This window comes from Deinococcus aquatilis DSM 23025 (assembly GCF_000378445.1).
GTDB classification, from domain to species: domain Bacteria; phylum Deinococcota; class Deinococci; order Deinococcales; family Deinococcaceae; genus Deinococcus; species Deinococcus aquatilis.
Map to the genome: position 1 here is coordinate 1 of NZ_KB899723.1, position 57,671 is coordinate 57,671.

Sequence of the window (57,671 nt, forward strand, 5' to 3'; positions counted from 1 at the left end):
AAGCTGGAAAGCACCCACATGACGCTCCACGATCACGTGGAGCGCCTGCTCTGCCTGCTGACCCTGGCGTACGTATGGTGCGTGCTGGTGGGTGTTCTTCAAACGTGCACCATGAAGGTGCACGGTCGGCGAGCCTGGAGTGTCGTGACGCTCGGCCTCCGGAACCTCGTGCGGACATTCGCCCGCATCCATGAGCGTGGGGAGGCGGAAGCCCTTCAACTCATTGGGCTTTTGAAACCCAGCCAGACGCTCAATTCACAAAGTGTCGGGTACTGAGGGCCGTGCTGTGTGGTGCGCCCTTTTTCGTCACCTGCCCCAAGACGCGTTGCGTCGGGTGTCTGCAGACGCAAGAAAGCAGACACCCGACGCAACGCGTCTTGAAAATTTACCGCTGGTTGGCCACGATCGAACCAAAGATGCCCCCCTTGGCGTGGCGAAGTTGCTCCACGCATCTTTTGACCCAGCAAGAACCACCTCAATGCTCAGGCTGTCATTATTACCAACCTCGCCTGGGACATTAGCCTGTTCATTGATGTCCAGAATCCAAAGGCCGGTGTCATCTCGCTTCGCGTTGGGAAAAGCGCCTTGGGCACGTCAATGATCCGGTCTTACCGAGTGCTGCGGATGTCTTCCAGGCTGGGGTTGCTCACAGGATTGTCCGGGTGGCCGGTGGAATGTCTAACCGCGCAAAGGTCTGTAAGAGCCGATCCTCCGGCATAAACTGCCCGTAGTGCTGCTTCACCATCTCAATGCTGTCCAGCAGCATGTTGGCCGCATCTTCAAACTTGCCGGTCGTTTTGAGAATGTGGCAAGCCATTAAGTGACGGAATGCGTGGGGACCGAATGGTCTGAGTCCAACGATACGTAGTCCATAGTGGTAATCGCCATACTCTGAGAGGTATCGGGCTGTCCATTTCCGGACGAGTGTGTACAGCTCATTACCAGTCAATGCCAGGCCATCTGTGCCTGGGAAAACAGGGCCATTCCCTGGGCAAAGCTGCGGGCGGTGAACGCGCATGTACTCATCAACCAAAGGTTCAAGGTGTTGAAAAACCTTTGGGGTCTCGCGAAATAGCAGGGCCAAGTCTCGATCTGCATCGGAACCGAAGATGCTCTTATTTCTCGAATTTTTAAAGTCTTTGGCACGCAGGTACAGACCCCAGTGTTGACCGTCGACATGCCTCAACTCACCGTCGTCTTTGGCAGTCAGGCTTCGCGCAGTTGTGCGGTAGGTCATGCCGTACCAGTGACTGGCCCGCAGCGGGAGAGCGGCGATCATGCTGATGAGGACGTGGTCCCGGTACAGCTCCGATTTCTGACGAACAGTAAGTTGGCTGTGCTGCAGCTTGGTTTGCAGTTCATTCCAATTATTAGCAAGCGCTTCCTGGATGAGATCCATCGGCCTCCCCAGGTCTATCAACGTTTGGATCGGTTCGAAAGGATTCCGGCCCGTTACAATCTCCAGTTCATCTGCGCTTTCGGTGATGAATGAAACCTGCTTAGCACATTTCATATTCCAGGTATCGCTGGTCTGCTGGGATGCTGCGGGCATGCGGTGCAATAACTCTGGGTGCCCTGCCACCCAACCGTGACCTTCACTTAGCATGCTGAGACATTGGATGATAAACCTTGCGCTGGTTCCGGTGTCTTGACCATCAGCACGGGCGTTGCGGAACGCTATATATCCCGTAATCAGCTCGGGCAGGAGGATCAGGCCGAGGGTCAGGTCATCTTTTTGCAGGCCTGCTCCTTTTCGCATTGGATCTAGGGCGTCCGCGGGCAGCAGGCACCAGCCCAAAAACGCGGACATTGTCGATCTCCACTGTTGCTCAGTTCCAGCTCGCCATATCTTGTTTTTGTTTTTCTTGCCTTTAGCTATGGAGCCGCGCGTTCGTTTCATTTCGCACAGTTCATCGAATTCTTGCTGCAGCCGTGATGGCATTTGGTCTGGCATTAGGGTGTAGCGAATCTGTTGAACCTTGCTGAGCGTGCCGCCATATGCTGAGAGGTGGCGCTTATTCGTTACATCATCCACTGCGTCCGAGACCAGCTGGCGTTGTCGTGCGGTTGGTAGGGATGGGAAGTCATCCGGGAGAAACTTTTTCACTTGTCCACGTATCGCCTTGAATCGTTTCTCAGGCCCCTGCATCGCTGACGGGAAGAGGGATATCGGACAAAATTCTGGGTTGATGCGGGGATTAAGAAGAACGGATCGACGAGTCAGCGTACCCAATTCAACCTTGAGCAATTCTTCTAGGTGGGTCAGTACTTTGTTAGAAGCAGATTTTTGGCGGCCCGTCATTAAGTTAGTTACAAAGCCTCGATGCATACCAAGAGATTCTGTGAGCTCTCTTTCACTGCGTCCGTCTTGCTTCACTAAGTGGGACAATGCTGCGTCCAGCGTAACGGGCAAACCGTCTGTGCGCTGGCGCTTGGCGACGATGTGCCAGTATTTATTGAGGTACGATTTCGCTGATCTGGAATTTTGATCGGCGTCATAGTGTTTCTGGATGAACTGTTGAAGAGTCTGTTGGTACTGCCCCGCCAGTTCATGGCCGATCTGATCCACATAGGCTTTTCCTACAAACACCATGAAGCGGTGCAGTGCGCTGTGGTAAGACGCCAAACTTTTTGGATTCCTAAGCTGTAGGTCACCAGCATTCAGATCGAACAATGTCTGGTAAGTCAGCCCGTTGATAGAAGACAGCACTACTGGTCTAGAGACTGAGAGTTGCGTCCGAAACGCCGCAGCAGTCGTCAGCCCAACTTTCTGCGCGTATTCTTGAGCGATTTCGCGGAATATTGGAAATTTTCTGTTGAGACTTGTAGGCAGGCCAGCTGCAACAAGTAGCGGAAAAATGGCGACTTCTATTCCATATCGACTTGGGAGAGGCGAGCCGTCCTTGGTATGAGTGTCGAGAAACGCCCGAAATTGAGCAATGCGGTCATGGAAGTGTTGTTGAGACTTAGCTTTATGCTTTGTAGATGCACTTCTGGCGACGGAGTCGGTACCAGCCGCCGGGGTACTAGCTAAGGGCATGATGCTCCTTCACAGAATTTGCCCTGTACCCGACGCAAGGTCTTGATGCACAACGACCTGACATCTGGTCAGTTGATCCTGTTATCGTGTATTGAAGTGTACGGGCAGGCCACACAGCATATGGCTGCGAATTCGCAGCCAGTCTGCACGGTTGAATGTGTAAAAAACAGCCACAAGAAAAATCTGGTGCTTCAGAAAAGGAACAACGGCACACTTGGTGCTTTCCAATTTGAGCCAACATACAAAGGCTGTACAACACGAAGAAAAAAGGTAGTGGTTCATTGTGCTGTTTGCCTATGGGAAGTGTCCATAACTTGTTCCATAAGATCTGCAGGAAAGACCATGACTTAATTGTCATAGAACGAGTTTGAGACAAACAGACACAGCACAGAACATTCAAAAACAAATATAGAACACTCAACAACACAACACTAGAAAAGTGCTGGGAGACACTTTCTTCACCTAATTGTGTAAAGAGAAGACGATTAAGCCGTTAACCAGAAGCAGGGTCAATTTTTTTTCTTTTTGCGCCCGTTCCTTGTCAAAAATCTTGCACATCCAGAGTCGTGAGACGCTGTTTTGTAGAACATAACGAGTCTACAAAACGGCCAAGTTGGAAACAGTGTATTAGTCGACAAAAAATCAGCCAAATATGAGTTTGCTCAAAAAACCCTATGAATTGGTAGGGTTTGGGTTTTGTTTTGTAAGCATAGAGAAAAATCTCCCTAAACTCTGTGTGAGGCGCAATTCTGTTTTTTGCTACGGAGGGTACCGATGATTTTAGATCATCGGTACTACAAAACATGCGCTGGGCGCAATAATTTTAGTTTCCCGCGATCTATGGTCAGTTTTAGTTGAATTTGCCCACCTGAGTGCCATGTTTTTCAATCTGCGCCATCTTTGTTTCCTGAAAACTGCAAAAGGCGCTATATGGACATGATAGGCACTGAACTTGGCAGTACTCCAGGACCCCAAGGGGTTCGGCTATCACTGCAACACCCTCGGCCTGCAGAGCCCTCAGAGTTTCAGCCACAAATCCTGGTTCCAATGCATATGTCCGAATTTGTTGGCCCCAGAGTCGAGGGCGTCCGTCTGGCCGTACCGGGTCAATGACCATCATCATGCGTAATTGGCGGCCCACCCAACGCGGTTCCTGCCATTTAGGATTTTTAGTGGTCGAACTCATCCCCCAAGGAGTGCTGCCCGTGATGCGGCGCATTTCAAATTCCAGTTGCGGCATAGCGATGGCGTCTCGGTAGCCCTGACGAATCAGCTCCTTGACCGCTCTCTCCAGCACTTCCACACTACTCTCCACCGGCTCGGGGACCACTTCCTGCATCTGGAGAGCTGATGCCAGACGTCCCGCAAAGACAGGCTCGTCCATGAACGCTGCGAGCAGTCGGAGCGGCGCGGTGATTTCCTCCTGGCGCTCATCGTGGCGTTTGTACTGCTGCTGGTAGAGTGCGTCAATGTCGCGGGCCTGCTCCATTGCCCATATATGCAGGTTGTTCCGGAGATCCACCAGTTGCTCCGGACTCAGTTCGGGGGGCCGTGTGTAGTCACCCAGCCCTTGCCTGCTGATCTTCTTGGTGTAGATCTTCAACATGCGCGACCCGAGAATCGCGTCGGCGCCCTCCGTGTTGTTGATGATCTTCACGCCGTAAAAGTTCAACTCTTCCAACCGCATGGTCTTGGTATTCGTCCACTTTTTCTTCGCGGTGGCCTTCTTGTACGACACTTTTAACTGCTGCACCAACTCGCCGTAATCACTCTTGTTCTTGGTGATGGAGCCGATGCCTTCCAGGTCGTCAATCACCGCAAGGCCACCGGCGCTATCAAGAGCACGCGCGACCGAGGCCGCGCTGGTTTGCCCGTTGAGGATGACGGCGTTGCAGCTCAATTCCGCGATGGCCGCGCCGAGTTCGCTTTTGCCCGACCCCGCCATTCCCATCACCAACACCAGCGGGACGGCCTCGAAAATCGACTGGACGTAGCTGGTGACCGCCACGTAGGTCAGGATCGCAAAGTCGTGATCGTAAGGGAGGATGACCTTGGCGCGCAGGTGCTGGTCGATCTGTGTCAGCAGCTGCGCAGGCGTCAGGGTCAGGGCGCTCCGGTTCAGCCTCCGGGCCGCCGAAAAGCGGGTAATGGCATTCGTGGTGAAGGTTGACAGCAGCGGATTGGCTGACGGCATCTTGGTGAGGATGGTGCCGTCGTCCAGAGCCAGCATCCAGTCTGCGCGGGGTGTCCCGGGTTCTGCCCATAGGTACTCCGCTTTGCAGATCGTCCCGTCGCTCCGCAATACCTGGTCACGCCAACGTAGGGAGCGCCGACCATCGACTGTTCGGCTCTCCCCAGACCGGAAGGGGTAGTAGAGGTAGCCGTTGACGAACGCCCGGCTGAGATCGACTGGAGCAACCTGGAAGGTGCCGTCTTCGTCAGGGACCACCGAGACGACCGAGGTTTCTGTGACCCGCGGCGCGGTCACCGGGGCGTCCTGAAGCAGCGCCTGGAATTCAACGACTGTCCCGCCACCGTTGAAAAACTCTGTCCAGTCTTTGCCGCGGCCTTCCGGCACCCGGACGCGCTGCACGTCCCGAAGAGCGTGCTCGCGGACACGCAGGGCCATCAAGTCGCCAGCCTCGTCCGCGCCTTGTCCCACATAGACAGCGTCCCACGACGCCCAAAAGGCAGGTGCCCGCCATTCCTCTGGAATGACGCTGCCGTGCGTGGGGCTGATGATGCATAGGCGTGCGGCCAGGGGGGTGCCCTGTACGGCCTGCCAAAGTCTCCAGCCGTCCTGAGCACCCTCACAGATCAGCAGGCTCTGCCGTCCAGTGCTCGGGGTCACCCAGTATGTGCTGGGCTCACCCGACGCCCAGTCTCCTTTCTTCTTGCCACCGCTGGTCACGTCCGGAATCCAGGAGCGCAGGAACCGTGAACGCGCCTGACCCGCGCTGTCCAACTGCGGAAAGCTCAGCGCATCGTGGTACACCACTTTCCCGCTGGCTTTGGCCGTATATGAAGTGAGGCCCAGTTGGAAATGGGCAATAGTTTCCTGGGTCAGGCCGCACTGCGCTCCTCTCAAGTAAGCCTGCGCTTCAGGCTGCTGCATCAGCCGCCGTTTGTTGGCGTCCAGTGCCCTGGGATTGGCCGTATCGTGCAGCACGCCCTCTTTCGTCTTTGGCCCAGAGAATGACCGGATGGGCATGGGTCGGCCCACGAACTCGCAGGCCCACTGCAGCGCGCCCTGAAAATCCACGCTCCGGCTGGCCATGATCAAGTCGAACATCCCGCCCTGTTCGCCGGTGCCGACGTCATGCCACAGGCCTTGCGCCCCCGCACGAACCACTTCAATGATCAGGCCAGTGCTGATCTGCCCTGCGACGGTGACCTGCTCACTGACATTCGGTACCCGGAGGGTAGTGCCTTCCCGCTTCGCATCGGGAAAGAGAGCTTTGACCACGTCCATGACCCGTTCTTGGAGAGCGCTGCGGATGTCCTCGACAGTGGGCCCACTCACGAAATCCTCCACGAGGCCTGCAAAATGTCCAATTGTCCGGAAGGCTGTGTCATTTGCTCAAGGAAGAAACGGCAGATGCACGGGCACCTCCACAGCTTGACCTTCACGGATCTCGAATGCCTTGAGCTGAACAGCTTTGCGGCGTTCTCGGGCTGTTAATACCACCAAAGGCCAGAGCTGCGTAGAGGAATTGACCCGCCAGTGTGCGTGCTGGATCAATGCTTCCACACTCCCCCCTGTTGGAGCGGTGAGCAGCTTGTCTGAGTGGGAAAACCACAGCCAGCCCAGGTGACGGTACGGGGTATAGCGTTCGATGGCATAGCTATAGCCGCGAACGCGTCCTCTTAAGTCCAGCTCATTGGCCAAAGAATCTTCCTTTGGGATATACCGGCCAAGAGGATTGCTGGACAGAATTTCCTGAATCCACACCGAGCTGCCAGAACGGATTCCAATGAGCATCAGATGGGTTCTATGATGTGTCGATCCGTCACTGATGTCGCGGATCTTGCGCGTGGCCTCATCCGAGAACAAAATTTGTTCCGTATTCAAGGGGGCGAGAATCTTGTTAAAGGACATCAGAGGTCAAGTGCGATGCTCTACAACACCCGGTTCCAGAGCAGTGACGTGCCTGATGTTGCGCTTGCCGATTGGCTGAAACACTCCCAACCAACCACATACTGCTGGCGAAACGACCCCAACAGGTTCCCCGAAGCGCAGTGTTCAAACGCAAGCAAACCGAGCAAGAAGCGTCTTCCATAGCCAAGGCCCTCCTGGCGACCCTGAATCAGCGTAACATAACTTTAATTGATAAGACTTTAATTGTATGTCATCCCCTCGAATTCACTGCCTTGGGAGAAGAGCGTCCCTACCTCATTAAAGGTCACCGCTGGAGTTCAGTTGCACGATCCACGAGTGCCCTGGAACGGAGCCTTCCAGCCGATCCTTGAGCCAGGTCTGCTGCGCTGCGGTGAGGTGAGGCCGCAACCGCACAAAGTCCCGCTGATCCTTAGGCCGCAGAGGTGACCCGGCTCGGCCCGCCTTGAACAGCAGCACCGCTTCCGGCGTCAGGTACGGCAGCTCGTACGGCCCGTTGAGTCTCGCCTGCTCCAGTGGAAGGGTGACGTCCGGATCCCGGCGGTACCTCCAGTGTCCGCCGCTCAGGTCGGTGAGCATGAGATCAAGCATCACCACCTCCTGCAAATCCAGGTGCCGCGCATGCACTTGAAAGCTGGGCGGATTTAGGGGCGGCACCCAAGGCTGGTACCTCCGGTTTACAGACGCATCCAGACGCCAGCCCAGGTGCTGCAGGTGCTGCTGAAGTTCCGGCTGTTGGTCGCGGGGCACGATGATGTCCAGGTCATCATGTGGGCGGGTCACGACCCCGACGTGCAGGTCCAGCGCCATGCCGCCTGCGAACATCCACGGCGGGTCCAGAGGGGCGAGCAGCTGTGCCACAGCACACGCGCGCTGGAAGCCGATGGTTCGGGCGTGATGGGCGGTCGCCCGCTCGCGGAAAATCGTGTCAGCTGCTTCACGCCCATCGCGCCGGAACACCTGTCCGTACTGTGCAGCGGCCTCCGGGTCGGCGGTTAGTAGGGCAGTCAGGGCGTGCTGGTCGGCACGCCAACCGGTGGTTTCATTGGGCAGGATCAGGCGCCAGCCCGCCGAGTGGTGCCAATGCGAGCCCTGTGGCTGGTATCCCAGTGTACGAAGTGCCTGCTCCTGAGCAGCAGTGACCGTGCCTGGGAGAAGGTCAACATGGAGCTCCGGCACATCGAGATCCTGAAGACCCGGGACGCTACCCGGTCCACCGATTTGGACGTGGAACACTCCATCTTCGCGGTGGCGTTCAAGGAAATCTCCCAAGGCACTACGCAAGTCGGTCAGGGCCAGTTGCAGGTCAGGCATGCGGGCAGTGTGCCGTGTCGGACTTGGGTATTTCATCCGTCATTTGGACGGGGCCTGCAGGACGAAACATTCGAGCAGAAACAACTCCCTATCGGCTTGGCACTTCTATTCAGGTGGTGTCTTGGTAATAGGCTGGGGTTTTGGGTCAAGCAGTTCGCCGGGACGAACTTTGAACGCTTTGGCGAGCTTCTCGATGATATCAATGCCGGTGCTCTGACGGGCCTGCTCAATCACGCCGATCTGGTTGCGGTGCAGGTGGGCTTGAGCCGCCAGATCTTCCTGAGACCACCCACGTTCTTGCCGCAGTCGGCGCATGTTGTCTGCCAGATGCAGTCGGATTCGGGGAGGCTTGTCAGACACGAACGTCATGATGTGACCAGCCCTACCCAGAACACTACCGGGGATTCCATGCCACTGTATTCGTGTAGTATCAATCATGAAACGTGCTCTGGAACGGTATTTAGGCCGCCCTGCGAGAAATTCAGTCCGAAAGGATGATGAGGCACAGGTTCTTGAAGCGGTGGTCTTTACAGATTCCACCCGGCAAATGTTGATCCAACAACTGGAGGTCAAGGGGCAGTGGCAGGGTGGCGTGCTGTTCGGCGAGAGGACGCTCGAAACCCTGACGGTTCACTTTGCTGCACCACTGGGTCCACCCGCGTGGTCAGGCCAACCGCTCCACCCTCATCTCCCCTATCTGATCGGCTGGAGCGACAGCGTGAGCGCACAACACAGCGAGGCTCTAGATTGGTGTGGGAACTGGATTGCCGCGCCAAACAGCCGGTTGCCGGACGAGCGCCTCGATCTTTCCTGGCTCCAGTTGGGAGTGCAGCAAGGGCTGTTCGACGACATCCATCCCTTAGTCGTTGTTGGGATTGAGGACGGGCTGCTTTCTAGCCGAAGCTACCTGTGGGACGAGGATGCGGCAGTGACTCTGCCGGGGCAGTTCGAGAACAGAGAAGCGTTGTAATACGGCTCAGAAGGCGTCCTGAGCATTCCGCACCTTTGCCCCTTAAAATCAGAAATACAGACTGCCAGAATTACTATTTATAGTAATCTGCTTTTCTGGCATTCTGGCAAATCACAAACTTACAGTCTTTCAGGTGCCTGCGCGCAGCGCACAGATGCTGGCACTTCGCTGGTCTGACCTATCGAAGCGATCAATTTCCAGCAATCTCTCCCTGCGGCCGTGCACGTCTGGACTCTTTCAGAGAGTAGTTGAGGATGAGCATTCCCTCAGTAGGTGACAACTTTACTTTCAGCCGCTCCTAGCGGGGAAAAAGGCTGCGTCAGCAGTTCAAGAAAAAGCCTGAATTGCTCGGGTTTCCAGCGGAGAGCATCAACGAGATGTTGAGCACCATGTCGGACCAGACTCACCGCCTTACGCCCGTGTTTGAGGACGGGGATCGGTTGGCGCTGGTCCAGGCAGACCCCGAGTCGCAGGCAGAACATCCAGGCCAAGGTCACCAGTCCGAACAGCCGTTGTAGACGGACAGCATCTGTGATGCCTGTCCGTTCCAGGTCGAAACCCCGTGACTTGAAACTGCTAAAAGTGCATTCCACCGACCAGCGAAGTTTGTAGAGCTTCCACGTTTTCCGGGCGCTGAAATCGGTCGCGATGATGACGAGGTCTCCGACTGGAGACCTCGTCGCCACGACCCGCATCAACTCTCCAAATACGAACACCTTCTGATCTATTTCATGAAAATGGCCGTGTTGGACATGGTCAAACCATTCTCCCCCCCGCATGTCGTCAATCAGGTCGCTGTGCCTGATGCGGATGGCACGCTTAATTCCTTTGCGCCTAAGAAAGCCGAACCACTCGGCCCCGATGAACTCGCGGTCTGCGACCAGGCCCAACCAGCGTTTCGCTGGCAGGGCCTGCAGGAGTTTCAAGACCAGCCACATTCGTGCATAGCGATGACTGTTCCCCGCCTGATCCAGGGGCGTCCAGATCAGGGGGATAGTGAAACCGTGAACCACGGCGCCAAGCACCAGAAAGTTGATCGGCGTTTCCCCATGCTCCCAATTCGTGCGGTCCAGGCTCATTAACACTTTGCCCGGCGGGAGGTGGGCGACGAGCAGGGCGATGAAAAACGCCATATTCAGCTGGTCATCCCTGAATGTGCGGTCGGCGCGTCGGTTCTTTGCGCTCGGTGTGCTAACCCCTGGCAGATGGGCACTCAGGTCATGATGGTTGACACTCTTGGCCGCAATCATGGCCAACATGACGTCAATCAAGCGCTGGAGCGTATCAATGCGCAGATGGCTCGCGTGCACTTTGAAGTGCCGGGTCAGTGCGGTCGCCTGTTGGGAAGCGGATTCTGTTGATTTCACACCTTCAGGAGAACGCTGTCAGTCACCCCCATCAAGCTTGATGGGGGTGACTGACAATTTTCCCTGTCTGCGACGTAGTTAATCTGAAGTTGTCACCTACTGAGGAGCATTCCATCTTCAACAGCAGTGGGTAGAGGCGTGTGCGGCTGCGTGGCGAACATATGACCACTGAGCCGCTGCGCTGCCGCCCCAGCACAATCCAATCCAGACCGCAGTTTCGACCATGCCCTCCTATACTCCTGAGCGTGGCAACCTTTCTAGACCGTTATCTCGCTGGTGAACACGAGCAGGTCTGGGCAGAGCTGGTCGAGATGGGATCAGACGTTCGCCACCCCCTTATCCTGTCCGAGGCCACGGATGTCGCACGCGAAACCATGCAGCGTGCGCAGAGCGACATCTTGACGCTTGTTCCTCGCCTGAGGGCTCTGGGCTACCGATTCGGCAGCTTCTCTCAGGGGCAGTTCACGCCAACGCGTCCTTACCTCCCCCCGTCTCAGAGATCTCTCGCCAAACTCAGGCGGCTCTCTCAGTTGGTGGGTCCCCTTCCGCTGTCTCTTCAAGCCTGGTATGAAACCGTGGGCCGTGTCCATCTCGTGGGGCAAGCGCCGTGGGCAGAGACCGCCGTGTTGTCTGACGCGCTGGTCGTGGACGGTGTGGACAGCGTGCTGTATTTCGTTCAGGAGTGGCTGGAGGAATGGGGCGACCTCCCCCCAGAGGCTCAGGAAGAGCCTTGCCTGGCGGAGTTCGCACCTGACGAGTACCACAAAGAGGACATCAGCGGTGGCCCACCTTACGCCATCACACTCCCAAACACTTCAGCAGACGCGCGGGTGGAGCACGAATGGCACGACACAACCTTTGTGGCTTACCTCCGGGAGTGTTTCGCCTGTGGGGGCTTCCCAGGGCTCGCCCGCCTTCCAGGGGGCCTTCCCGCAGAAGTTCGGCAGCTTGCCCTAGGATTGCAACCCCTGTAACCATGGCCGCTCAGCCGACAACTCCCGACTTGAACGGGAGATGGTTCTTAGAGATGTGGCCAGACTGTCCGCATGCAGTTGGGCGGTCTGAGTCCATCACAGCCGCTAATCCCACCCTTTGTCATGTCGCACAGCGTCCAGAACGCCAGCCGACTCAAAGTGTCAGGTGCTGAGCACCTTGAGCATAGTCGGGAGCTCGCGGTGATTTGAGGGCTGAGCGGGACACGCAACGCTTGAGCAGACCCATTTATCAGTCTTTCACCTACACTCCAAGCATGGGTCTTCCTCCAGACAATGCTCAAGCGCAGGCTCCGGACAAGGTACCGTTCCTCTGGGAGACCCTCCGCCGGCATGATCTGGTGACCGTGAACGTTCTGAAGGTATACAGGCAGGACATCACGGCGAGGGTCACCGCCATCTCCACAGCGCGGCACGGTGTGAAGCGGAAGATGCTGGGACGGGTAATCACCTTCGTCGGCTGCCCCACGCACTGGGGGCAGGAGGGACTGGCGGTGGGCGATCACGCTCTGGTGTTCCTGGGGGAGATCAACGGACGGCTGTACGAGCATTCCTGGCGCGGGCACCTGCTCATTGAAGACATTGAAGGCGTGACGTACGCCGTGTTTGAGCACAAGGAATTGTGGCTGTCTCCGACATTCACTCCCAAGCTCCAGCCATATACCCGGCAAGATCCCCGCCGGACCTACGCGTCCGCCATTCATCTCAGTGTCCTGAAGGCCCACTTGGCAGAACTGATCGAGCAGCAGGAAGCGTTGCAACCGTCTGTGCAGAAACGCCATTGGCTGGCGAACCTGCTCAGGATCAGAACGACACCTACGCAAAGTTGACCGTGTAGATTTTATTTCTGCCTTTCTGACATTCTGACATTCTGGCTGCTCCAGAATGCGAACTAATTTCTATCGGTGCGGCGTTGAGCTGTCTTGATGCTCAGCAACACGTTGTTCTTCGCAGGCGGAATTGTTTGATTTCGGCGACGAACACTGCCTCTGACTCCTGCTCAGATCCAGTCAACAGAATACATTACTCGGTAATAAATTTCTGGCAATACATATTTCTGGTTTTCTGACAAAATTGAAAGACAGAAAGCCACCTTTCCATCACTGCAACTCAAAGAGAGTGGAACGTCAACTCTGATGTGTCAGGTGGCGTGCCGCTTGGGCTGATCCTGATTGAGATCCATCAACTCCTGGAAAGCTGCACCTCGGACCGCAAAGAGGCAGCCTTCCTTGGCAACCAACAGGCGGCCTTGCTGATCGAAGTCCGCCCACGACGCCTGTTCCAGTCCAGGACAAGCTTCGGTACCAAGCCACGTGTATGTCGCCTCCCACCGGCCATGCGGGGACTTGGCAAACCGCAGTTCCAACTTCCCTTTTCGCAGGACGAGCGCCCCCGCTTTGCCACTGCCAAACCATCGCTCGGGCCGCTGGGTGACCTGCCAGCCGGTGCGTTCAAGTGAGGTGACCAGCACATGGATCTGCTCGGTTCCCTCCCGCCCCCGGACAGTGAAACTTACCGGCTGAATCCGTGTCTGGTTCGCCACAAGACTCGCTGGATGGTCAAGCACCAGGGTGTGATGGCTGGTCCAGATGCCTCCACCCTCTGGGCCAGCCGACCACAGACCCAAGGCCTTGACCCAGGGGGGGGTACAGACGGCAGTCCAAGTCCACATCGTCGTCTCTTTGCCAAAGGCCTCAGCTGCGGCATGGAGACGCCGCTTGGATTCATTGCGGGCGAGATACACCAGGTGACGGCCGTCGGGCGAGAGATCGCTGACCCACTCATACAACCGACCCGCGAACCAGGACCCAGGGAGAATGGTGTCTGTTCGGGTGTTCCACACGTACAGGCGTGTCCAGCGGCTAGGGCCACGACGAATAATGACAGCTGTACTGGCGTCGCTGGCCAGCAAGACCCAAATCCGGGCCGGGGCTGGCCGGGTCCCGTTGACACTGGTCATGGAGGCATCTTGGCAGGTCCTGCAGGGGAGCGGCCGTGCACTTGCCCATTCCGAAGCATTTGGCAGACCAAGATTAACGCTCTACTCGTGGGTAGAAATGAAGATGCGAGAGAGATGGTGCTTTGAGCCTGCCGATATTCACAGCCTTCCCTTGTCCGACCCCATGCCTGCCGTCAGCAGGGTCATAGAGGCTGCAAACCCTTCTATCTGATGCACGCGCACCACCTGATCTGGTCTACGGAGCTCGTCACGAGCGCCAGAAAAGACAAGTCGGATTGGGACAGGACCTCAGTTCACTGTCTTTCTGAGTTCAGTCAAGCTCTCTGCAGTACGTCAGAGGTACATAACCCTGCTTTGTTTCTGGCATGCTGATTTTCTGGCACTCTGACAAAATGGCAGCGGCTCTTCCTTGTGGAGCGTGAGCCTGGATTGGTCAGCCAGAATGGCCGTCATGGCCACCTCACCTCAGATCTACGCGCAGTTGCCTAATGCGTATGGTTCCGCCACGGACACGCTTGAGCATGTGCGGTTGCTGCTCTCAGGGGAACCCCAACCTATGTAGGACGGTTGGAGGTACGTCTATGGCGCGGTCCTGCATCAAGGCACTCCTTTTCCGGCGGCCGTCCCCTTTCTCACCGATCTGATTGAAGTGGTGCAGACACAGCCAAATCACCCTGCCACAGTGGAAATCGCCCAGTTCATTGCAGGAATCGCTCAAGCCCTTAAAGATGCTGCTCTGACCATGGACATCCTGCGCTTGAACGTACCCGGTGATATCGACGAGCAACTCCGCGCCTTGGCCGAGGCTGAGGGCGAAGAATTCTGGGATGCGGCACTGTGCTGGACGCTGCTCCACTGTGCAGAGCAGGTCCCACAGGCGAGGGCGGCGCTTCAGCCCTTGAAAGCCCATTTGGATGACGCCGTAAGCAGGGCAGCGGTTGAGGCACTGGATGATCTCGCTGCTGCTGAGGCCGTCTTGAATGGAAGAGGTCCTGAGCCTGATTGAACCTGCCCGGACAGGGATTGAATCATCCTCAGAATCTGTCGCTCCACCCTTCGCCCTTGTCCTGGCGGGCGTGACACGCCCTGATACCGAGTTTTAGCTGGGAGTCGACACGGTGTGATGATGCCAGCCATGCCAGCTTCGGCCCTCTAGGTAGTCCACACCGATTTCCTACGCCTGAGCAGACACGTAAAAACCACAATACTCACGCATCATCCTCAGGACGTCATCCATCTTCTCTCGGTCCCTTATTCCCAACGTCAGGATCAGGTCGTAGTGCCCGGTGCAGTAGACGTACATCACTCCATTGTCGTCATTGCCCTCATGAATCCGCGTGATGTCGGCCCAGGGCGTCACGCCTAAGCCCTCAATATCCAATCCCTGAGGACCAACAATCACCGGCACCGCAAACTTGCTGAAGGCTTCTGGAATTCCGCGTTGCCGCCGCAGGGCCTTCTTTATTGCCCCACTGAGCAAGGTGATTAGGATCCAAGTGCCTACGCCTAACAAGAGGGTGAGCAACATCCAACCCAGAAAGGGAATCCAACCCATCGGTACGTCCCAGTCCCTGCGGACAAGTTCTCCATGTTGAATGGTCGCGAACAGGTTAAACATCGCGACCCCCATCCCCGCAACGGTTGCCACTCCTGGCAGACCGGTCACGTTCCGTAACTCCGCAATCTGCGCCACATCCATCTGGACCGTGAGAGGACCCTGCGGGGCCATTGTGGACTGCATGGCGCATAGGCTAATGCATCGAATGCCTTGCGCTCCAGAATGCGGGACGATTCGAAGAGTGTTGCCCAGGAGTTGGAGACTGAAGGGGCCATTCACTTGTCCGCTCATTCCGTTGAGGTGAGAAGATGCTTTTGCCACGGCCTGAGCACCTCAATCTGTCAGTGATCAGCGCCTGACCTCAATATCCAATTTTTATTCACCAATAAACTTTTGGGCAACACATTTCTGTTTTTCTGGCAAACTTACATGACAGAAATTTGTTTCCTCGTCGAACGCACCTGTTCTGATTTCTGCTTTTCTGACATTCTGGCAAAAGTAAATACGCTGTAGGGATATTCTTTCCGCGCACGCGCTTTCACTCTACTTTCCCCGTCTCTTTGGCCACCTCAATCCATTGGCTACCCAGGCTGTCTTCTGAAAGAACTTGGCTTCATCCAAAGATTTCTGACAAAACATATTTCTGGTTTTCTGACAAATTTGCAAGACAGAAGGCCAGAAGCTAGTCTGCAACTATGACTGCCGAACATGTTGGGCCACTGGTGGTGGCTCTGGCCAGCCTGAAAGGCGGAGTGGGGAAGACGACCAGCGCCGTGCACATTGCCGCCCACCTTGCTTACGCTGGAGAACGGGTGCTCCTCGCTGACGGCGACCGCATCCGCACTGCTACTGCTTGGGGCCGCAGCGGGAACCTGCCGTTTACCGTCGGAGGAATGGCGTCACTCAGTCAGGCCGGGAAGTACACCGCAGTAGTAATCGATTCTCGCGGGGGCCTTGAAGATGCCGACCTGCTTGACCTGGCTGAATCCTGCGCCGCATTGATTCTGCCCAGCACACCTGACCTCGGTGGGATGGACGGCATGGCTCAGACGGTCGAAGTCTTGCGGGGAGCAGGGATTGCCAACACCCGTTATGCGGCCATGCTGACGATGGTGCGCCCGGGGAATGACCGCAAACTGGCCGATGCCCGCTCTGCCTTGGCTGACGCAGGCATTCCTGTCCTGACCCAGACGGTTCGGCTCTCTGAAGCGTTCCGGGATGCCAACAATGCTGGTACCCTCGTCAAGGATGTCCGCAGCAATAGCCTCGCCAAAGGTCTGTGGTTCGAGTACGAACGCGTCACCGAGGAGATCATCGCTATGGCTGGAGCAAACGCATGAGCCTGCGCGATGGACTGGCCAACTTACGGGCCGCACGGGAAGAAGCACCAGAACCCAAGACACCCACCCAGCCTGTCGCGGCCCAGACGCCTCAACCTGCCATCGAAAAGCGCGAAACCTTCAGCACTCGTCTGCGGCCCAGCGTGCGCTACGCCCTGAAAAGGCAGTTGCTCGAAGTGCAGGAGCAGGGCCAGAAGGTCAAGATGGAAGCGGTCCTGGAGACGCTGATCTCCCGCTACGTCCAAGACGCAGAGTTCCGGGCTGAAATTAACGGGCAAGCCCGGCGCAACACACCCGACTAGGGTGGAGGTTGGCCATGCTCAACGCTGCCCACACCGCGAGCGTAGATGCCTGACATAAGCACGGCGCCAATTCAAAGGAAAGCCGCATGGCTCTTCGGGCTCAACCTAGCGAAGGCACTGTTCTGCGCCACCTAGGATGAGTCACTTGCGAGCGCGTGACGGTTGAGCTGGTGAAGTGGGAGAGCCAAAAATTGAGCCACTGAGTGTGAAACCCACCCCTTGCCCAGCGCTTGACGTGTCGTGCCCGACCTGCAATAATACAACTCCAATAGCCGCAGCTTGTCTGCATCCCAGGGTGAAATATCCCTGGTCTATTTTTTTATATGCCGAATGCTGAACACCGCCGACAACTTGCGCTGATTCTTACCAGATTGGGGATTAAGCCAATAGACGCACAGGCGTCACAGATCGCTCAATTCCTTCGATATTCCCACCACGAACGGCTCCTGACCACTGTTGAATACTTGCATCAGCGACGTGAGCGGGCGTTGGAGTTTCAAAAGGATGCCAAGGAATTGACGGAAGTTCAGCAAGCGCTGCTTGACCCAGAGCGTATTTGGAAGATCGCCATTAGCGATTACAACACCCAAATGCGCAACTATGCCTTTCTATACCTTGCATTCAACATTCTGGAAGACAGCTTGCGGCGTGCCGTCGATTTACATTACAGCCAAAAATATGGCGACACGTGGTACACGAATTCAGCTTATTACCCTGCAAAACTAGTGCCAACTGGTTCCAACCCAGACCCTCGGAAAGTACAGAAGCTAGCAGGTTTAATGGGAGCAGTGACTGGGCATACGTGTATGGCTGATCTGAGCTTGGGCGACCTCTTGCAGTTCGTTCATCCTCATGACGCATGGCACACGCATCAGGTGAAGGACTTGTTTGCTGCCCGCCCGGGTCCAGAAGACCGCGCCATAACACTGCCGGCACTAAGTCAGTGCGATGCTTACGAGAAGCTGACCATTCTTCAGTGGCGACGCAATGCCGTATATCACCACAATAATCTTCAGGAGGTATACACCATTCCTGCTCGGGGAAGTTGTCGTCCCAGACGGCGCAGGGATGGGAAATTTGCGAACACGCGGGATCGAATCTACGAGGTCATGCGCTATCTAGGGTTGCGCCCTCATTTGGTCATGACCAGAATCACAGGCCAGTCCGACACCTTGCCTGAACCGAAAAGCACCTGATCCTCTGCGGGCTTGGCGAGTCATCAACTCTGCGTTTGATTTCAAGGAAGCACGAGACGACCCTCCTGAAGCACCAAGCCGCAGGCCGCAGAAAGTTCGTCTTCGCCAACGTCGAGCCCAAGGATTGGCAGAACACCACCAGTGAGGATGGATGGTCACACCCGGTCTCGCTCTGCGAAATTTGATGCGAAGGCTCGTTAGGCTTCGAAAGAGTGTTGCGCCTGATCTTGAGGGTCTCGGGCCGGCCATGATTTATTATTGATACCGGCTCAAATCGGAGTTGCCGCCATGAGCCGTTGTGGCAGGCTGATGTACCGCACCCGCTGCCAACCCGAACGGAGCCGCGCATTGAGTTCTTTGGTCGTCCTGGCACAGAAATTGCCCAGAACATTGCGCTTGACGTACGCCCAGACCTTCTCTATAGGATTCAATTCTGGAGAGTAAGGTGGCAAATAAATCAGGGTCAGACGTTCTACGGTCTCTACGAAAGCCGATACGGCTTTCGCTCGGTGAATAGCGGCATTGTCCAGCACGACGACGACCTCACCGGGAACTTGCTTTAAGACATGGTGCAAAAATGCCACCACCTGGTCCGTCTTGATGGCTCCTGGCTGAGTGTGCTGCAGGAATTGGCCCCGAGAGGTGATCGCACCAATGGTCGGCAGTTTCTGCCAACTGGCCGGAAGACGCACGATGGGCGTCTTTCCCTTCGGGGCCCACGTTCGGCGCACCACACCCTTCAGACTGAAACCCACCTCATCCAGATACACCAGGGTCGCGCCGAGCGCGACCTTTTTTTTCGACCTCCAGGCGCGTGGTCTGCACCCAGGTTCGCACTGCTGTCTCGTTCTGCTCCAGCGCGCCTTTGTTGGGTCGTTGAGGTGAAAACCCCTGTTGGTGGAGCAGCTTTCGAACATGATCGGGGTGGTACCACACGCCCAACCGACGACCGATGACCTCACACACCCGAGGCGTCGTCCAGGTGTCATCCGGAAACCCAAACGCGCGAGCCCCCTCCTGCAGGAGGGGGGCGATCTGGTGCCGCTGTTCCGGGGTCAAGCGGCCTGGCCGACCGGGCGTGACGGTGGCTTCCAGACCGCCCTGACGCTTGAGGCGCTCCTTCCAGGTGTAGATGGTGTGGATGGAGACACCAAATTGATTCGCAATCTGCTGATTGGTCTGACCACCGGCTTGGATGACGGGCATGGCGGCGAGTCGTCGTTCTTCCAGGTGAGCGCGGGTGTACTTGGAGGGTTGCCAAGGGACCATACTTCACCCAAGATAGCAACCCATATTTACACCGTTATCAATAGACGACCTTTGGATGTCGAACTTGCCAGCAGGCTGACTGGCCCGAGTGGGAGTGCCGAGCTCATTGTCACAAACTCAGCTCAACACATAAACTTGCCGCAAACACGGCGGGCAGCAGGCCAGCCAGCCGCCCCGATCTCCTTATGTTGTCTTAGCTTTTACCTAAAGCCATCTTGGAAAAAATGTCGAGCACCTTCCCACCAGGGGTCAGGCTGATGGAGGCATGTCGGTGAGCGAGAACAACGGGGATCATGGAGTTCTGGTATAGATCAGACTCAAAAGTGGTCAACACTTTCAGAGCGCGTCCCATGCTCATGTACTTCTCAATATTCATCTTTTCCTGTTGAAAAGATGTTTCATTGGTTTTGTCAGGCAGGGGGTAGGCTAAGCACATCGGGAACAGCCGACCTTCGTTCGTTTTAACGAGGAAATCCTGACCGTAGTAGGTTTCCTGGCCGAAGTTGGCCTTGCGCCCACGTTTGGAAACGTCAATGAAACCGTAGCGGTAATCGTCGCTGATGGGAAAGATGGTGCCGTCCGGGAGAAGATTCTTGATCAAGTTGGCATGGTCGGCGATGGCACCTGTCTTGCTCAATCCCATGATAACTGGGACGTCATGGCCGTCGCTGATCTGACCTTTGTTGATGTCATGTAGCAATCGCATAATGCCTGTGTGGAGAGGAGCAGGGTTTCCGAAGACAGCGAGTGGGCCATCCACGATGACGCAGGTGTCTCCAAGGAGCTTTTTGTTGAGCTTCCGAAGATGCATCACGTAGTGTAGGGCCAGAAGATGTTCGGTAATCAGCATGAGTCGCCCAAGGCTGGAGACGTTTGAGCCACTTTCAAGAAAGTCTTCGTGTACTCGCAGGATGTCGGTGGTGTACACGTTACTTCCACACACGGGGCATGTTGCTATTCCGGTGCCATGAGGTACGCGAATGTCTACCTTGTCTCGAGTCTTGGTTCCTTCTCCGTCCTCTAACTTTTGATTGCTGCTGCACTCGCGGTTTGGGCACACCTTAAACAGGAGATGGTTGTCTTTGACTCTCGAAGGGCTCATGTGATTCGCCACTTCAAAGAGGGTGTCGTAAAGGGTGTTGTCCCCCAGCTTTGTGTTGGCGCTCCGGTAGTAGGCCATGAGTCTTTGCCTGAAGCCATCACTGACACTTTCTGCACCCTTGACGATGACGTAAGCGCCTGGAAGACCCATGCTGATGGCTTCCGTATTCTCCTGCAATCTAGCGACGGCCATCGGGTCTACAGCGCGAGTCGTTCTTTCCTTGAGCTTGCCGTACTGGTCAGTCTGCAAGATGACCATGCTGATCTTGACGTAGCCGATGCGGCGGCTGGGGAACTTGGGGTCAAGACTGGACTCATAGGTTGAGCCATCGATGGCGATGATGATCTTGGGAAGTTCACCCTTAAAATCGTCAATCTTTGGCTGCGTGTCGAGCGTTTCCTTGATCTCTTCCTGTGTGGGTCGAGGAACATCCTCGCACTCCGCCATGAACTCGATAATTTCCGGGTTTCGGAGCAGATCGTCATGGGAGGTTTTGGCTCCACCTTGCCCGTCGTAAGGCATCAGTCCTCCTCACCTTCTTCTGGCTCAGGTGCCCATTCTTCCTCAACGATTTCAGGAACCTCAGGAACAGACGTGAACCCTGGAAAGCGTCCAAGAGTAGCAAAGTGTTTCTTCAGTGCCTCAGGGCTAAACCGTTCGATCTGTACGGGCACGACGAAAGGCGTAGAGAGCGTCTTCATTCGGGCAAAACCCACATCTTGAGCCTTTTTGATGGAAGGCGTGAAGTCCTTGAAGTCGTAATATTTGGCGATGGTACGCAGCTCGTCATCATTATTGAGGTGAGTAACGAACATGTTTTCCGTGTTCGCTAGGACGTTGCTGCTAATCGCGGAAGGTTCCTGCGTGGCATAGACCAGTGCGATGCCTGCTTTCGCGCCTTCCTTGGCAATACGCGGCCAGGTGTCGTTGGGTTCAGCATCCTTACTGATGAGGTTATGAGCTTCTTCGATATACATCACGATGCGAGGAGGCTGGGCCGGATTCTCGTTGAAGAGACGTTGGCATTCAGTGAAAACGTACTGGGCGATCTGGTTGGCGCGGTCAATTCTCACCGAAGGAATTCCAACAGACAGGTCAACAATGACGATCCGCCCTTCGCGCAGGTGCGCGAAGATGTCAGCGGCAATGTTGTCGCTGCCGTTTGGAGCGTGGTAGTCGCGGGCGATAGCGTTGATCGTTCCTGTAGCACGGATGCGTCTGCCATCTGTGTTCTTACCCGCGATAAGGTTCAACATGGCGATGTCGTGGGGTTCCAGCCATGGTTTATTTTTCGTACTGCTCTCAATACCGACGCCCGCACCGCTGCTGAGCGCAATATTCGCTTCCCTAACATAGCTGAATAACTCGCGTGCTTTCCGCAAAGTGATACCACTCTCAGGGATTCCGAAAACCGAGCGCATCCTTCCTGCTCTTGCCGCCTGAGAGCTATGGCTTTCCCCAGCCTCCTGTTCCTTCTCCTGTAGAGTTTCCGAGTGTTGGTAAACTTGAGAAAGTACCTTTTCGCCCATCGGGAACATGACAATGTCGTCAATCTTGCTGGGCTGAAGGTTGGAGGCGTAGAGCAGGGCTTTATAGATGGCTACAGACTTCTGGTAGCGATTCGTTTTGCTGACATCCTTTGAATTGGGTTCCTCAAGTGTCATGCCGAAAAAGCTGTGGAGGTCTTGACTCAGGTTCCCTTGCTGCTGCAAACCATCCTGAATAGTCTGTAGGCCGTTAATCAGTGAACGGTAGAAGTTGTCACGCAGATCGTAAAAACCTTTCGTTACCCGCCCCCGGTAACGTACGGTATTATCGCTAAACACCTCAGCGATAGAAGAGCTGTCATCCTGACCGTTGGCATTGGCGTACTCGCCGTTTGGATCGAAGATGAGTTGTCCGATTTTCATATGGTTCCTGATGCCAGACTCGAACACAGCGGCCACCATTGTTTTCACAGTATTGGACTTCCCAGTACGGGTCATGCCAAATACGCCGGTTCGTCTTGAGAGAAAGTCTAGTGGGTGAATCAAGACTTCCGCCGTATTGTATTTGTGCTGTACCTGCAATCTGCGTGTGGAACTGTAACGGACATGGCCTACCCGGATCGGGTGAGGTTGACCGTGAAAACCGCTCTTTGCAGCGTCAGCGAGCGCCTTCTCTTGACGGTCATGGGAGACGAAATTGACGATCTCCTGGAGCACTTCTGTAGTGGGTTTGTACACACGCAATTGGGAAACAGACTGGAAGTCCTCGATATCAGAGCCGAGTTCAAGATGTGCACGGTGATCAACATAGAATGTTCCAAGAACGTTGCACTTCAGGCCGCTGAACTGCAATTGGCTCTGCGTGATATCCTCTAAACCGTCACGAATGTCGAGACGTTGAGCCTGAACATGGCCTTGGTGGTGCTCGACCATTGAACTGAGTTTCGCGTCGTCCTGTGGGAGCGCAGCGCTGTCCGTAACGCGAAGAAGCAATACTTCCTTGTCGACGTCTCGGGCCTCGTCGTATTTGGCGGGGTCAAACGACGCAGCGAGCAAAAAGCTGTTCATAGGGACGCCACCGATCTTTTCGCGGAAGTAGTCGTTGGTCAGGACGGTGAACTCGTCGTACCCGGTACGAACAACGAAGCCCACAAGGTTCTCGCTGGGATTCTGAATCATCTTTGCAATGGGATCTTGACTGGCAAAAACGCTGCTGCTCTTACTCAGACCTGCCATAGTGCTGCTCCTTTACATGCCTTACTTCGTGGAAGTGGCATGACCTTTTTGCTTTAGTGTGGCGATGATGTCAGAAACGACAATCTCGTTCCCCGCAGCTCGATTTTTCTCAGTGAATCCGGCGGAATACATTAGGCTGACTTCGCTGTAACCAAGATGATCCCCATACAATCTTTTTGCATCGGGTACATTATCATAAGACAGTATCCAGTGACCACGTAAGCGCTTCAAATTTTCTTTAAAACGTGCATGATCTCTTGCTAGGAAGATGTGTCTGTATAGTTGGTCTGCTTTCTCGAAAAAGGGTGGGTCAAAGTACCAAAGCAGGCTTTCCGGGGTTTCACGTGACAATTTCAACTTATTAATATCGCTGATGGTTTTGTCATAGCTCTGATGCCGCACGAAGCGCACCCTGTCGCGTAGCTCACTGAGTTCACTAATACGCCTACTCAGCGCTTCATGGTTGAAGCGGCAGTCGACCTTGTACTTGCTAGTCTGATGGTGTCCACCAATGGGGCCCACCTTCCTGTGCAGAATGCCGGAGAAACTGGTGCGGTTCAGGAACAGGCAGGCGTAGGCGCGGTCAAGATTGTTCTCAAAGGCGTTGGCGTGCTGAAGGTTTTTGATTCGATACCACTCCTCCAAGGTTACTTGTGCGTTCTGAACACGCTCAGCCAACTCAGTGGCGTCATCCGAAAACACAGTTGCCCAGAAAGCAGCGATAAGTTCATCTTTGTCTGCGAGAGCAATCTCCTGTGCGACGCCATTTTCAAGCATGGCGATGGATACAGCAGCCCCTCCGGCGAATGGCTCAACCAGCAACTTGATTTCATCACCTGATTGCTTGACCAACTCAGCAACAGTAGCGGCAAGGCGACGCTTTCCACCAGGGTAGCGCAGTGGCAGAAAATCACTGCGGTTGACGATGGCCCGAAGTTCTTTACTCATGCTGGGGCGATTCAAGCTTGGATCCATTTGCTGGGAGCATGAGACTACGGCGCTCAAAGTGATGGGTTTCAGCGGTTTTTTTCTCAGCGCCTCGGTTTCGGTAGAGGCGACAGGTAGAAAAGTCAAGTTGTCTCCTGATAACGCTCTTGATCGAAATGAAAATAGCTTTTGTTGTTCATGTTTCTATTCTATGTTTGTAACACGTTGTTGGGGTAAGGTGACGCGGTTCTGACGACTCAACGCCAGTAGACTGTTAAGCTATCAGGAATCGGAAACCGCACTGCCACTGTTATCCCCTGAGTGTGATCTGATATACCCTGTGGCTGTAGCACCGGTCTGCTGAAAGTCGATGGGACGTACAGGAAATGCTGCACGAGCGCGGCCTTCGGGTCAGCGTGAAACACTCAGGCAGCGCAACATTAAGTGCGCTTTCCTCCTCACCGAGGAACTGCGCCAGCGGGAACCCCAACGGGGTTCCCGCTGGCATCTGGACGAAATGCACATTCAGGTCGATGGGGTCAATTATTGGCTGTGGCAGGCCATTAATGAGGGTGGAGCTGTGCTCGACATTCTCCTCCAGTAACACCGCGATACCAAAGCGACTATCACCTTCTTCAGGAAGATCTTAAGGAAATTTGCTGTTCCATAGGTGATCCGCACTGACAAGTTGTGGAGCACGTCAAGGTGATTTCCGCAGCGCGCGGCACCAATCTGATCGAGCAGTCGCATTGACCAAACCGATGAAAGGAACGCGCTCAACGCGGGCTTAAGCGACGCATGAACCGGATTGAAGACCACGAAGTGCAGATGCCGTGTCTGCATCTTCTGCAAGTCAGCCTGGTCAACGTCAATACGTTGATGATGCAGCAGGTACTGGCAGGCCCTGAATGGCACGGGCAGCTCACGCTCGCAGCTTGCGGGCACTGACCCTACCGAAATGGCAACACATCAACCCGTACGGCACGTTTACGCTGAACATGGCATAACACTTGCCCATTGAGACGCCGATACCCTTATAGAGTACCCATTGCAGATGGCGGAAAACGGGGGCTTCGCTAGGTCACACCCTCTTTCAGATGGCGGTTCTCTTCCGGTTTGAGAACCTATCTTGGATGCCTGAACACTGACGTGGAACCTTCACCTGCTCGGATGACGCACCTACTTCGCCATGGAAGTGAGCCGCTACCGGGGCCGATCCTCGGTGGCCATTGACCTGCTGCAGAGCCAGTCACAAGGAGACCACTCGCTGCTCAGGGAGTGGAACGGGCCTTCAGTGGCAGCAACAGCCTTCCCGCTGGTCCAGCACCCGCAGCGCATAGGCCACGGCGGAGAGCAGTGTTGCGGTTGTCGTGCCCCCGTCCAAGCCCAGATACGCCACCGACTGCAACGCGTGGTAGGCCGCAGGCAGCGGCTCATCCCGCCCTGAGATCAAACGTTCATACCAGCCTTGGCCAAGCGCCGGCAAATCCAGGAACTGTTCCCCCGCCAGTGCTGCAATCTCTCCCGCATGCCGGTCCAGTTCCGCCGCGAATGCCAAGAGGATCTCCCGGGTCGGCTGGGTGTGATGTAAGGCTGGCGCAAATTCGACGGCTGCCAGCACTTGTAGGGTCGTCGCGACACAGGTCTCAAACGCCTGCTGATTCCGCAGTTGCGCGTGCGGAGGCTGAGGCAGAGCGGTCATCCCCTTCAGCATGGTACGGCACTGAAAGAGGTCAATAGGAGAAGAACATCACGCCTCCATAGGCCATATTCCTCTCAACTGCGCTTTCCCAATCCCTCAGTTCTATCTCGCCAATCCCTCAGTTCTATCTCGCCAATCCCTCAGTTCTATCTCGCCAATCCCTCAGTTCTATCTCGCCAATCCCTCAGAAGTATCGCTCTAGCCCCCTCAACAACGTCTTTCTCCCTCAGTTTTCCACGATAGAACTGAGGTGAACCAGAGATAGAACTGAGGCAACCAAGAGATAGAACTGAGGTGTTCGTGCGACAGGAGTGAGGTAAAGGCGAGATAGAACTGAGGCATACTCTGTCCCGCGTTGCGCCCCACACAATGCATACCCCCTGTATTTCCTCTCCTTGATTGACAATCAAATCATTATCTTTTCTTTGACTGTAGAATCAGATCAAGGTGGAAATCCGGATCAGCGAAATAGACCTCACCCGGGCCGGGATCATCAGCGTCCAGCGGGACCTGTCACCCACGGAAACTACCTGGGAAGTGGACTACACCATCGGTGAGGTGATGTACCGCGTCACCGGCAGCGCCTTCCATGGCCGTCCTCGGGGCAGAGATGCCGATATTCTGCTGGCCCTACAAACGTTCTTCTTCCGCTCAGGCTGCCCGGACTCCAACGGCATCGAGGTCACTGCTGCGCAAATTCTGACTCTGAGCGGCCATGCCCGCAACGGCCAGTACTACACCGGCTTGCGCGATTCCCTGCTGCGCCTGGGTGGAGTGAAGTGGACGATGATCCGTACCCAGTGGGATGAAAAAGAGCAGCGGCACCTGGGCACCACCATCACCACCGGAATCATCGCGGAAATGCAGGTGATGGATCAAGCTACCGGCTCCCACCGCCCTTTTGCGAGCCGGGAACTCAGCGACACGTCGCACATCAAAATTACCTTTGTTCCAAGTTTTGCCGCTTCCATCCGGGCTGGTCTGTTTCAGATTCTGGACGGTGAGCTGCTGTCCCGGTTGGGTCAGCCTCAGGCCCGGAGCCTTTACCGGGTGCTTCAGGCCCACCGGGTGACCCCGGATGGCTCCCTGGCCCGGGAACTGACTTTCTCCCTGCGGGACTGGTTTGGCGCTTGCGGGTTGGAAGACGAACGCACCGACAACGCCAAGCGGACGCTGGACTTGGCCCATGAGCGGCTGAAAGGCGAAGCTTACCTGCACGAAGCGATTTATAAGGGACGTGGCAAGGCGGGCAGCATCACCTACACCTTCCTGGCGGCGCCGGAACCGGAGCTGGTGGACCGTTTGCTGGACCGGGGCGTCACCCGTCCGGTGGCCGAAGCTCTGGCTGCCGACCATCCCCAACGGATTGTGCCCGCACTGCGGGTGATTGATGAGCGACTGGGCACGGGGTGGAAGCCGCGTTCTATCCCTGCGTCGGTGGTGGATGCTATTCGTAATCCTGGCAAATGGGGCTACGCGGTCACGGACAACGTCAGCAAGGCCCCAGCCAGGTCGAAAGCGGGTTCCAGTGAAGGGGCAATGGACGACTTGCCTTCCAAGCCGAGAGAGACGGCCCGGGTCTTGCTGAAACTGAAGTTGGGCCGAGTTCCCTCGGTGGCGGCGGCTGAAGCCATAGATCAGTTGAGCGAGGATGGATTGTCATCCCTGTTGGACGCACTGAAGCGGACCAAAGACCAGGCGCTGCCTCTGGTTCGGGCGCTGTTATCTGTCGACCTCTGAGTCTTTGCCATCCGTGCTGCTCTCCCTGTCATCAGTGTAAGTTCGAACCCAGCGGAATTCTGGTTTCGTTGCTTTCCATGGTTTTCCTCCAAAGTGCCTCACCCCGCAAGGGAGCAAGTGATTTTGGAAGGATTTCTTGGCGCATTAGCAATTGAGGACAGTAGCTTGCTCCGTAGCCTAAGGAACTTGGCAATGGATTGGCGTCATACAGTTCGCTAGCACGTGGATTGTTGACGGGCGCCATTCAAGCCAATCAACCATTCGCGCTCACTGCTGGACGCACCCAGGCCCTGTACCGCTCTGACGAGTACAGTACCTTTGTGAATCAGGGTGCGCTCACTAGCCGAGCCTTGCGGTACATGCTCGACAGGGACACGGTATGGGCCAGGCGGCTGCAACAGGAACTGCTCACCCCGCCTCTGCGGCTCCCCGCCGTCACTGTAGGTTCCCACCCCTGGCCTGAACTACCCGACCCAGCAATTGAGGACGCCACCGTGGAACTGCTGCGTTGGCAGATCGAAGCGTCCACCGGTCGCCCTCAACCTGTCACCCTCCATGACCTTTACCTCGGCACTGCTTCCTCAGAATGGGGCGCCCGACTTCATGAGCTTGCCCGGCACGTTCAGGGCCGGCGTGACCGTTTTCTCATCCAGCACGTGCTGACTCCTGAAGACCTGGCCCTCACCCTGCGCTGGGCTCTGGATTCGGTAGCTCCGGATCGGGTGACTACTGTGAAGAGCTCGGCAAGGAAGGAGCAACACCTGACGTGGTTGCTGGGCGCTCCCTGGCCGGATGCACTGCTCTCGTCAGCCAGCGTCGCCCGCCCTCTGGTCGGTGACGTCATGGTGGACGAGTGCCCTGTCTTTATCCGCGTGCAGTGCGGGTTGAAGGTAGAACTGCTCTGGCGACTGGTCTTGGGGGCGGCCGCTCTGGCCGCCTTTCATGCCGCCCCGACCCAGGCACCCAGGAAGATCCGTGTCGGACTCTGGAGCGTGCCTCATTCGACTCTCCTTACGGTGGGACTTCTGGATCTCATTCCAGCAGAAGCTCTTCCCACCCTCCTGCAGACGTTTGGGCCGTGGATCAGCCAGACCGACTGGCGGTCGCTCGGACAGGCCCGTTCGTCGGGACGGCTACCCGTGGGTGTCCTTCGGCATTTGCACCCGGTTCTGGCCCTGCAGGCCGTGAACAGCCAAGCCAAAGTGATCGGCGCTCGGCTTCAGCAGGATCCCCGGCACAGAGACGCGCCGTCCTTACGCCGGGAGCAGGCTTACCTATACGAAGTCAAGGCCCGCGCCGCGCAAGTCATGTTGGATCAGGGGGTGCTCCGGCCCGTTCGGCTGGATCGCGGCGCCCTGCTGGTGGTGGGGGAGACCTCCGTGGGGTCACGCGGGTTTCATCTCCCGCTGGAGCGCTTCAGAGCGTACGCTGCGCAGATGGAATCGGAGACCAGCAGTCTCCCCGGACGCATTCAGGATGCGGAGGTTGTTCTGGCGCAGTATGACCTGACGCGTGCCCTAGCCTTGCTGACCCGCATCATCGCCAGCAAGCGGATGCCGGACGGATGACGGCCGATAGTCCGTTCCGGCGATGGACGGGATCAGACGAAGTGCAGCCGTTGTGTTGTTTTCATTGAGTTAGGGGAGGCCAACTGCCCATGAACGACGTCGAGCCCGACCGACACTCCTGCGCAATGACCATCGTCCAGCACGCGGTCAGGCACGGTCACCCCTTTCCACCGAGTGACCGGAACGCGGAGGAACTGTGCACTGGAGCTCGAGCCCCAGTGCAACCCGGCGGCGACCTGTCCTGTGCCAACTGTGGGGTGGTTCGGGTGGCAGGGCCAGTTCTCCGGCGCGTCACACGGGGCCAGCAGGCACCTCGAGGCTGAGGAGGAAGCCGGCAGGCGTCCTTACCCCTCTTTTCTGAGCAGTGCCTGCCCCCTCGGCGTGACCTCGTATGCGTCGCTGAGGCCTGATTTGTCGCGCGCCTCGCGTGGCTTGAGGTACCCCTCACCGGTCGATTCGGCCGGGGTTTCCCCCATCCCCGCGGATCAACTCGACCTGCTGGAAGTGCAGCTGCGCTTTCCCTCTGCTCGCCCCTGCCTGGTCAGCGCCCTGCATCTGCACGACCTGACCACCACCGTCCCCAGCCGGCTGCAGTTCGCTCTGCCGGCGAATCGGCGGGCCATCACCCATGCTGGCATGCCCCTCGAACTGTTTTACTGGAACGCCGTCTCCTATGACCTCGGCCAGCAGGCACTGCCGGTCGCGGGACGGATCCTCACGACCTATACGCTCGAGAAGACCCTGGTTGACCTGCTGCGGCTTTCTCCCCGCTTCGGGCGGGAACTCTGCCTCGAAGGCCTCAAGAAGTGGTTGGGGTGTCCAGACCGCGACCGACGGGCGCTGATGGACGCCGGCCGGGCTCTACGGGTCTGGGGCATCCTCAGCTATGACCAGGATCACTATGCAGCCCGCCAGGGTGCGCGCCCGCTTGCAGCATCTTCAGCGCAGCCAGTACCCAAACATTTCTCCCCACCAGATGCTGCTCTACGCCCAGCAGGACTTCCTGGCCCATCTGGACGCCTCCGGGTACGCCGAGCAGTTCGTCCGTCCTCAAAGGGGCGCTCAGCCTGTTCGTGCGCCACCGCCCTGAGACGCCAGTCAAACGAGGTCGAACTCGTGGTGCCCAGTTCGCCGCGGCCACCTGCTTTTTAATGCCAACAGACCATCCCACCCGTCACAGATTAGGCGCTTGATCGGGATTCAGGTAACCAGCGAGCAAAACAATCAGCATAGAACACTCGTAAGCGGCCCCCAAGCGGTCACTGGCTTTGATCAAGGCGAGCAACTCCGTCCAAGCGCGACCTTGAACCTAGGATCGGAGCCAGGTGCTCTGGGTCGCCTGTAAGGCCTGGACGAACTGAAGGCGGGGGGCTCCCTTGCCCTGGCCCGATATCGAATACCATCCGGTCGCTCGCTGGATGGTGCAGGTGGTGGAAGACTGTTGTTGGCACCTACACCTACTGCCGGACTGGGGCACGGAGAGCGATTAGGGCTTCTGAGAGGGACGCCAAGCCGGTATAGAGCAGGCTTCCCCACGTCAAGGCAACCACGTAGTCCCAAGGAGTGCCCCATGGATTGTCTTTGAAGTAGACGGCCTGCAATCCAGAGACCACCGCCAGCACCAACGCTGACCAAAACAGCAGTGCGCCGCGCTGGGAGCGCCACAAGGCCACGTCTTTGCGTCCCCAGTCTGCAGCCTGGTCGCGGTCACCCTCCGCGTCCCGTGAACGGCCTGAGGCAATGCCTCCCGTGGCCGCTGTGGTTCCGAAAGTCTTATAAGCAAAGGCCACGTTACTCTGGGCGCTTGGGCCAGTGAGGAGACCCTGGGCCTTGGCCCGGTCATGCGCCACCAAGAAGCGGTCGTAATGAGCTGACAACCGGCGCGCATACGCGCCCATATCCTCAGCGGACAACTGCTTTCCCGGTGAAATGCCGGGTTTGTAGAGCGCCCGCTCCAACCCCATCAGAGCGGTCTTTGCTGCGGGCGCGCTGGCCACCTCAGTGTGCCAGCGGGGAAGGTCAAGCTCCTCCAGAAGGCTGGCGACGGTTGCCCCATCGCGCATGACGCTTAGCACACGCGTGAAGTCAGCAGGATCAATGCAGCGGTCAATCGTTTTAGGCTCACTGGCATATCTCGTGGCACCACCTGCCGCATCCCGTTGAGCAGGTGCACCGGGCTCACCTGCTCGCATTCTGGGCTGATATCCACCAGCCAAGTCATTTAAAATAGTGACGACCCCAGGCGAGCTCTGGACGGGATCAGAATAGGGCTGATATCCAGCAAACCGTCGCTCATACCAGAATGGGGGCGTTGAAGTGGCTCCCGAGGATGTGGTGCCGGGCGGAGTAACGAGGCGCAGATAGGCCGCCTCGAACGCGGACCACGAGGCCGCTGCTGCCCGCTGCTGTTCAAGAATATCTAGGGTAGGCGTACGTCCAAGGGTGACGAATGTCAAGCGCTTGTCGACGTTGGTGACAAACTGAGCCTGGTCGAACTGCAGGGAGTAGGGCCCGACATCAGGATAGACCTGTGGCAGCCCTGCGGCCCTTTCCTTGAGGTCGTTCGCAGCTGGCGCTACCGTACGCAGAAACTCTCGCCAAGCCGCAAAGAGTAACCCCAAGACGACCGCCAATATGGCAAACATCCAATGATGCTTCGTGGTGACGGTGGCGGTGACCTTACCACCGTTCACATCCTCCACCCCTTTGAGGACGCCGCTGTATGTGGTCGCCCACCACCCTGGAACGCCGGTCACTGTTTCACTCGACGTCTGGCAGACCTGTAGAGTGCGTCCCTCGGGGCTGATCAGGGTACTCTTGACTGCGTCAGCAGCGCAGGTGCTCTTCCTCCACGGCCACACGTACTCCACCCGCTGCAGGGCCGCATTGAGGGGTCCATTCTGAACAGGCGAAGGCGTCAGGGAGACCTGCTCTACGCCATTGGGGGCCGTAGACCAAAAGACGAGCGTTATGCGTTCGGCCAGTGGACCAATATGAAGGCAACGCGTTTCTGCAGCGGTTAAGCTCACCTTCCCCTGCTTCTCCTGAAGCGTGATTGGCACCAAGCTCGTCTGCTCTGGCCGCGCTTCAGGGCAAGCACCGAGTGAAGTAGAGACCCGCACCTGTGGCGGCAGGGGGGCGGCGTCCCACCCAAGGCGAACTTGTAACGAGAGGAGCTCCGGCGTTTGGTTCTCCAGCGTGACGGCGCCGTAGTACTGCTTTGGCTGATTCTCCACTGAATAGTTCGTGGCAGCGGTCGCGGTAAACGGCGGCGGAATGACGAGCGTTGCCAAAAGCCACAACGATTCGAGCATAGAGACTCCTAAACAGTAGCCTTAGTTAATATGGGGCCGGACTGCTTAACCCTTTCAACAGACCACAGACGATTTTCCAGAGTGCTGCACGGTACGGAGCGAGAACTTTGGGGGTGGATGACCGTTTCAGAGCTCTAGAATGGAATTCCACCTCTCTCCTGAGCAACTTCGACTTAAAAATTCGGGCGGTACTTCAGAACGCTGCGTTTGCCGCGGAGTTTTCGGTAGCCCCTCAGCTGCGTATGTGACGCACCCAGACTGATGAGCTGGTCTATTTTTGTGCCCCCTGGAAGAGAACCGTCAAGTGGGGCAAATGGCGCTGCGTTTTGAAGGCGAACCTGCGCCAACGCCCGTTTCATGGCTGGGCATAGTCCATTTGCAACCGGATCCTTGTAGGCTAGGGCATATTCCTGCAGCAACTTTTCGAGGTCAGCCGTGAGACGGATGAAACTGTTCGCTTGGTGGATGTCCCAACTCCAAGGGGTGTTCCAGCTAGTTTCGTCGGATCCTCGGTAGTCAATCAGTTCATTCCCCGAGAACCGATAGATCAAGCTGTAGCCGGCGATCATGCCGCGTCTCCGCAGCTCGGTCATCTGGTCGGCGTCCATGGCCAAGTTGGTGCCTCCCAAAGATCCGGTCAGATTGATGTGGGCAATACGTTCCGTATATCCCGGCAGGTTGAGCAGCGAATTGTCCGACCAATTGCGGGCAGATTCAAGAATCGCCAAGCCGTAGCCGAACAGACTGTTGAACGTATTGCGCGCCGTCGTCCAGGTGTTGTTGCCGTCTTTGTCTCGTTCGTTGGGTTCTTTCAGTAACACGGGACGAAGAAGCTGGCCATCACCAAAGTCTTTTTGAATGGGGGTTCCTGTCTCTGCGTTGACCGGCCTTTTTGGATAAGTGAGATTCAGACCGAAGGTCGGCTCAGCGGGAATGAGGTCATCAAACAGCCCCAAGGGAAAGTTGCTCGTCAAACCACCGTCGCCAAAATAGACGCGTTCTATACGCGCTCTGCCGGCGGGTTCAGGTTTCCAGCCCTTGGGCAGCGTGCGTTTGAAGGCCTCGCCCTCATGGAGTTCGTCCGGGTTATCAGGAAACTTGATCCAACTTGCGTAATACATAGGGACAGGAGTAAACAGCCCTGGAAAACTCATGCTCATCCTGGTGCTGATCAAGATGGGCAAGTGTTGTGCCGGCGGCAACCGATAATACGGCTCTTTGTCACTTACAAGCTGGATTTTCAGCTCACTGTAGGCGCAGAGATGATCGATTATTTCCTCTGGGAAGTACTTTCTGAGCTCATCTTCTTTGAAGTAGAAATTCCGATCATCTGTGGTCGAATGGTTGAAGGGAAAAGTGTAAGGACGACCAAAGGTCAGGTTGGTCACCACCTGTTTCAGATCAATGTCTGAGGCAACGTAGTCTCGGAAGAGGCGCCGCTCTTCTAGGGAGATGTTGCCGTATTTCAACCGATCATTCAGCCCACGCTGTTTTGTACTTTGGGCATCAAAAATCGCCCGGGGGTCACGTTCCAGCTCATAGTGTCGGGGTGCGAGGTGGCCGAATGTCAGGATTCCGGACGTGTTCAGGCCGCTGATCTGTTGAAGGTTGCGGTGCATCCATTCGGTGAAACGCTCTGGCTCGTCGACAGCTTCAGGTTCAAATCCGCGTGACAACCCGAATCCGTTGTCATTGAGCCGCTTCAGGCCGTCCACCAACGTGCTTTTGAGGAGACTGGCTGCGCCGCCGCCGGCGACCCAAGTCCCTGCTAGCATCAGGGCAGCGGAGCCTGTGGCGCGGCCTGAACTCAGCCACCAAGCGGCGCCCCCGACAGTCAGCAATGCCCCCAAGCCGGTAACCCCGGTTGGCAACGGGTGGGTCTTCAGGAGGGCGCAAACCAGTTGACCAGCGAATGCGGTTCGGCGCCGCCGAACATTGGAGTCTGCGTCCAAATTCTTCTTTTGCCTGGATTCAACGCTGGCTAAGGCCGAGATCAGTTCATATGTTTTTCGGGTGCCGTCATTGGGCGCAAACAGCGCTTCTAGCCGGGTCCGTGCCGATGTACTTTTGCCCTGTTCAGGCCGCTGACTTAACTCATCACTCTGCTTCCAGATAGTCTCGAAGCCTTTGTGACGGCCATTACCTGATGGTTGTTCGCGGCGGTAGTATTCGGCCGCTGCCGTGAATGCAGCGGCTATAGCGCCCGCCGACGTCCCTCCGATGTGTCTGAAGCGGTACCGGGTGGCCAAGACACGGATCGCTCCTGGGAATACGATGCCGCTGGTCACGCCACCTTTCATCACCAGATTGCAAAACAGCTCGGGGAGGTCTTCCGGGAACTCAGGTGGAGCCTCTGGTGCGTTCGCAGGGTTATATACAGCCCGCTGGGTCTTCGAGTCTGGGGCAGGAACGTTCCGGAAGGTCATGACAGCCTCCATGCAGAAGTCTCACACTCTGAGCGGTGAACGGCAGATGAGTCATAAATGAAGGCGCGGGCGAAAGCCCTTGCAACGTTATCCGGGTCACAAGGTTAATTTCGCCATTTATTACACCATATTTCACTGCCAAGGGAGTGCATCTAGGAAGATTGGGCCGGTATAGCCTCTTTTGATCTGCGACAGGTTGTCTCTGCGCCATGTCTTCGTAAAACCCAGTTCATGAGAGTCACGGCCCCTTTCCTAACAGTCAAATGAAGAGGCAAAGATGAAGGCGAGTTTGCTGCGAGCTGGTTGGGCCCCGCTTCTAGAATGCCCGGCCAGATTCAAGTGATCTATGGTTCGGTTGCCATGCTTGTTAAGCTCGACTTTGACTCAACTGAGTTCACGTCTTGGACTTTCACAGGGGATGAAAAGCAGTGCACGCTGTAAGACCGAACTCCTCCGGGCTGCCCGTTCTAGACCCTTCGGGGCGCGGCGTACAGATCGCCGCCCGCGACACGCCGCCCTCAAGGAGAGACGTTTGGGCTCAGGAACCGCCCGGTTCCCGGTGACCAGCGGTGCCCTGCACCGACAGCGCGTCTCCGGCTGCAAGTTCGGGGATGCATGCCCGACCCAGCAACCTGAACTCCTTCTCCCTTTCAGTCAAAAGTCGTGATGAGATTTAGATCAATTACGGGAACGAGGTGCTGCTCGCCGGAGTCGGCTTCAAACTCGGTGGCTTCCAGCAGCTGCACGCCCGCCGAGAGCCAGTTGCGCCTGGGGAAAATGGACAGCAGCTCCCCGGTGGCGCCTTTGCTGAGCGAGCCAACCTTGCCTGCCCCATTGGAAAACACCAGGCTGGCCCGCTTCTTCCCGCCCCGCCCCGCTTGCCACTCGACTTCACAGGCTGCCGGCTGGGGATGCTCGGTCAAATCTGACAAGAGCTGCTGAACCCGTTGGGTTCGGGTGCTCGCATGACCGAGATAGACATCACCAAAATGGTCATAGGTGATGTGAACTCGGCCCTGATCCGGCAAGGGCCGTTCGGCGTGTGAACGCGTGACCCGGTGGAGCTGAGGCACCGTGCCGGGTTTCGGCAGAAACTCGCAGCCTGCACCCGGAAGGTCGACGAGGTACAGGAGATCTTGGGTCCGGGTCAGCGCCACGTAGTAACTCCGCAGGTGGGCTTCCCACAGCGCCGCTTTGTCTTCCCGGGGCGGATAGTAAGGTTTGGTGCCCACCACAAAGACCACTTTGAATTCGAGGCCCTTGGCCGAATGGAACGTGGAGAAGGTAACGCCCCGGCGGTGCTCGTCAATCGCCTCCGGCTCCACGAGCAGCTCCTTGAGGTCGTGATGCAGCGAACGGATCAGCACAGGCGTCTCGAGTAGGCCGGTGACGCGGCGTTCCTCATCCATCTGCTGGCCCGCCCGCAGCAACCGCTGGATGCTGGGCGCGTGCACGCCGATCTTCGCCCGTTCAAGGGCCTGCACCAGGTCTTGGTGGAGCAGGTACCCACTTCTCAGTCCGCTGGCCCGCCGGTCCAGCTCATTAAGGGCCCCCTGCGTATGCGGGCTGAGATACGGGGGCAAGGCGGTGCCTCCCCGGAGCAGCTCGGCCGGCACGCCCAGCTCCCGCAGGGTCGCCCAAGTCGGTGCGAGCGCGTTCCAGCGCGGCGCCAACACGGCAATGTCACTCGGTACCAGGGAAGAATCGCTGGCCAACAGGTGCAAGATCTCGTTGGTAACGAACTGACGGGAACTGCGGTCTGGCAATTGGTGGTACAAGACGGCCGGCTGCCCCGTTGAGGCGCGCACGGCCCGAACCTGCTCGTGAGGTTCACTCTTTGTCCGGGCAGTCGAGCGCGCGATCAAGCCATTGGCCACCGCAGTAATCTCAGGGAGCGAGCGGTAGTTATCGCTCAGCACCCGACGCTGAGTGCCGTACTCCGATTCAAATTGCTGGAGAAACTGAGGTTGAGCCCCGCGAAACTGGTACAAGGTTTGGTCGTCGTCGCCCACGGCCCACAGGTTGTAGCGGGCCTTTTCCTTATCTTCCCCCTGACCGTGTCCCACGAGCAGCCGAACCAGCTCGTACTGGTCGCGGTCGATGTCTTGGTACTCATCAATGAGCACATAGTCGTAGCGGCCACTGAAACTCTCCAGCAGGGCCCGCTCTTCCCCGTCGTCTTCTCCTTCGCTGCGCAGCCGCTCGAGGGCGGAGGACAAGGCTTGGGCGAGGGCTTGACCTTTGGTCTGGCCGGTTTGACGGGCCAGGTCTGAAAGGTTGATGTTCAAAATGCGCAGGGCCAAAGCGTGGAAGGTCAAGATGTCGAGGTCATGGGCCTCCCGGCCCACCAGCCCGTACAACCGCTGGCGCAGCTCGCGAACGGCGGCGCGGTTGAAGGCCACCACCAAAATCCGTGGGGCCGGGATGCGCTCGATCCTCAACAGATGTGCGGCGCGGTGAACCACCGTCCGGGTTTTGCCGGAGCCCGGGCCGGCCACGACCAACAGCGCCCGTTCCTTACTGCCCACAATTTGGGCTTGCTCCCGGCTGAGAAGTTGGATTCTGGCCAGGTCCTCCAAGCGGCAAGGCGGGGCTTCCCCCAACGGAAGGTCAAAATTCTGTTCAAAGAACTCGCCCAGGGGGGTGCGGAAGTACCCCGTGACAAATGTCCTCACCTCCGCCTCTGATCGGCAGCCCAGCAGCGCCTCAACCAAGTGGATGCGGGCAAACCGGCCCGCGTTGTCCAGTTGCAGGCTGCCGTAGTCGAGGTTCGTGAGGGTTCGGGTGTGATGGGACAGGTACTCGACTGTCTGCCCGAGCGCCCGCAAATCACTGCCGCTGCCGAGCGTGATGAGACGCAGCCGATGCAAGACGTTGAGGAGGCGCGCAGGCGAGATGAGGTGCCCGAACGCAGCCTGTAACTCACGGTACCCGACAGCGACGTGCAGGTTCCGGCCAGTGCCTTTAGAGGAGCTGTAAAGCAATTCCACCAGGTGTTGGGTGGCCTCCCGTAGCGCCTCGCCTTCTTGCGCCAGGAGGTCGAAGTCCTTCTTGGCCGGCAAGAAGGTGACCGCAAACCCAGGCATGCCTTCAGGCTGATAGGTGCGTGCCCAACCCAGCGCCTCCCACAGACGGAGGGCAGCCTGAATGTCGCTGCGCTGAGCCGGACTGTCGAGCGCGCCTGACTCATTAAGCCCTGTCAGCAGCTGATCTGCGGAAAACCGGTAGATCTGGTCTGTGGCCTGCTCTTGAGATTGCGTCATCTTGAGCAAGACATTTTGAGCGGCAAACAACCGTTGGCTGGCGACCCGCAGCCCGCCCACACGGGTGCCTTTGTTGATGAACACCCGAATTGGATAGGTGAAACTCAGCAGTCCATCAGCCTGAAGTTCGCAGAGCTGCTTGAGCAGCGCTTCGGGATCGCTGTGAACGGCGGCCGCCAGGTCGGCGACGCTGGCCGAGTCGCAGTCTGGACGGTTGAGGTGCGTCCAGAGTTCTGCGGCTGCGGGGCTGTGTGTCAAAGCGCTGTGGCCACTTTCCTCAGTGGTGTAAGTGATGTCCAGAGCGGTCGGCTGCAGGATATTCATCCGCAGCACACCCTCGGCAGCCAAGCGGTGCAGAGCCAATTCACCTTTGAGGCGAATCTGGGCCGCGTCTCCACTCAGACGGCTCATGAGTCCCACTTCAAGGGGGGAGAGCCACAGGTCACGGGCGTCGGGGGGAAGCGTCCGGGCATGCTCTCGCACGGCACCAAAGACCCGCCGGTAATCTTCACGCTGGAGCAGTTGACGGGCTTGAAGCCGGAACTGAACTTCAAGATCTCGGGGCGTGCACAGCAGCAGCGCCTGTGCCTCTTCGTCATGACGGGTGGCCCGGCCCACCTGCTGGACAAAGTCGTCCACGCTTGCTGGCGGATAAGCGTGGATCACCAACCGCACGCCCGGGTTGTTGACCCCCAGCCCGTATGCAGAAGTGGCCACCAAAAATGACAGGCGCCTGTTGAGAAAATCCGCCTCGCGCTGCCGACGCTGGTCTTCATCGAGCTGGCCGTGGTACACCCCAACCAATTGGTTGGGGAAGAAGGTGATCAGGCGGTCGGCCAGCTGTTGGGCCTGATCCGGCGTCGTACAGTAAATGATGGCCTGGTGCCGGGCGAGACGCGCTTTGTCAAGCGCCTCATACATGACCCGGAGCCGGACATTGTCGTCTTCCTCGACGCGCACGGTAATGCGGAGCTGCTCCGGGAGTGAAAACTCACGGCCCGTCACCTGAAGTGGGCCGATCTCCGCGAACAACGCGGCCAGCCGCCGCTGCTCTTCGAGAGTGATGGTCGCGCTGGTCAACAACACCCGCGCATGCTCCTGCCCGAGCTCTAGGACGACCTTGACGGCCTGCTGATAACTGGGTCGAAACGACATGCCCCACTGCGTGAGGGTATGCGCCTCATCGAAGACCCACAAGTCTGGTGGGCATGGGCGCAGCGCCTGCTGAACGTCATGGCGCACCAGTTGTTCTGGCGTGACGTACAAGACGTTCACTTGGCCTTCTTGATAAGCCTTGAGCAGGCTCAAGCGCTCTTGGGGCGTCCGCCCTGCGGTTAGCGCCTCTGCCCGCAGCCCATGACGGCCAGCCTCACGTACCTGGTCACCAATCAGGGCCTGAAGTGGCGAAACAATGACCGTTTTTCCGTCCAGGTTCGCGAAAACGTCGGCCGCCGTCCAGTAGACCAACGACTTTCCGCCGCCCGTCGGCAGGGTCATCAGGTGGACGCCGGGAGAGTGCACCAGCTGCATGATGGCTGAGAGCTGCTCTTCGCGAACGTCAAGCTTGAAGCGGGCCTGCACGCGCCGGGCGAGTTGCGTTGCCGAAGCAATAGGTGGGCGGGTGATGCGCTGGGCCACCGCTGCAGCGCTGTGATGCAGACCAAACCACGGCTGACGACTGGTCTGGCCTTCTTCATCCAGATGGGTCAGCCAACTCAGCACTGCCAGCAAGGCAATTCGGCTGAGGTCGCCGTCCTGCTCGACCTTCAGGGCCTCCTCGCAGTTGAGGTAAGTCTCCAAAGTCGCGAGATGCGCCTCAAACGCATGGGGAAAGCCGCTGAGCGGCACGTCCCACTGCCCCCGCAACAGGTGCCGTTGCCACTCTGGCGCTTGGGCGGCGGCCGCTGCCACGCCTACACCCTGCTCAGAGAGCCAAGCTCCCCAGTCGCTGAGCTGAGCGGGCAACTCGGCCCGGAGCGGCTTCCCGAGGAGGCGCAGCAACTCGTCGGTGCGCACCATCCCAGAGGACAGGAGCCGGTGGGTACTTGCTGCTTCGCGTCCGGTGGGCAGGGCCCATACCACGCCCCCACACTGGGTGTGGTGCCACAGCGCCGCCAGCCCTTCCTCGCCCCGGTTGCGCTGAACCCCTGTGACTTGCCCCTGTGCCGTCACGCTTCCCATAAAGCCTTGGAACAGGCGGGCTCCACCTCCACTCCAGAGGGCCATCAGGGGCGGAGGTGGGATCCGGGGCCGTCCCTGAAGCGCCAGAGCGCTGTGTTCCAGCAAGGCTTCAACGGCAACAGGAGGCCAAGCAGGATCTTGCTCATCGAGAAAATCTGCATTGAGGAACCGGGTCTCCACCTGACCAGGAGCCGCGGGATGCCAGGTGTGAACCTGCCACCGGCCGGGCTCGGGGCGTTGAAAGACCCAGACCTGCTGCTCGCCGAGGATGCCAAACGTCCCGGCCTGACCCAAGCCGTAAAGCTCTTCATCCCAAGTGACGCGGGCCAGGGCCCCCGATGGCGCCGGTTTCAACATCATGCTGGGGGTGATCAAGACACGCTCTACGTGAACCAATGCAGGATCTCCAGAACCACCCGATAAGTGGCCCCGCAGCAGACCCAGCCATTGCGCTGCAGGGATGCTGGCCTCTGGGACAGCCACCAGAGGGAGCGTGTCTACCTCAGGCTCAGGGATCGGGGCAATCACCGGCTCGGGAGGCCGCAGTAAGGAGCTTACGGCCTCTACACGCGCCCGCAGCGCCGCTGGTGGCCAGGCATGATCGTGTGGGTCAAGCAGGTCGTCTCCCAGCACCCGGTGACCGACCTGTCCCGCTTGATCAGGGGTCCATCCCAACACATGCCACACCTCATCTGTGCGCTGAAAGATCCAGAGCCCCTGATCTGCCATCAGGGTAAATCGCCCGGCTTGCTGGCAATCCTTAACCTGCGCCTCCCAAACCTGCCGCTGTTTGGGTTCCAGTGGGGGGTCGGCCACCTGCTCACTGTCCTGGGACAGCGCTGTTTCGACGACTCTCAGACGCTCCAAAACAGCTTGGGCCTTGAGGGGCAGTGGGGAGAGCCGCTCCAGCACCTCAATGCGCGGACGCAGCAGATCGGTCCAGGCTCCAGGTCGTCTGGGCTTGGCTGAAGCCGCTCCCTCCACCAGCGGAGGCAAGGGCGCCGGTTGGCTGGGCGTCCGCAAGGAAAAGGCCATGGCCGCCGCCGCATGCGCCAAGGGAAGCTGAACTTCCGTTGGAATCCAGTTCGGTGTGGGTAGAGTGAGGGTGAGCGGCAGGGCGCTGCGCAAGACTTCGTCCGGATGCTCACAGTGCCAGCGCAAGACCCGCCACCCCAGCTCATCCCGCTCAAACAGCAGGAGGTGTTGTCGGCTGACCAAGGTAAAGCGCTGACCATACTCGCGCATGAACGCGGCCGACCAAGTTCGGAGGGAGGTGTTGATGGACTTGGCGTTCAGGAGCAGACGCGGATCCAGCACAGCCGCCCGCAGGATGGAGAGGTCTTGGCCCAGTTGAATCCGGGTCTGCTGAGTTTGCGGCCCCCTGTCAGACTCGGCGGCAAGCGCCCGGCCTGCAGCCTCTTCAAGTACAAGCGGCCAACCAGCTTGATCCTGCTCTCTGGGTTTTGCTACAGGCTGCGACGTCTCTGCTCCTACAGGCATCTGAGTCTGTGGCTCAGTCTCAGACTCGGCAACAAGCGCTCGGCCTGCTGCTCGTTCAAGGAGAAGTGGCCAACCAGCTTGGTCAGGCTCCCTGGATCCAGTTACAGACGGCGACGCCTCTGCTTCCGCAGGCATCGGTGGGCCTTGATCGAGGATGGCGATGACTCGGTCTAGGGTCAAGCTGCCCTGTTCAAAAGGGAGTTGCTCGGCCGTGAGTTCAAAGTAACCAACGTGCGTCGGGGTGGCCGGGGCCCACTGAAGGATCACCCATTTCTGCCTGGACCGCCGAATCAACCACAAGGTCTGGGGGCCCTGAACAACGTAGCGCCGACCCTGAAGTTGAGAGGGACGCAACCGGCCTCGCTCCGCAGCACACTGGTTGAGAAAGCCTTCAAAGGGACGGTTTGAAGCGCTGTAGCAGCGTTGCAGGAGGTGGAGATCCAGAATGGTTCGTCTGCTGAGAGGGCTCCCCCGTGACTGTGTGTGGATGAGGTCAAGGGCTTCTGCCAACTGAGGATGCCAGTTGTCAAGATCAGCACCCACAGCGACAGGCTGTACTTGAACCTGCTGTAAAGCTGGCGCGGCCCTGCTTGGTTGAGGCTGGGGCATTATCTGTCGATCTGATGCTCCTTCAGACTGGGCTGCCACCTCGCACGCCGCCTTCAGCAACGAAGCAATGGAGTCCGGTGGCCAAGAGGAGTCCTGAGGGTCACGGAGCAAGCTGGTCAACGCGCGCCGTTCCACCCGGGCAGGCTGCCTAGAATCCCACCCCAACACTTGCCAAGTCTTGCCCGCAGGCTGAAAGAACCAGAGGCCGGAGTTCGAATCGACAGAGAAGCCGCTCGCCAGTGAGAGGAGCCAGCGGACACGCATTTCCCATTCCGAGGGAGTCGTGTTGAGATTCCATTCCATCAAGGCTTGATTGGGCGTCAGATGGGCGCCCCGGATCAACTCCAAATCTTTCAGCTGGATCCTGAGCACGTCTAGCTCGGCCCGGTGGGAGGAAGCTAGACGCACCTGTTCTTGAAGTTTGGTCAGTTCTGCTTTGATCACTGCTGACCACCGGTGCCGCGGCAGAGCGGAGGAGAGCTCCGGCAAACTTCTCCGAACTGGTGGCGGGCGAGGAGCAGGCGCTGGACGGGTAAGCGGCCTCGCCTGCTCTGGCACAACTGCTCGGGCCGGGGCAGAGGGCGCCTCAGGGGAACACACGCCGGACAGCAGCGCCGTGAGGTTAATGGACGTCTGGGTGCCGCTTTCCAACTGGAGGTATGTGTCGGCCAAGGTCTGGTGGTTGACCGTATTGGGCTGCCGGACATCCCACCCGAGCACCCGCCAGCTGTTGCCCACTTGCCTCAATACCCACAGCGTCTGTGGTCCACGTACGGAGAAGCCTTGGGTCCGGAGCATCCGAAGATGTTTTTCCAGGTCCTGAGCCTCGACCGGCGCCAGCAGTTGATCGAGCCTGACGTTGGACGAGACATACGATTTGACCAGCAGCTGGAGGCCTTCGACCGTGGATTTGAGCCCTTCAGGCGGAGCCGAGGTGGCGTGATATTGACGGCGTGCTTCGGCAAGCTCATGGGTAAGAACCGGGAGCCAATCGGTGTCTGGGGAGACGGCCGGTGAGGTGGAAGGTGAGGCCTTCAGGCTTGGCTCATCTGGCCAGTCCACCTGCCATGCCGCCTGAAGCTCGCGCAGGCGCTCTTGTACTACTGCTGGAGACCAGTCCAGCGTGCCTGCCTCTTGAAACCTGGAGTTGAGAGCGGTCACCTGCGCTTTTTGATTCACTTGGGCGCAGAGCCAGCCGCCCATCCCCGGCGTGAAGGCGTACAAGGTCGTTTCCACAAAAAAATGAAACGTACTGCTGCGGAAACGCTGCACTTCTCGCCGCCAGATTTGAAGCGCAGCCTGGCCTGCGCTGGACGGTGGGGAAGGCGTCACCTCGTCACCGGGGGTCTCGAGCGCTTTAAGAGCACCCCGGAGACCGTCGACAGTCAACTTGGAGTCGCCCCCTTTGTCGTTCCAGACAGCATTGACCAGAGCCCCACTGGCTATCCGCCGCAGTTGGCTTACGACCGAGGAGTGTGACATGCGCCTAAAAATATTTTCACGTAGTATTTACCATACTACAAGGTGGATTGAAGAGGAGCCAGATGAACAACAACGATTTGTTGGCCGCTGCACGCGATCTATGCGATGACAGCCCAGCTGGCTTCACCCTTCACGAATACCGCACTTTTGTGCGTGAGAGGCTTGGCCAGCAGATCTCGAAACGCCAGGCCAGAGAAGTGCTTTGCGACCCTGCTCTGCACTTGAACGAAGAAGACGAGATGTTCCTTGCCCGAGATGTAAAGCAAGGGACGACCGCGGCCAGCGACCGGGGCAGCTTCGTCATCTTTGACCTCGAAACTATAGGCAGCGAACGTCAAGACGCTCAAATTATTCAGTTGGCTGCCCTCCGGATCGAGGCGTGGCAGGTCACCAATACCTTTAACGCGTGTGTCAGTGGACGAACCATCGACGAACTCACTGAATCCATTACCGGCCTCACCCAAGCTCAGCTGGACTCTGGACAGCCGATCGAAACAGTGGTGGAGGCGTTCCTCACGTTTACACAGAACCTTCCATTGGCTGGGCACAACGTCGTCACCTTTGATGTCCCCATCCTTCAACGGGAAGCTCAGGCACTGGGATTCCAGGTGCAGTCCAGCGCCCTAGACACCTTGGCCTTAACAGAAATCTTGTTGCCCCACCGCGACTCGTACCGTCTCGAAGACCTGATCGTGGCCCTTGAAGGGCAGGTTCATGAGCGGGCGCACCAGGCAGACGCTGATGTCGATGCCAATTACCGCCTGCTCCTTCATCTCCAACAGGCTTGGCACGGCCTGAGCGATGTGAATGCCGCCCTGCTCCATGCCACCGGGTTTCCAGAACTGGCGCTGTTGCCTGAGCGGTCTTTGGCACCGTTGACTGAAGACAGTTTGGCCCGCAGCGCTCAGCCTGTGCGCTGCGCTGCCGGACAAGCACGCCACCGGGCACTGCCATCGCGGGAGGTGTTCCGCGACGGCGGCCTGCTCTCCCAGGCCTTTACACGCTATGAGGCGCGTCCCACCCAAGTGCAGATGGCCGATTGCGTTGAGGAGATTCTCCGCGCTGGTGGGGCAGCCATGATTGAAGCGCCCACGGGAACCGGGAAGACCAAGGCCTACCTGGTGCCGGCGGCTGCAGTGGCCACCTCAGGGGCAGTCGACGCCCCCCTGATCATCGTGAGCACCCACACCAAGGCGCTGCAGGGGCAGGCACTTCAAGAAGTACGCGAGCTCAATGAACTGGGCATCCCCTTCAAGGCCACCGTCTTCAAGGGCATCAGCAGCTACCTGTGCCCTTTGAAACTTGAAGAACTGCGGCAAGACCTGGAGCTTGGAGATCAGGAGCGCCGGTTCTTGGCGTACTTGCTGCGGTGGGTTCAAACTGGACGGGGAGACCTCGAAGAGGTGCACGGGTGGTGGATGACGTTCCGGTCGACCCGCGAACTGATTCATCAGGTGCGGACGGATCAGAGTCTGTGCAGCAACGACTGCCCGTTTCACGCCGTGTGCGCTTTCCAAGACCGCAACCGGGGGTGGGAGGACTCCCACGTGATCATCACCAATCATGCGGCAACCTTCACGGCCCTCCCCGCCCGCATAGATAGTGGTCGGCCGCGCCCCACGGCGATTGTGTTTGACGAAGCGCACAACTTGGAAGACGCCGCCCGCAGCGCCTACACCGTTGAGCTCGAGAGCACCGAACTCTCTGCCACGCTCGCCGAGCTGGCCCGGGCACACGGAGGGTATCTGGCCTGGTTGGAACGCGCCTATCCTCAGTTGCATGAGCCGGTCAAAAGGCTCCGGGGGCTGATTGATCGGCTGCGGACAAAGTTGTCCGTATTGGAACAGGTCATGCTGAAATGGGCCGTCGAAGCAGACCGCAGTGGCCGCGAGGCCCACGGCTGGAACTTTGAAGTGAACGCCTACGCCCAGAATCTGCCGTCGTGGCCTCTGGTGTACGCCCATGTTCAGGGCGTGCACCAGGGCTTACGACTAATCAGTGCTGAGCTGAGGCCCCTGATTGCGTTCTCCATGGCCCGGGGCAGGGGCATCGCCCGCCGCATCGATGATTCAGAGACGCCAACTGGGGGACTACTCCAGAGACTGGACCTGCTCCTGCAGCCGGTGGACCCTGATGGAGAGGGGACATCGGCCTTGATTCTGACGGTGTCCGAAGGGCAGTGGACTCTGGCCCAGGTGCCGCTCGAGCTGCGTCCAGTTCTGGGTGACTTCTTCCGGGAGCAGCATGCGGTGATCTGGACCTCAGCCACCTTGCGGCTGAAAAAATCGTTTGACCACCTCAGGCGCGTCTTGGCCGTCGATGACCTGCCGCAGTTGAGAGAACTGGCCCTCGAGCCGGTGTTGCCTTATCACCAGGCCAAGATTTTGCTGCCCTGGCACCTGCCCCCACCTTCACGGGCTTTTGAGAATGCCTTTGTAACGGCCTACGCCATCGAGCTCAGCAACGCCCTCAAAGTGACCAACGGGCGCAGTCTGGTTCTGTTCGCGTCCCGAGATCGGATGAACCGCACCTACCTGCACACCAGCCGCGCCCTGCAGGGCACGCTCCCCGTGTTGGCCCAGGGCCGTGGACCGAGGGAGAATTTGATCCGGACGTTCAAGGAAGATGTCTCCACCAGTTTGTTCGGGCTGCGCAGCATGATGGAAGGAGTCGATGTTCCGGGCGAGAGCTTGATGGCCGTTCACCTCGAGAAAATTCCGTTTCCTGTGGTGGGAGCGACCGAACGCGCCCTGCAGCGGTATTACACCTCAACAGGTCGAAATTGGTGGGAAGAGTACTACCTGCCCCGGGGCATCATCCCGTTTGTACAGTCGTTCGGCCGCTTGATCCGGAGTCAGGGAGACCGTGGAGCCTTCGTTGTTTGGGACCGCCGAATCAGTGGGGCGTTTTACTGGGACGACTTTGTCGACAGTCTGCCCGTGACGGCAGAACAGCTTGAGCAGATGCTCGTCACGCCCATCCACCGGCAAGACTTTTATGCTCAGCTCGCCCAAGCTTGTGGGCTGGAGCTGAACGCCGCGTTGGTGGGCGAGTTGCAATCCACTCCAGCTGAAGAGATGTTGCAAAAATACCGGGGACGCGCGGAGTACAGTGACCAAGACCTTGAGCAGGTGTTACTTGGCGTGTGGGGGCACGAGCACTTCCGTCCCACGCAGCTCGCAACCGTCCGGGATCAATTGCAAGGTCAAGACGTGCTGCTGATCCTTCCGACTGGGGGCGGCAAGAGCTTGACGTTCCAATTGCCGGCCCTCTTGTCGGGCGGCCTGACAGTGGTGATCAGCCCCCTCATCTCCCTGATGCAAGATCAGCATGGAGACCTGCTGCGCCGCGGGGTCTTGTCGGCCGCCGCCCTGTACGGGGGGCTCTCGCTGAACGACCAGCAAGACATTTTGCGCTCCGCATTGCGCGGTGAGTACCGCCTCCTGTACCTGTCTCCCGAACGGTTGTTCGGGAGCCAAGAACTCCGTGCCGTGTTACAGCAGCTCAAAATTGAGCGGGTCGTCATTGACGAGGCCCACTGCGTGAGCATGTGGGGTCACGGCTTCCGGCCAGAATATCTCCTGATTCGTGAGGCCTTGGATGACCTTCAACTTCAAGTGCCCATCACCGCCGTGACCGCCACAGCGACGGCTGAAGTGGAGCAAGACATCTTGAACTCCCTGGGAATCCCTCACGCCGTGGTGCGGCGCAGTCCGGTACAGCGGCGCGACTTAACGCTGCGCGCAACGCGGGTCGGCAGCCGGTCTCGGCGCCTCGGTCTGCTGCTGGAACTGGCGCAGAAGCTGACTTTCCCGGCCTTAATCTACTGCGCCACGGTAAAAGAGGTGGTCGCGCTGCACGCCCTCCTTGAACAGCTGAACCTGAGGGTTGGGCAATACCACGGACAGCTCACGCCGTTTGAGCGGGAAGAAACCCAAGACGCTTTTTTGAATGACGACCTCGACCTGTTGGTGGCGACCAAGGCATTTGGAATGGGCGTCAATAAACCCAATATCCGTCAGGTGATTCATTATCAGCTGCCCGATGCTTTGGAGAGTTATGTTCAGGAGGTGGGACGTGGAGGCCGGGATCAGGGCGGTGCCATAGGGACGCTGCTGTACAGCGCCCGGGACGAAGGGCTCCAGCAGCTGTTCATCGACCGGGCCTTTCCCAGCGAAGACCTGATCGAGCGGGTACAGGCGTGGATTCAAGGCGAGGCCGGATCCCCTGCCTTTGACGGCCACGTCCTCATGGCTGAACATGCCCTCTCCCTTCAGATGGAAGAACGTGAGCTGCAGATGGCCCTGCATGCGCTGCGGCATGGTGGGGTCATCCGTACCATGCGGAGCGTACCCGCTCAGATTCAGGTGCGGGTGCGGCGGGGTCTGTCCAGCCTATCGCCTGAAGCTCAAGGGCTGTGCCAAGGGTTTGCTGCCGACCCAGCCACAGCCAACGCATATTTGGGCACGCTGCTGAATCTGCCGGATCCAGAGCAGGCTTATCAACAGTTGCTCCGTGAGCCGGGACTTCGGGTTCGTACCCTCACACGGGCGCTGAGCCTTCAAGTCGCTCCAGAGCGTCCAGATTGGCGGCCCTACGTCACGGCCTATCTGACGACTGCCCAGCGCCGTTTACAGCAGCTCGTCCGCTTTGCTGCCAGCCAGGAGTGCCGCCATGTCTTGATCAGCCGACATTTCGGAGAGCCTGCCGAGCCGTGTGTAGACCACTGCGATAATTGTGCTCCTCAGCACCGAATTCTGCCGAGTTCTCAGGGCTTCAATCACCGCGCATTGTTGGGAACACGGCGGGTGCTCAGGCAAATCGTCAAGTACTGTGAAGAGGTAGGAGCACCGGTAGGCCGTCAGAAGGTTCTGATGATCGCCCGAGGCCTCACTCTCCATCAGGCGGTCTCCCTCAAACCTCTGTATCTCCGTTGTCCCGCCTTCGGTAAATTGGAAACCTTGTCTAACGAGGACATCGAGGCGGAAATTCGACACATGCTGTTGGAGGGTAAACTCTACGTCCGGCCCATAGGAGGGCGCGGAGAGGTGATCTGTAGTGCTGCCCCTCCAGCGGAGCCCCACGAGCCCGCCTTTTCCTCCTGACTGGGGCTCCGTTGCTGGTAACCCAAGTTAGACGCTGGGCGAGAAAGTGTTGTCCAGGCCCCTGCGTCAGGTTGGAGCGGCTCTCCCGCGAGGGCGCACTGAGCCGTAGAGAACGGTAGCGGTGGATGACCGTATGTTGGTGGGCGCCAGGACAACCACGAGAGACTCCGAAGTGGTGGCCACTGATCTTTTGACGAGTTGCTGGTAGGCAGTTCAACATGAATAGACCTCCTGCGAAAGTCGCCCATTCATTCCAAGTGGGTCTGCTCCTATTCGCCCCGCTCAGCGAAAGCAGGGATTCGGGGCGGCCCGAACCCCACTTTCGCAAGAGGTCTAATAATGAAAGTCCCGGTCAAAGTGTATGCCCAGCGCCGCTCGAAAGAAGCCCTCTTGTCCTTAACAACGAACTGCACAGGCAGTGGCAAGTCTTTCCCTTCCTTGGGGGTGAATTCACCACCTTAGTGTGAACTTGCATGGAGACGCTACAGCGAACAATCCACAAGCTGATGGGCAGAACCGCCGTTGGAGGAGCCTTGAACGTGGTATTGCTTGAGGTCAGACATGGATCCCACTCCCGAACAGCAGCGCATCATCCAGCACATCTCCGGTCACGCCTTAGTTTTTGCTGTGGCCGGATCTGGCAAGACCGCCACCATGATTGAACGGATCCTTCACCTGATCCGCCACGCCAAAGTCCGCTCCGTGAGGATTTTGGCGTGTACCTTTTCAAAAGAAGCCACGCGCACAATTGAAGAGCGGTTGGCCCAGCACCCGGAAACAACGGGGGTCAAGGTCAGTACCCTGCACGCCCTGGCCTTCTCAGTTATCGTTGAAGCAGGCAGAATGGGGTTCACAGAACAGAAGCTGGGCGAAGCCAACTTCAGCCGGCGGCTCTTCCTACAGGCCCGCCGAGAACTCATCGCTGAGGACACCAGCGAGAAAAGCGGCTTCCACGACATCCAGTACAAAGACTTTGAAACGTATTTGTGCGTGCAGAAAGGCAATCTCCGCTTGCCGTATGCCCCTGAGGATCTGCCCGTCTGGGGACATGACCTGATCAGCCCCCCTGACCGGGGGATTGAGCTGTATGCCGAGCTGTATGAGCGGCATGATGAGCTGCGCCGGGCGGAAGGCAAACTGGATTATGACGACTGCATCGTGCAGGCCTGGATGCTCATGGCCCGCTTCCCTGAGCTTCATCAGGTGATCAAAGACCGTTGGGATCACATTCACGTAGATGAGTTTCAGGACGTGAATCTGGCGCAGAGTGAGATGCTGCACCTGATTGCAGCAGAATGCGACAGTTACATGGCTATTGGGGACGATGACCAAACGGTCTACCAGTGGCGGGGTGCGAACCCCAAGTTCATCTTGGATTTCGAGAAGCGGTACAACGCGGTCGTGTTCACGCTGAGCACGAACTTCCGCTGCCCCATGGGCGTGATCGCGCTGTCGGACCTCGTTATTCAAGAAAACCAGGTGCGCGCCCCCAAACGCTTGCGCGCGTCGCGAGGAGACAACGGCACCTACCTCCACACGAGCTCTGCGGGCAAGGCTGCGCATGTGGCGATCAAGGCCATTGAGGAGGGCCGCAATCCACGTGATCTGGTGATTTTGGTGCGGGCCTACGCGCAGACCGGGGAGATTGAGCAAGTCTTCCTTGACCGAGGCGTGCCTTACCTCGTGGTGGGCGGCGTGCCATTTTACCAGCGGGATGAGGTGGGTGTCCTGCTTGTCTATCTCCGGCTCGCCTTGGCGGATCTTGATGCGGCACGCGACGTCTCGATCACCCAAGAGCGCCGCCTCAACCTTCTAAAAGATTGGAAGCGGGTTTCAAATACCCCGAACCGCTTCCTGCGCAACCAGACCGTCGACGAGCTCGCGCGCGGTTTGTGGCGGGGCGGCTCCACCCTGGTGGCCGCCCTGAGGGAGACCGCGCCAACGCTGCGAGCTGGAGCCCAGCGGGCAACACTACAGCTCGCTGAGGCTTTCGGGAACCTCACCGACGACCTTGCCTTGGCTGAAGGGAAAGACGCTCTACTAGAATTCGCTGAAGCCATTCAGTACGCGCAGCATCTCGTCAAGACCGCACCCACACGGGAATTTGGTGAAGAACGTTCCGGGAGCATCCGCGCGCTCGCGGAGATGGCCAAAGAGAGGTCGCTTGGCCAACTGGTGCTTCACATCGAGCAGCTCACCTCGCAGGGACGGTACGTGGACCGTCTCAGCGCGGCAGAGCATGATGATGTCGACCGCGTGACCCTAATGACCGCCTTCCGGGCCAAAGGCCTGCAATGGCCGGTCGTCATTGTTCCAGACTGTAAAGATGGGCTATACCGCATTAAACCGAGCGCGGATCAAGCCGCGGCAGAAGAGGAGCGGCGGGTCTTTTATGTGGCCATGACACGGGCACAGGAAGAACTGCACCTCATCGTAGATACAGAAGATCCCACTGCGTTCCTGACCAAGGTCGAGCATGAAACGGTCGTTCACGCCCATGTCCGACTGGCCCAGCTGATGGCCCGTGATCCGGGGAGCTGGAGTGCGCGGGAAACATTTGAGGCCGGGAGTTTGCTCAGGCAATACGGACATGAGCAGTACGTTCAAGTCTGGTTGGACGCTGGGTACCGCGAACGGCTCCTGAGCAGGATCGACGCCCTGAGCGCAGCTCTCTCGACTCATGCCGAGCAACGTCATGGGCAGACGGAAGTAGCCAGTGTACTGAGCTTGGCTGCGTATGCCAAGCACGGCCCTGCCACACTCGCTGAGGACACTGGCCTGCGAGACTTCACAGAACTGGACACCTTGGTGCGTGACCTGAACGACAAGTACGCACCGCGGCCTGTGAACCCGTCAGGCCAACCGGCCACGCAGCAACGCTCGACCGGCACTGCCTTGCGCCCCGATCAAATTCGTGTAGGGATGGAGGTGCAGCACCCGAGATTCGGAACCGGAGAAGTGCTCTCCGTTCGGGGTGAGGGAGATAAGCTGGAAGCCACTGTGAAATTTGAGACGGTCGAGCAGCCCAAACGCATGATCGTAGTATTCGCCACTCTGTATCCTGCACCTGCTGACAGCAGCCGGCGCTCAGCGGTACAGGCACCTATTGTCATTCCCGCCCGCTACACAGCCCCTATGGGAGGGTACTGGGCGGCTCAACCACGCACACAAGGTTCTCTGTTGAAGGTTGAAGAAGACGAACGACTACCATTCGACTGAAGCGGCCGTCCGACACGGGTCACCGGGGCACCGAAGGGAGTGGCAGCAGTAAATGATTTACTGTGCAACTCAGCAGTGTGAAAAGCCTGTGCGACATTGGATTCTTCCAACAAGAGTTTCCGGTCAAGAAAATGCGTCGTATAGGACGTTCGTTTTAGGATCAAAACGGAAAAAGTACGGCTGGCACAGCAAATGTTCTATAAATTGTGAGGGACATGGGTCGCAGTCCGGGTGACAGAGAGCAGCAGAAACTTGAACGGGAACGTAGCGCATCAGTCGCGTAGTGATCACGAACGGGTGGAGTTTAAACGCGTTGTCAGCTCGTTATTCAGGATCACTTATTTTTGCTGTGCTGACTGCAGTTCTCATGCGCCGATCCTGCTCTTTCGCCCGCTCAGACGTCTTGCCCGACCTTATAAAAACACTTGATATGTCGAGGTATAGAAATCCCACAAATCATCTCGGTGCGCGACATGCAGATGTCCGACCTCCTGTTGTAGATGGTCAGCTGGTTTTTGATGAAGATTCCCCCGAAAGTTGACGGTGCGTTCATGAAACGCAGCGCCGTATCAACTATCAATTCCCATCTATTGATTTAGACTATGGGATATAGTCTAATTTAGAACATGGGTGATCTCCGAATCTCGCTTCATGTTCTCCGGGTGCTCCAGGTTCTCTATCAGCGCTTAGACGACCCCCACTACGGCCTCGAACTCCAACGCGCCCTCAATATCAGTAACGGTGCCCTCTACCCGATCCTCGACAAACTCGAACGCGCCGGATACGTCAAATCTCAGTTAGAAGATCTTGACGAGGTTGCTGCAGGCCGCCGCAAACGCCGCTACTTCCAACTCACGGCTACAGGTATTCCCTTTGCCGAAGAGCACCTGCGCACCACCCTCGCGACCCTCGGTCAAGGAGTTCATTCATGACCCGTCTCCTCATGGAAGCGTTGCTTCGCCTCGCGCACGCTCTCGCCGCACTAGACCGCAAAGATCGCCTCCAAGAGTGGCGTGAAGAATGCCAAGACGTGGACAATCCGCTTGCCCACGCAGCTGGCTTTGTCAGAAGCGCTGCCCAAAGTCACCCTCCCTTTAATTCCACTGCCCTAGAACTTGCGACTGCCTTACCCAGCGATATCAAGACTCTTCGAAATCTGAAGCTCGCCATCGTCCTGCTGGGGATCACCCTGGTCTTCATGGTGGGCCTTCTGATGCTCGTTGGGCCGACGGACACCACCACACTCTGGTTCGTTCGCGCTGGTGTCCTGCTGAGTATCGCTGCCATTGCCATTTGGACTGGCTTTCAGCAAGATCTTCCCTGGCTCCGCGCGACTCGTGCTGGCAGTGGCCTGATGCTCAGCGCTGTATTCCTGCCCCCTCTCCTGCTCACGGTTCTGCACGTGTGGCCAACCTGGGGCAGTGCCTGGATCGCCACCAGTTTTGTCCTCATGGCATGGGACAGTTACTGGTCTGTCCAGCGCCCCTTGAAGCGGCGCGGCCTCATCTCTAGGTAAATTGCCATGCTCTCGTCTCTTGCTTTTCACGCGGACGGGTCTGAACAAGTCCATGACATGGTTGAACTTCGCCAGACGCATACGCCTGAACAGATCCGCGCCACCACTTGGACGTGCAAGTTCTGCACCATCCCCATGACTCCCGTTCTTGGCCCCATCCGCGAGTGGCACTTTCGCCATCAGCAGCAGCTCAGTCCCTGCCCCGCGCAGGCCGAACTTGAACCCGAGTCGGAACGTCACCGAACCCTGAAACGTTCTGCTGCTGAAGCCCTCCGAGACTACTTCGCTCCCCATGTGGCGCACCTTGAATACGAAGTGCGCCTCCCAGAGGCTGGCCGGATCGCGGACTGGGCTTGAATCGGTTCTGTGCACATCTGGTTAAGCCACTTGAGCTTGGCGCTCAAACTCGTATGGTGTCAAGTCGTCCAGGGTCGAGTGGCGTCGGCGTCGATTGTAGAAGACTTCAATGTATTCAAAGATGGCTTGCCGCGCTACAGTTCGGCTTTCAAAGGGAGCCGTGTCTAGCAGCTCCCGTTTCAGGGAGCTGAAAAAGCTCTCTAGGACGCTGTTATCCCAGCAATTGCCCTTCCGGCTCATGCTCCCTTGCGCACCGATGCGCGTCAATTCGGCCTGAACAATTTTGCTGGCGTATTGACTTCCACGGCCCTGCGTGGTGGAGGAGGCCAGGCGAAGGTTTCCTTGCGCCCACGGCCATCCGCAAGGCTGTCAAGGGCAGGGTCGCTGGCATCTGGCCCCCAAGGCCGAACCCAACAACCCCCCGGAAAGCAAAACAAAGGGGAACGCCAAAAAAAACCAAACCCCCTTGGAGGGAAAAAACGTCAGATCAGAAACCCACACCATATTGACGTGCTGAACGGCAAATTTTCGGTTGAGCACATTAGGGCAGACCGCACAGGTGTGTTCGCTATCCGTCGTTCGTACGAATCGTCGTTTTCCCTTGGCCCGCAGGCCAGCAGCCCGCATCAAGCGCGAAATCCGCTTGCGGGAAACAGGTTGTCCTTCAGCTCGCAGATCGGCCTGAAGACGAGGCGCACCGTAACGCCCTTTGCTGGCTTCGTGCAGCACACGGACGCGCTGCTCCAGCAGCGCATCCTGCTCAGCGTGTGAGGAGGTAGGCCTTCTTTGCCAGCTGTAAAACGCACTGCTGGACACGTCCAGCACCCGGCACAAGACTTTGAGCGGGTACTGGGTGCGCCACTGTTGGATCAACACGTATCTCAACGCGTGGTCTCTCTAGCAAAGAAGGCCGCGGCTTTTTTCAATATCTCGCGCTCCTGACGCAAAATTTCATTCTCCTTGCGGAGTCGTTTGAGTTCCTCTTGTTCGGGCGTCAACAGTTGACGGCCCCGACCAGGGAAGGCCAGATCTCCGTTGTGCTGGTCGGCTTTGATCCACTTTCTCAAGGCTGAAAGTCCAATGCCAAGGTCGCGGGCGGTGCCCGCGATATTTTCGGTGGACTGCGCGAGCCCGGCAGCGTCTCGCTTGAACTCGGCGGTGTACGTTTTGCGCTGGGTCATGGGGTGCCTCCGCGTGAATCGGGGCTTAACTCCATGTGTGCAAAACTGACTCACCCTCATCTGGGATGTGCAATGGTTTACAGCAGTAATATCGCTCACTCGATATGCCAGGACGCCTGCACTACTGGGTTGATCCTTCTCTTTCAGGATGAGGATGCGCGTGTCCGCCAAGAAGTAGCTCGTTTTCCTGGGAGGCTCGCAGAGGAAAGTTTTACTGAACACCGCGACTTGATTCGGGCGTTTCTGGCGAGCCCAGCCTTTAGGGAAGAGCCTTCTCAGATGTTGCGCAAGCTTAAGGTTTCAGCGCTGCGGCTTCCCAGTACGTTGTTGGAACCTGCCGAGGCCTATATGCTCGGCGTAGACGCACCCCAGTTTGCGGCCGGATCCAGGGACGCACTCCATGTCCGCGAATTTGGTCAGCTGCTGATCCGCCTCTATACCCAGCATTTTAATCGCGGTATACATGACGAAATTCTTGTCCGCTGTATGAATCTCTTCGATCAGATGGCCCGTTGGCGAATTGGTGAGTACTTTGACGCAATGCGCCAACTTGAGCGGTAGTCCGGGTAATCAGCCCGCGCCTAGGCAGGTGTAGGACTGCAGTTCATGCGCAGAGAAAAAATCCCGGCCCACTAGACCCACCCGCCCAACCTCGCCGTTATCGACGTCCTCAAACTGGAGGGTCTACAACCTGCTGACGGTTCGGCCGCTTCTGCTACTGATTGACCTGCTGATGCCGTCCAAGACGTGTATCATACAAACTCTCGGAAAGTGAGGTTCTCGGCTTGTGCTGGTAAAAACCGCTCAGTCGATCTCAACACCAGTTACACTTTCTTTATGACGTTGGATCGCAATCTTTACGCTGTTTGGGGCAGGACTCAAGGAATTGAACCCGGCGTTTATTATGCACATTGGCGAACTGAGCTAAGAGACCTTATAGAGGGCACTAAGGCACACTACAAAAGGGTTGGAAGTCACGAAGAGGGTCTAAGATTACTGGAAACGAATGGGTACGCTTGGGCACGCCATTACTTGCCCAAAGCCAAAGCGATGCACAACCGCTGTTGGTATTGCGCCCGCCAGATGGATCTAAAATCTATCCATCAACCTGACAGCGCAGAAATTGAGCATCAAGTCCCGCAATGCACAGGTTGGATCTACGTTGATCGGGAAGAAAATATTGTCATTGCGTGTCGCAAATGCAATAACGATAAATCAGACCGGGATGTTGAAGCTTTCCGGCAATACCTCACTTGCCATGAACAGGAGCGTGTAGTGTTTTACGGAGAGGTTCTGCGCTTTATCAGAGCGAATGTAGCAAGCATTCCGTGGCTGGGCCACCCCCTTACCCAGCTGCAAGCTGAAGAAGTGTTGAGCTGGTACCAACGGAGCAAGAACGTGCGTCTCCACCATTGGGCAGATGAACTGAATGACCTAGCTGATTACGTTTCGGGCCTGCAGTTGCCGATTCCGCTAGATGACTATCCCTACGCTCTAGGGGCACCGGAGCGCTTGACCGCCAAGGGGCCAGCGCCACGCGCCCTTGGCTCAATGCGTTCAAGCACGTTTTTAGAAGACGATGACTATTGATCTGGCAGCGATTCAGTAGACCTCTCGCAAAAATCATGATGGGCAGCACGGCTCTTTGCTAGGCCTGCCCACCAGTCAGGCGGTTGCACAGGCCATGAAGATTGAGCCGCTCCGTCCAGATCAGCTGCTGTCAGGGACCAACGATCTGGAACGCGTTGCCTTCACGGACGGCAAGCTCCTCGAACCACCCTACTGTGGTACTACGTCCCGGCCGAAGCCAACTTGCTGGGCAAAGGAGAACGGCTCGGTTCGGTGGGCGGCACTATCGTAGCTGAAGTCCTGCTGGTGCGCCGCACTGCAGAATCGATTTTATCGGCAGAAGGCTGCTTCAACACCTCTCCGCCGGTGGGATGTGCGGTTAGAGGTCAATTCACCTTGCCTGACCTATTGTGATTGCCTGGCGTCGTGAGATAACACCCGCAGGGTCAACTTCAGTGCGGGAAAATAATAGTTAGGTTTGAAAATCTAATAAAAACAAGCTCTCTTATAAGCTTAAGAGACAATAGTTGTCTTCAAAAGTCGATATTTTTGCTAATTTTTTCCGCGCCCCAATAATAGTTATGTTCAGAAATCGAGATGTTTTTTTGAGAGAACTGCTTGTAAGCCGGAGTAGAGTCCATTACTTAGCTCGCCTCATGTCATCGATCCTTAGAAAGATGCCGGCCAGACAGCGTCCCTGCCCGAGATGCTTGTGTAGAAGAAGCAACAGAGTACTCATGCAGCCAGTGTCCAGCGCTGGAC

At 57.7% G+C, this 57,671-nt stretch carries 34 protein-coding genes and 2 pseudogenes; 19 read left to right on the top strand and 17 right to left on the bottom strand.

What is annotated here, in order from left to right:
• Positions 1 to 276: pseudogene (locus F561_RS0115325) on the top strand (IS4 family transposase); the annotation flags it as partial.
• Positions 277 to 646: 370 nt separating this feature from the next.
• On the opposite strand, the gene F561_RS0115330 reads toward F561_RS0115325, so the two are convergent.
• From F561_RS0115330 to F561_RS0115350, 5 genes are all read right to left on the bottom strand, one after another.
• Positions 647 to 3,040, bottom strand: coding sequence for a hypothetical protein (locus tag F561_RS0115330; protein ID WP_157451915.1), 2,394 nt, complete (start codon positions 3,038 to 3,040; stop codon positions 647 to 649).
• A gap of 850 nt (positions 3,041 to 3,890) precedes the next feature.
• Entirely contained in the window at positions 3,891 to 6,563 is a 2,673-nt protein-coding gene (locus tag F561_RS0115335; protein ID WP_157451916.1) for a hypothetical protein, read from the bottom strand.
• 57 nt (positions 6,564 to 6,620) lie between these two features.
• Positions 6,621 to 7,139 (bottom strand): hypothetical protein, encoded by a 519-nt coding sequence (locus F561_RS0115340; RefSeq protein ID WP_019010847.1) that lies wholly within the window; start codon positions 7,137 to 7,139, stop codon positions 6,621 to 6,623.
• Positions 7,140 to 7,436: 297 nt separating this feature from the next.
• Positions 7,437 to 8,471 (bottom strand): nucleotidyltransferase domain-containing protein, encoded by a 1,035-nt coding sequence (locus F561_RS0115345; RefSeq protein WP_026298957.1) that lies wholly within the window; start codon positions 8,469 to 8,471, stop codon positions 7,437 to 7,439.
• Positions 8,472 to 8,576: 105 nt separating this feature from the next.
• Positions 8,577 to 8,831, bottom strand: a complete 255-nt coding sequence (locus tag F561_RS0115350) for a helix-turn-helix domain-containing protein (protein WP_245556543.1) — start codon at positions 8,829 to 8,831, stop codon at positions 8,577 to 8,579.
• Positions 8,832 to 8,907: 76 nt separating this feature from the next.
• On the opposite strand from F561_RS0115350, the gene F561_RS0115355 reads away from it, so the two are divergent.
• Positions 8,908 to 9,441, top strand: coding sequence for a hypothetical protein (locus tag F561_RS0115355; protein ID WP_245556544.1), 534 nt, complete (start codon positions 8,908 to 8,910; stop codon positions 9,439 to 9,441).
• 266 nt (positions 9,442 to 9,707) lie between these two features.
• Here the strand turns inward: F561_RS0115355 and F561_RS0115360 are convergent, their stop codons facing one another.
• Entirely contained in the window at positions 9,708 to 10,691 is a 984-nt protein-coding gene (locus tag F561_RS0115360; protein WP_026298959.1) for an IS4 family transposase, read from the bottom strand.
• 362 nt (positions 10,692 to 11,053) lie between these two features.
• On the opposite strand from F561_RS0115360, the gene F561_RS0115365 reads away from it, so the two are divergent.
• Both F561_RS0115365 and F561_RS0115370 read left to right on the top strand, forming a co-directional pair.
• A complete protein-coding gene (locus F561_RS0115365) occupies positions 11,054 to 11,782 on the top strand; it encodes a hypothetical protein (protein ID WP_019010852.1) in 729 nt (242 codons plus the stop codon).
• 275 nt (positions 11,783 to 12,057) lie between these two features.
• Complete coding sequence (locus F561_RS0115370; RefSeq protein ID WP_019010853.1) at positions 12,058 to 12,630, top strand: hypothetical protein; 573 nt, start codon at positions 12,058 to 12,060, stop codon at positions 12,628 to 12,630.
• Between the two features lie 311 nt (positions 12,631 to 12,941).
• Here F561_RS0115370 and F561_RS0115375 read toward each other — a convergent pair whose 3' ends face one another.
• Positions 12,942 to 13,712, bottom strand: coding sequence for a hypothetical protein (locus tag F561_RS0115375; RefSeq protein WP_157451917.1), 771 nt, complete (start codon positions 13,710 to 13,712; stop codon positions 12,942 to 12,944).
• 730 nt (positions 13,713 to 14,442) lie between these two features.
• Here F561_RS0115375 and F561_RS0115380 point away from each other — a divergent pair.
• Positions 14,443 to 14,766, top strand: coding sequence for a hypothetical protein (locus F561_RS0115380; protein WP_019010855.1), 324 nt, complete (start codon positions 14,443 to 14,445; stop codon positions 14,764 to 14,766).
• Positions 14,767 to 14,934: 168 nt separating this feature from the next.
• Here F561_RS0115380 and F561_RS0115385 read toward each other — a convergent pair whose 3' ends face one another.
• On the bottom strand, positions 14,935 to 15,501 hold the full coding sequence (locus tag F561_RS0115385) for a hypothetical protein (protein ID WP_019010856.1): 567 nt from the start codon (positions 15,499 to 15,501) through the stop codon (positions 14,935 to 14,937).
• 512 nt (positions 15,502 to 16,013) lie between these two features.
• On the opposite strand from F561_RS0115385, the gene F561_RS0115390 reads away from it, so the two are divergent.
• From F561_RS0115390 to F561_RS25610, 3 genes are all read left to right on the top strand, one after another.
• Positions 16,014 to 16,658 (top strand): ParA family protein, encoded by a 645-nt coding sequence (locus F561_RS0115390; protein ID WP_019010857.1) that lies wholly within the window; start codon positions 16,014 to 16,016, stop codon positions 16,656 to 16,658.
• Positions 16,655 to 16,960, top strand: a complete 306-nt coding sequence (locus tag F561_RS0115395) for a hypothetical protein (RefSeq protein ID WP_019010858.1) — start codon at positions 16,655 to 16,657, stop codon at positions 16,958 to 16,960. The genes F561_RS0115390 and F561_RS0115395 overlap by 4 nt, the downstream gene beginning before the upstream one ends.
• Before the next feature lie 323 nt (positions 16,961 to 17,283).
• Positions 17,284 to 18,156 (top strand): hypothetical protein, encoded by an 873-nt coding sequence (locus tag F561_RS25610; protein WP_157451918.1) that lies wholly within the window; start codon positions 17,284 to 17,286, stop codon positions 18,154 to 18,156.
• A gap of 269 nt (positions 18,157 to 18,425) precedes the next feature.
• On the opposite strand, the gene F561_RS29680 is transcribed toward F561_RS25610, so the two are convergent.
• From F561_RS29680 to F561_RS0115425, 4 genes are all read right to left on the bottom strand, one after another.
• Positions 18,426 to 19,425, bottom strand: a protein-coding gene (locus tag F561_RS29680) for an IS630 family transposase (protein WP_211214828.1) whose coding sequence is annotated in 2 segments (ribosomal slippage) — positions 18,426 to 18,956 and positions 18,958 to 19,425 — 999 coding nt in all. Because the reading frame shifts where the segments join, the coding sequence is not laid out codon by codon here.
• Between the two features lie 193 nt (positions 19,426 to 19,618).
• A complete protein-coding gene (locus F561_RS0115415) occupies positions 19,619 to 21,049 on the bottom strand; it encodes a hypothetical protein (RefSeq protein WP_019010862.1) in 1,431 nt (476 codons plus the stop codon).
• Positions 21,049 to 23,250, bottom strand: coding sequence for an ATP-binding protein (locus F561_RS25620; RefSeq protein ID WP_019010863.1), 2,202 nt, complete (start codon positions 23,248 to 23,250; stop codon positions 21,049 to 21,051). Before F561_RS25620 ends, F561_RS0115415 begins: the two co-directional genes overlap by 1 nt.
• 21 nt (positions 23,251 to 23,271) lie before the next feature.
• Positions 23,272 to 24,324 (bottom strand): DNA adenine methylase, encoded by a 1,053-nt coding sequence (locus F561_RS0115425; protein ID WP_019010864.1) that lies wholly within the window; start codon positions 24,322 to 24,324, stop codon positions 23,272 to 23,274.
• A 651-nt stretch (positions 24,325 to 24,975) separates the two neighbouring features.
• On the opposite strand from F561_RS0115425, the gene F561_RS28930 reads away from it, so the two are divergent.
• On the top strand, positions 24,976 to 25,125 hold the full coding sequence (locus tag F561_RS28930) for a Tn3 family transposase (RefSeq protein WP_019010865.1): 150 nt from the start codon (positions 24,976 to 24,978) through the stop codon (positions 25,123 to 25,125).
• A 343-nt stretch (positions 25,126 to 25,468) separates the two neighbouring features.
• Here the strand turns inward: F561_RS28930 and F561_RS0115440 are convergent, their stop codons facing one another.
• Positions 25,469 to 25,879: a hypothetical protein gene (locus F561_RS0115440; RefSeq protein WP_019010866.1), complete on the bottom strand. Its 411-nt coding sequence runs from the start codon at positions 25,877 to 25,879 to the stop codon at positions 25,469 to 25,471.
• Between the two features lie 447 nt (positions 25,880 to 26,326).
• Here F561_RS0115440 and F561_RS0115445 point away from each other — a divergent pair, with 447 nt between their 5' ends.
• The 3 genes from F561_RS0115445 to F561_RS0115460 all read left to right on the top strand — a co-directional run bounded on the left by F561_RS0115445 (position 26,327) and on the right by F561_RS0115460 (position 30,277).
• Positions 26,327 to 27,619, top strand: a complete 1,293-nt coding sequence (locus F561_RS0115445; protein WP_019010867.1) for a replication initiator protein A — start codon at positions 26,327 to 26,329, stop codon at positions 27,617 to 27,619.
• 230 nt (positions 27,620 to 27,849) lie between these two features.
• A complete protein-coding gene (locus F561_RS0115450; RefSeq protein ID WP_245556545.1) occupies positions 27,850 to 29,187 on the top strand; it encodes a hypothetical protein in 1,338 nt (445 codons plus the stop codon).
• An 886-nt stretch (positions 29,188 to 30,073) separates the two neighbouring features.
• Positions 30,074 to 30,277, top strand: a complete 204-nt coding sequence (locus F561_RS0115460; RefSeq protein ID WP_019010870.1) for a hypothetical protein — start codon at positions 30,074 to 30,076, stop codon at positions 30,275 to 30,277.
• Between the two features lie 367 nt (positions 30,278 to 30,644).
• On the opposite strand, the gene F561_RS0115465 is transcribed toward F561_RS0115460, so the two are convergent.
• From F561_RS0115465 to F561_RS0115480, 3 genes are all read right to left on the bottom strand, one after another.
• Positions 30,645 to 32,501, bottom strand: a complete 1,857-nt coding sequence (locus tag F561_RS0115465; protein WP_019010871.1) for a hypothetical protein — start codon at positions 32,499 to 32,501, stop codon at positions 30,645 to 30,647.
• Positions 32,502 to 32,674: 173 nt separating this feature from the next.
• Positions 32,675 to 34,927 (bottom strand): patatin-like phospholipase family protein, encoded by a 2,253-nt coding sequence (locus F561_RS0115470; protein ID WP_169389521.1) that lies wholly within the window; start codon positions 34,925 to 34,927, stop codon positions 32,675 to 32,677.
• 650 nt (positions 34,928 to 35,577) lie between these two features.
• The gene (locus F561_RS0115480; protein WP_019010874.1) at positions 35,578 to 41,871 is read right to left on the bottom strand and encodes a UvrD-helicase domain-containing protein; all 6,294 of its coding nucleotides are present in this window, start codon (positions 41,869 to 41,871) and stop codon (positions 35,578 to 35,580) included.
• Positions 41,872 to 44,201: 2,330 nt separating this feature from the next.
• Between F561_RS0115480 and F561_RS0115490 the strand changes: the two genes are divergently transcribed.
• The 5 genes from F561_RS0115490 to F561_RS29530 all read left to right on the top strand — a co-directional run bounded on the left by F561_RS0115490 (position 44,202) and on the right by F561_RS29530 (position 54,159).
• The gene (locus F561_RS0115490; RefSeq protein ID WP_169389523.1) at positions 44,202 to 49,067 is read left to right on the top strand and encodes a RecQ family ATP-dependent DNA helicase; all 4,866 of its coding nucleotides are present in this window, start codon (positions 44,202 to 44,204) and stop codon (positions 49,065 to 49,067) included.
• Positions 49,068 to 49,628: 561 nt separating this feature from the next.
• Positions 49,629 to 52,286 carry an ATP-dependent helicase gene (locus tag F561_RS25630; RefSeq protein WP_019010877.1) on the top strand — a complete coding sequence of 886 codons (2,658 nt, stop codon included), beginning with the start codon at positions 49,629 to 49,631 and terminating at the stop codon, positions 52,284 to 52,286.
• Between the two features lie 626 nt (positions 52,287 to 52,912).
• Positions 52,913 to 53,218, top strand: coding sequence for a PadR family transcriptional regulator (locus F561_RS0115505; protein ID WP_019010879.1), 306 nt, complete (start codon positions 52,913 to 52,915; stop codon positions 53,216 to 53,218).
• Positions 53,215 to 53,802 (top strand): hypothetical protein, encoded by a 588-nt coding sequence (locus tag F561_RS0115510; RefSeq protein ID WP_019010880.1) that lies wholly within the window; start codon positions 53,215 to 53,217, stop codon positions 53,800 to 53,802. The genes F561_RS0115505 and F561_RS0115510 overlap by 4 nt, the downstream gene beginning before the upstream one ends.
• Before the next feature lie 135 nt (positions 53,803 to 53,937).
• The gene (locus F561_RS29530; protein WP_169389524.1) at positions 53,938 to 54,159 is read left to right on the top strand and encodes a hypothetical protein; all 222 of its coding nucleotides are present in this window, start codon (positions 53,938 to 53,940) and stop codon (positions 54,157 to 54,159) included.
• 21 nt (positions 54,160 to 54,180) lie between these two features.
• Here F561_RS29530 and F561_RS27935 read toward each other — a convergent pair.
• Positions 54,181 to 55,340: pseudogene (locus F561_RS27935) on the bottom strand (IS3 family transposase).
• A gap of 129 nt (positions 55,341 to 55,469) precedes the next feature.
• Between F561_RS27935 and F561_RS0115535 the strand changes: the two are divergent.
• Positions 55,470 to 55,901 (top strand): hypothetical protein, encoded by a 432-nt coding sequence (locus F561_RS0115535; RefSeq protein WP_157451921.1) that lies wholly within the window; start codon positions 55,470 to 55,472, stop codon positions 55,899 to 55,901.
• A 276-nt stretch (positions 55,902 to 56,177) separates the two neighbouring features.
• Positions 56,178 to 56,930 carry an HNH endonuclease gene (locus F561_RS27940; protein WP_083922470.1) on the top strand — a complete coding sequence of 251 codons (753 nt, stop codon included), beginning with the start codon at positions 56,178 to 56,180 and terminating at the stop codon, positions 56,928 to 56,930.
• The last annotated feature ends 741 nt before the right edge of the window (positions 56,931 to 57,671 follow it).

What these genes read in the sequence shown, in the direction of transcription:
- F561_RS0115330 (WP_157451915.1), bottom strand. Translation starts at nt 3,040, where the DNA reads ATGCCCTTAGCTAGTACCCCGGCGGCTGGTACCGACTCCGTCGCCAGA.
- F561_RS0115340 (WP_019010847.1), bottom strand. Translation starts at nt 7,139, where the DNA reads ATGTCCTTTAACAAGATTCTCGCCCCCTTGAATACGGAACAAATTTTG.
- F561_RS0115345 (WP_026298957.1), bottom strand. Translation starts at nt 8,471, where the DNA reads ATGCCTGACCTGCAACTGGCCCTGACCGACTTGCGTAGTGCCTTGGGA.
- F561_RS0115355 (WP_245556544.1), top strand. Translation starts at nt 8,908, where the DNA reads ATGAAACGTGCTCTGGAACGGTATTTAGGCCGCCCTGCGAGAAATTCA.
- F561_RS0115360 (WP_026298959.1), bottom strand. Translation starts at nt 10,691, where the DNA reads ATGATTGCGGCCAAGAGTGTCAACCATCATGACCTGAGTGCCCATCTG.
- F561_RS0115370 (WP_019010853.1), top strand. Translation starts at nt 12,058, where the DNA reads ATGGGTCTTCCTCCAGACAATGCTCAAGCGCAGGCTCCGGACAAGGTA.
- F561_RS0115385 (WP_019010856.1), bottom strand. Translation starts at nt 15,501, where the DNA reads ATGCAGTCCACAATGGCCCCGCAGGGTCCTCTCACGGTCCAGATGGAT.
- F561_RS0115390 (WP_019010857.1), top strand. Translation starts at nt 16,014, where the DNA reads ATGACTGCCGAACATGTTGGGCCACTGGTGGTGGCTCTGGCCAGCCTG.
- F561_RS0115395 (WP_019010858.1), top strand. Translation starts at nt 16,655, where the DNA reads ATGAGCCTGCGCGATGGACTGGCCAACTTACGGGCCGCACGGGAAGAA.
- F561_RS25610 (WP_157451918.1), top strand. Translation starts at nt 17,284, where the DNA reads ATGCCGAATGCTGAACACCGCCGACAACTTGCGCTGATTCTTACCAGA.
- F561_RS0115415 (WP_019010862.1), bottom strand. Translation starts at nt 21,049, where the DNA reads ATGCCTTACGACGGGCAAGGTGGAGCCAAAACCTCCCATGACGATCTG.
- F561_RS25620 (WP_019010863.1), bottom strand. Translation starts at nt 23,250, where the DNA reads ATGGCAGGTCTGAGTAAGAGCAGCAGCGTTTTTGCCAGTCAAGATCCC.
- F561_RS28930 (WP_019010865.1), top strand. Translation starts at nt 24,976, where the DNA reads ATGAACCGGATTGAAGACCACGAAGTGCAGATGCCGTGTCTGCATCTT.
- F561_RS0115440 (WP_019010866.1), bottom strand. Translation starts at nt 25,879, where the DNA reads ATGACCGCTCTGCCTCAGCCTCCGCACGCGCAACTGCGGAATCAGCAG.
- F561_RS0115460 (WP_019010870.1), top strand. Translation starts at nt 30,074, where the DNA reads ATGACCAGGATCACTATGCAGCCCGCCAGGGTGCGCGCCCGCTTGCAG.
- F561_RS0115465 (WP_019010871.1), bottom strand. Translation starts at nt 32,501, where the DNA reads ATGCTCGAATCGTTGTGGCTTTTGGCAACGCTCGTCATTCCGCCGCCG.
- F561_RS0115470 (WP_169389521.1), bottom strand. Translation starts at nt 34,927, where the DNA reads ATGACCTTCCGGAACGTTCCTGCCCCAGACTCGAAGACCCAGCGGGCT.
- F561_RS0115480 (WP_019010874.1), bottom strand. Translation starts at nt 41,871, where the DNA reads ATGCCTGTAGGAGCAGAGACGTCGCAGCCTGTAGCAAAACCCAGAGAG.
- F561_RS0115490 (WP_169389523.1), top strand. Translation starts at nt 44,202, where the DNA reads ATGTTCCTTGCCCGAGATGTAAAGCAAGGGACGACCGCGGCCAGCGAC.
- F561_RS25630 (WP_019010877.1), top strand. Translation starts at nt 49,629, where the DNA reads ATGGATCCCACTCCCGAACAGCAGCGCATCATCCAGCACATCTCCGGT.
- F561_RS0115505 (WP_019010879.1), top strand. Translation starts at nt 52,913, where the DNA reads ATGGGTGATCTCCGAATCTCGCTTCATGTTCTCCGGGTGCTCCAGGTT.
- F561_RS0115510 (WP_019010880.1), top strand. Translation starts at nt 53,215, where the DNA reads ATGACCCGTCTCCTCATGGAAGCGTTGCTTCGCCTCGCGCACGCTCTC.
- F561_RS29530 (WP_169389524.1), top strand. Translation starts at nt 53,938, where the DNA reads ATGACTCCCGTTCTTGGCCCCATCCGCGAGTGGCACTTTCGCCATCAG.
- F561_RS27940 (WP_083922470.1), top strand. Translation starts at nt 56,178, where the DNA reads ATGACGTTGGATCGCAATCTTTACGCTGTTTGGGGCAGGACTCAAGGA.